General features: G+C 64.3%; 48 protein-coding genes and 3 tRNA genes (1 of these 51 cut by a window edge). 20 read left to right on the top strand and 31 right to left on the bottom strand.

Going from position 1 to position 57,671, the window contains the following annotated elements; all coding sequences use genetic code 11:
* The 5 genes from QCE49_RS06550 to mltG form a co-directional block, all read right to left on the bottom strand.
* Window positions 1–221, bottom strand: partial view of an ankyrin repeat domain-containing protein gene (locus QCE49_RS06550; RefSeq protein ID WP_033535925.1) — the 5' end (the start) only. It extends 526 nt beyond the left edge of the window; 221 of the gene's 747 nt are visible here — the first part of the coding sequence; the start codon lies at window positions 219–221; the stop codon falls past the left edge of the window.
* Between the two features lie 54 nt (window positions 222–275).
* Window positions 276–1,061: a TatD family hydrolase gene (locus QCE49_RS06545; protein ID WP_008349683.1), complete on the bottom strand. Its 786-nt coding sequence runs from the start codon at window positions 1,059–1,061 to the stop codon at window positions 276–278.
* Window positions 1,062–1,122: 61 nt separating this feature from the next.
* Window positions 1,123–2,160, bottom strand: a complete 1,038-nt coding sequence (locus tag QCE49_RS06540) for a DNA polymerase III subunit delta' (protein ID WP_008349685.1) — start codon at window positions 2,158–2,160, stop codon at window positions 1,123–1,125.
* Between the two features lie 18 nt (window positions 2,161–2,178).
* On the bottom strand, window positions 2,179–2,799 hold the full coding sequence (tmk, locus tag QCE49_RS06535) for a dTMP kinase (protein WP_250439725.1): 621 nt from the start codon (window positions 2,797–2,799) through the stop codon (window positions 2,179–2,181).
* Complete coding sequence (gene mltG / locus QCE49_RS06530) at window positions 2,800–3,810, bottom strand: endolytic transglycosylase MltG (protein WP_008349688.1); 1,011 nt, start codon at window positions 3,808–3,810, stop codon at window positions 2,800–2,802.
* A gap of 104 nt (window positions 3,811–3,914) precedes the next feature.
* On the opposite strand from mltG, the gene QCE49_RS06525 reads away from it, so the two are divergent.
* Together QCE49_RS06525 and QCE49_RS06520 are read left to right on the top strand one after the other, a co-directional pair.
* Window positions 3,915–4,901: a folate-binding protein YgfZ gene (locus QCE49_RS06525; protein ID WP_008349691.1), complete on the top strand. Its 987-nt coding sequence runs from the start codon at window positions 3,915–3,917 to the stop codon at window positions 4,899–4,901.
* A gap of 12 nt (window positions 4,902–4,913) precedes the next feature.
* Window positions 4,914–5,732 (top strand): NRDE family protein, encoded by an 819-nt coding sequence (locus tag QCE49_RS06520; protein ID WP_244808081.1) that lies wholly within the window; start codon window positions 4,914–4,916, stop codon window positions 5,730–5,732.
* A 279-nt stretch (window positions 5,733–6,011) separates the two neighbouring features.
* Here the strand turns inward: QCE49_RS06520 and QCE49_RS06510 are convergent, their stop codons facing one another.
* From QCE49_RS06510 to QCE49_RS06470, 9 genes are all read right to left on the bottom strand, one after another.
* Complete coding sequence (locus QCE49_RS06510) at window positions 6,012–6,971, bottom strand: alpha/beta hydrolase (RefSeq protein ID WP_250459239.1); 960 nt, start codon at window positions 6,969–6,971, stop codon at window positions 6,012–6,014.
* A 49-nt stretch (window positions 6,972–7,020) separates the two neighbouring features.
* On the bottom strand, window positions 7,021–7,881 hold the full coding sequence (locus tag QCE49_RS06505; RefSeq protein ID WP_034473386.1) for an SDR family oxidoreductase: 861 nt from the start codon (window positions 7,879–7,881) through the stop codon (window positions 7,021–7,023).
* Window positions 7,881–8,885 (bottom strand): NADP-dependent oxidoreductase, encoded by a 1,005-nt coding sequence (locus QCE49_RS06500; protein WP_250459241.1) that lies wholly within the window; start codon window positions 8,883–8,885, stop codon window positions 7,881–7,883. Before QCE49_RS06500 ends, QCE49_RS06505 begins: the two co-directional genes overlap by 1 nt.
* Window positions 8,886–8,912: 27 nt before the next feature.
* Window positions 8,913–9,395: a PaaI family thioesterase gene (locus tag QCE49_RS06495; protein ID WP_008349701.1), complete on the bottom strand. Its 483-nt coding sequence runs from the start codon at window positions 9,393–9,395 to the stop codon at window positions 8,913–8,915.
* A 5-nt stretch (window positions 9,396–9,400) separates the two neighbouring features.
* Window positions 9,401–9,703: a Dabb family protein gene (locus QCE49_RS06490; RefSeq protein WP_061161325.1), complete on the bottom strand. Its 303-nt coding sequence runs from the start codon at window positions 9,701–9,703 to the stop codon at window positions 9,401–9,403.
* A gap of 60 nt (window positions 9,704–9,763) precedes the next feature.
* On the bottom strand, window positions 9,764–10,942 hold the full coding sequence (locus QCE49_RS06485) for an acetyl-CoA C-acyltransferase (protein WP_034473389.1): 1,179 nt from the start codon (window positions 10,940–10,942) through the stop codon (window positions 9,764–9,766).
* On the bottom strand, window positions 10,939–11,589 hold the full coding sequence (pncA, locus tag QCE49_RS06480) for a bifunctional nicotinamidase/pyrazinamidase (RefSeq protein WP_008349704.1): 651 nt from the start codon (window positions 11,587–11,589) through the stop codon (window positions 10,939–10,941). Before pncA ends, QCE49_RS06485 begins: the two co-directional genes overlap by 4 nt.
* Complete coding sequence (locus QCE49_RS06475) at window positions 11,582–13,666, bottom strand: 3-hydroxyacyl-CoA dehydrogenase NAD-binding domain-containing protein (protein ID WP_250459242.1); 2,085 nt, start codon at window positions 13,664–13,666, stop codon at window positions 11,582–11,584. Before QCE49_RS06475 ends, pncA begins: the two co-directional genes overlap by 8 nt.
* A 171-nt stretch (window positions 13,667–13,837) precedes the next feature.
* Window positions 13,838–15,496, bottom strand: a complete 1,659-nt coding sequence (locus QCE49_RS06470; protein WP_250439714.1) for a 3-(methylthio)propionyl-CoA ligase — start codon at window positions 15,494–15,496, stop codon at window positions 13,838–13,840.
* A 24-nt stretch (window positions 15,497–15,520) separates the two neighbouring features.
* Here QCE49_RS06470 and QCE49_RS06465 point away from each other — a divergent pair, with 24 nt between their 5' ends.
* The 5 genes from QCE49_RS06465 to QCE49_RS06445 all read left to right on the top strand — a co-directional run bounded on the left by QCE49_RS06465 (window position 15,521) and on the right by QCE49_RS06445 (window position 19,476).
* Complete coding sequence (locus QCE49_RS06465; RefSeq protein ID WP_372492619.1) at window positions 15,521–17,194, top strand: YdiU family protein; 1,674 nt, start codon at window positions 15,521–15,523, stop codon at window positions 17,192–17,194.
* A gap of 49 nt (window positions 17,195–17,243) precedes the next feature.
* The gene (gene msrB / locus QCE49_RS06460; RefSeq protein ID WP_008349708.1) at window positions 17,244–17,660 is read left to right on the top strand and encodes a peptide-methionine (R)-S-oxide reductase MsrB; all 417 of its coding nucleotides are present in this window, start codon (window positions 17,244–17,246) and stop codon (window positions 17,658–17,660) included.
* 104 nt (window positions 17,661–17,764) lie between these two features.
* The gene (locus QCE49_RS06455; RefSeq protein ID WP_008349709.1) at window positions 17,765–18,301 is read left to right on the top strand and encodes a septation protein A; all 537 of its coding nucleotides are present in this window, start codon (window positions 17,765–17,767) and stop codon (window positions 18,299–18,301) included.
* The gene (locus QCE49_RS06450; protein ID WP_008349710.1) at window positions 18,298–18,612 is read left to right on the top strand and encodes a BolA family transcriptional regulator; all 315 of its coding nucleotides are present in this window, start codon (window positions 18,298–18,300) and stop codon (window positions 18,610–18,612) included. The genes QCE49_RS06455 and QCE49_RS06450 overlap by 4 nt, the downstream gene beginning before the upstream one ends.
* Before the next feature lie 81 nt (window positions 18,613–18,693).
* On the top strand, window positions 18,694–19,476 hold the full coding sequence (locus QCE49_RS06445; protein ID WP_250459244.1) for a peptidylprolyl isomerase: 783 nt from the start codon (window positions 18,694–18,696) through the stop codon (window positions 19,474–19,476).
* Between the two features lie 64 nt (window positions 19,477–19,540).
* Here the strand turns inward: QCE49_RS06445 and QCE49_RS06440 are convergent, their stop codons facing one another.
* On the bottom strand, window positions 19,541–21,997 hold the full coding sequence (locus QCE49_RS06440; RefSeq protein ID WP_250459247.1) for a family 20 glycosylhydrolase: 2,457 nt from the start codon (window positions 21,995–21,997) through the stop codon (window positions 19,541–19,543).
* Window positions 21,998–22,221: 224 nt separating this feature from the next.
* The gene (purL, locus tag QCE49_RS06435; RefSeq protein WP_008349718.1) at window positions 22,222–26,259 is read right to left on the bottom strand and encodes a phosphoribosylformylglycinamidine synthase; all 4,038 of its coding nucleotides are present in this window, start codon (window positions 26,257–26,259) and stop codon (window positions 22,222–22,224) included.
* 456 nt (window positions 26,260–26,715) lie between these two features.
* On the opposite strand from purL, the gene QCE49_RS06430 reads away from it, so the two are divergent.
* From QCE49_RS06430 to pgi, 3 genes are all read left to right on the top strand, one after another.
* Window positions 26,716–28,008 carry an FAD-dependent oxidoreductase gene (locus QCE49_RS06430; protein WP_008349720.1) on the top strand — a complete coding sequence of 431 codons (1,293 nt, stop codon included), beginning with the start codon at window positions 26,716–26,718 and terminating at the stop codon, window positions 28,006–28,008.
* A gap of 67 nt (window positions 28,009–28,075) precedes the next feature.
* Window positions 28,076–29,638 carry an NAD(P)H-hydrate dehydratase gene (locus QCE49_RS06425; RefSeq protein WP_250459249.1) on the top strand — a complete coding sequence of 521 codons (1,563 nt, stop codon included), beginning with the start codon at window positions 28,076–28,078 and terminating at the stop codon, window positions 29,636–29,638.
* A gap of 203 nt (window positions 29,639–29,841) precedes the next feature.
* Window positions 29,842–31,476: a glucose-6-phosphate isomerase gene (gene pgi / locus QCE49_RS06420; RefSeq protein ID WP_250459251.1), complete on the top strand. Its 1,635-nt coding sequence runs from the start codon at window positions 29,842–29,844 to the stop codon at window positions 31,474–31,476.
* Between the two features lie 50 nt (window positions 31,477–31,526).
* Here the strand turns inward: pgi and QCE49_RS06415 are convergent, their stop codons facing one another.
* Complete coding sequence (locus QCE49_RS06415; RefSeq protein ID WP_033535923.1) at window positions 31,527–32,228, bottom strand: ABC transporter ATP-binding protein; 702 nt, start codon at window positions 32,226–32,228, stop codon at window positions 31,527–31,529.
* Between QCE49_RS06415 and QCE49_RS06410 the strand changes: the two genes are divergently transcribed.
* Window positions 32,227–32,898: an arylesterase gene (locus tag QCE49_RS06410; protein WP_284507484.1), complete on the top strand. Its 672-nt coding sequence runs from the start codon at window positions 32,227–32,229 to the stop codon at window positions 32,896–32,898. The genes QCE49_RS06415 and QCE49_RS06410 overlap by 2 nt on opposite strands.
* A gap of 125 nt (window positions 32,899–33,023) precedes the next feature.
* Window positions 33,024–33,365, top strand: coding sequence for a hypothetical protein (locus QCE49_RS06405; protein WP_008349728.1), 342 nt, complete (start codon window positions 33,024–33,026; stop codon window positions 33,363–33,365).
* 90 nt (window positions 33,366–33,455) lie between these two features.
* On the opposite strand, the gene QCE49_RS06400 is transcribed toward QCE49_RS06405, so the two are convergent.
* From QCE49_RS06400 to tig, 8 genes are all read right to left on the bottom strand, one after another.
* Window positions 33,456–35,378: a SurA N-terminal domain-containing protein gene (locus tag QCE49_RS06400; protein WP_309805808.1), complete on the bottom strand. Its 1,923-nt coding sequence runs from the start codon at window positions 35,376–35,378 to the stop codon at window positions 33,456–33,458.
* Between the two features lie 254 nt (window positions 35,379–35,632).
* Window positions 35,633–35,709 (bottom strand) — tRNA-Asp (locus QCE49_RS06395).
* Between the two features lie 25 nt (window positions 35,710–35,734).
* Window positions 35,735–35,810 (bottom strand) — tRNA-Val (locus tag QCE49_RS06390).
* A 76-nt stretch (window positions 35,811–35,886) separates the two neighbouring features.
* On the bottom strand, window positions 35,887–36,219 hold the full coding sequence (locus QCE49_RS06385) for an HU family DNA-binding protein (protein WP_279613068.1): 333 nt from the start codon (window positions 36,217–36,219) through the stop codon (window positions 35,887–35,889).
* Between the two features lie 211 nt (window positions 36,220–36,430).
* On the bottom strand, window positions 36,431–38,854 hold the full coding sequence (lon, locus tag QCE49_RS06380; protein WP_008349749.1) for an endopeptidase La: 2,424 nt from the start codon (window positions 38,852–38,854) through the stop codon (window positions 36,431–36,433).
* Between the two features lie 186 nt (window positions 38,855–39,040).
* Window positions 39,041–40,312 carry an ATP-dependent Clp protease ATP-binding subunit ClpX gene (gene clpX, locus QCE49_RS06375; RefSeq protein ID WP_008349753.1) on the bottom strand — a complete coding sequence of 424 codons (1,272 nt, stop codon included), beginning with the start codon at window positions 40,310–40,312 and terminating at the stop codon, window positions 39,041–39,043.
* A 173-nt stretch (window positions 40,313–40,485) separates the two neighbouring features.
* Window positions 40,486–41,139, bottom strand: a complete 654-nt coding sequence (gene clpP / locus QCE49_RS06370) for an ATP-dependent Clp endopeptidase proteolytic subunit ClpP (RefSeq protein WP_008349755.1) — start codon at window positions 41,137–41,139, stop codon at window positions 40,486–40,488.
* A 138-nt stretch (window positions 41,140–41,277) separates the two neighbouring features.
* Window positions 41,278–42,624, bottom strand: a complete 1,347-nt coding sequence (gene tig, locus QCE49_RS06365; protein ID WP_008349757.1) for a trigger factor — start codon at window positions 42,622–42,624, stop codon at window positions 41,278–41,280.
* A gap of 528 nt (window positions 42,625–43,152) precedes the next feature.
* Here tig and QCE49_RS06360 point away from each other — a divergent pair.
* The gene (locus tag QCE49_RS06360) at window positions 43,153–44,301 is read left to right on the top strand and encodes a glycerate kinase (RefSeq protein WP_250434670.1); all 1,149 of its coding nucleotides are present in this window, start codon (window positions 43,153–43,155) and stop codon (window positions 44,299–44,301) included.
* A 24-nt stretch (window positions 44,302–44,325) separates the two neighbouring features.
* Here QCE49_RS06360 and QCE49_RS06355 read toward each other — a convergent pair whose 3' ends face one another.
* Both QCE49_RS06355 and QCE49_RS06350 read right to left on the bottom strand, forming a co-directional pair.
* Window positions 44,326–45,756, bottom strand: coding sequence for a PepSY domain-containing protein (locus QCE49_RS06355; protein ID WP_250459253.1), 1,431 nt, complete (start codon window positions 45,754–45,756; stop codon window positions 44,326–44,328).
* Window positions 45,757–45,897: 141 nt separating this feature from the next.
* A complete protein-coding gene (locus QCE49_RS06350) occupies window positions 45,898–46,266 on the bottom strand; it encodes a DUF2946 domain-containing protein (protein ID WP_250439701.1) in 369 nt (122 codons plus the stop codon).
* A 272-nt stretch (window positions 46,267–46,538) separates the two neighbouring features.
* Here QCE49_RS06350 and QCE49_RS06345 point away from each other — a divergent pair.
* Window positions 46,539–46,625, top strand: a tRNA-Leu gene (locus QCE49_RS06345).
* Between the two features lie 168 nt (window positions 46,626–46,793).
* On the top strand, window positions 46,794–47,636 hold the full coding sequence (locus QCE49_RS06340) for a squalene/phytoene synthase family protein (RefSeq protein WP_175982919.1): 843 nt from the start codon (window positions 46,794–46,796) through the stop codon (window positions 47,634–47,636).
* Here QCE49_RS06340 and QCE49_RS06335 read toward each other — a convergent pair.
* Together QCE49_RS06335 and QCE49_RS06330 are read right to left on the bottom strand one after the other, a co-directional pair.
* Entirely contained in the window at window positions 47,633–48,484 is an 852-nt protein-coding gene (locus tag QCE49_RS06335; protein ID WP_244808069.1) for a DUF1501 domain-containing protein, read from the bottom strand. The two genes, QCE49_RS06340 and QCE49_RS06335, sit on opposite strands and share 4 nt — an antisense overlap.
* Window positions 48,485–48,500: 16 nt before the next feature.
* On the bottom strand, window positions 48,501–48,866 hold the full coding sequence (locus QCE49_RS06330) for a hypothetical protein (RefSeq protein WP_250459255.1): 366 nt from the start codon (window positions 48,864–48,866) through the stop codon (window positions 48,501–48,503).
* Between the two features lie 244 nt (window positions 48,867–49,110).
* Here QCE49_RS06330 and ompR point away from each other — a divergent pair, with 244 nt between their 5' ends.
* From ompR to QCE49_RS06310, 4 genes are all read left to right on the top strand, one after another.
* Window positions 49,111–49,836 carry a two-component system response regulator OmpR gene (gene ompR, locus QCE49_RS06325; RefSeq protein ID WP_008349770.1) on the top strand — a complete coding sequence of 242 codons (726 nt, stop codon included), beginning with the start codon at window positions 49,111–49,113 and terminating at the stop codon, window positions 49,834–49,836.
* 61 nt (window positions 49,837–49,897) lie between these two features.
* Window positions 49,898–51,262 (top strand): ATP-binding protein, encoded by a 1,365-nt coding sequence (locus tag QCE49_RS06320; RefSeq protein ID WP_008349773.1) that lies wholly within the window; start codon window positions 49,898–49,900, stop codon window positions 51,260–51,262.
* Window positions 51,263–51,434: 172 nt separating this feature from the next.
* The gene (locus QCE49_RS06315) at window positions 51,435–51,983 is read left to right on the top strand and encodes a peroxiredoxin (protein ID WP_008349775.1); all 549 of its coding nucleotides are present in this window, start codon (window positions 51,435–51,437) and stop codon (window positions 51,981–51,983) included.
* Window positions 51,984–52,072: 89 nt separating this feature from the next.
* Window positions 52,073–52,597, top strand: a complete 525-nt coding sequence (locus QCE49_RS06310; protein ID WP_250459266.1) for a carboxymuconolactone decarboxylase family protein — start codon at window positions 52,073–52,075, stop codon at window positions 52,595–52,597.
* Window positions 52,598–52,613: 16 nt separating this feature from the next.
* Here QCE49_RS06310 and ispF read toward each other — a convergent pair whose 3' ends face one another.
* On the bottom strand, window positions 52,614–53,105 hold the full coding sequence (gene ispF / locus QCE49_RS06305; protein WP_008349780.1) for a 2-C-methyl-D-erythritol 2,4-cyclodiphosphate synthase: 492 nt from the start codon (window positions 53,103–53,105) through the stop codon (window positions 52,614–52,616).
* Between the two features lie 26 nt (window positions 53,106–53,131).
* A complete protein-coding gene (ispD, locus tag QCE49_RS06300; RefSeq protein WP_008349782.1) occupies window positions 53,132–53,854 on the bottom strand; it encodes a 2-C-methyl-D-erythritol 4-phosphate cytidylyltransferase in 723 nt (240 codons plus the stop codon).
* 139 nt (window positions 53,855–53,993) lie between these two features.
* Between ispD and mfd the strand changes: the two genes are divergently transcribed.
* On the top strand, window positions 53,994–57,470 hold the full coding sequence (gene mfd / locus QCE49_RS06295) for a transcription-repair coupling factor (RefSeq protein ID WP_008349786.1): 3,477 nt from the start codon (window positions 53,994–53,996) through the stop codon (window positions 57,468–57,470).
* Window positions 57,471–57,671 lie beyond the last annotated feature (201 nt).

Genomic DNA, 57,671 nt, shown 5'->3' with positions numbered 1-57,671 from the left:
TCGACGGTGTTCGGGTCCGCGCCCTGCGCGAGCTGCTTCTTGACCGCCGATACGTCGTCGAACTTGACCGCCTTGATGAGCGAGTCCACGGACGCGGCCCAGACCGGCTGAGCGATCGCGCAGGCCGCCAGCAGCGCGCCGGCGACGAGTCCGCGCACGGCCGTGCCCTTGCGCGCACCGCGCGTCGTGTTCAGAGTGGAAACCATCGGGGAAGTGTTCATAAGTGACCTTCGAATTGCCTTGGAACAGTTTTTTTGCGCGCGGGCCGGCCGCCCTCAGACTGGCCGCGCGATCTTGAAGAGCCGGAAGAAGTTGTCGGTGGTCGCCTGCGCGACGGCCTCTTCCGGCTGCTCGCGCAACTGCGCGATGAAACGTCCGACATAACTCACGTACGCAGGTTCATTCGGCTTGCCGCGATACGGCACCGGCGCGAGGTACGGCGAATCGGTTTCGATGAGCAGGCGCTCGATCGGCACGCGCCGCGCGACGTCCTGCACATCGGTTGCCTTCTTGAACGTGACGATGCCCGACAGCGAGATATGGAAATTCTGCGCGAGCGCCCGTTCGGCGATCTCCCACGGTTCGGTGAAGCAATGCATGACGCCGCCCGGCACGTCCGCGCGCTCTTCCTGCATGATGCGCAAGGTGTCGTCCGACGACGACCGCGTGTGGATGATGAGCGGCTTGCCCGTCGCGTGCGCGGCGCGGATATGCGTGCGAAAGCGTTCGCGCTGCCATTCCATGTCGGCGATGCTGCGCCCTTCCAGCCGATAGTAGTCGAGCCCGGTTTCGCCGATCGCGCAAACTTTCGGATGCTTCGCCAGCTCGACGAGTTCCGCGACGCTCGGTTCGCGCATATCCTCGTGGTCGGGATGCACTCCGACCGACGCATAGACGTTTTCGTGCTGCTCGGCGATCGCGAGCACCGAAGGCAGCGTCTCGAGATCCACCGACACGCACAGCGCATGTGTCACGGAATGCGCGCGCATCTTGTCGAGGACGTCGGGCAATCGGTCCGCGAGCCCTTCGAAGTTGATATGACAGTGTGAATCGACAAACATCGGGTGCTCCTTGATGCATTCCTTGCGGCGCGGCTCGACGGTCTCTGGCCGCTCTGGCCGCTCAGGCCGTATAGATCCCGCGATAGCCCATGAACAGTTCCTCGAACACGAGGCGCGCGTTCAGCGGATGATTTTCTACCGCGCGCTGCCGCGTGACGGTCTTCATGTAGCGCGCGAGCGCGGCCGGATCGGCGCTTTGCGCGCAACGTGCGAGCGCCTTCGCCGCGGCGGGGAAATAGCGCGGACGGCTAGCCGTGCGTTGCGCGAGCAGATCGTAAAGCCAGCGCTGCAACCAGCCGAGCACGAGCGGCACCGGCAGCTTCTGCAGGTTTTCGCCGCACGCGAAGGCATCGCAATTCGGTCCGGCGGCAAGTTGCGCGAGCGTGAAGTCGCGCAAGGCGCGGTTCTCGTCGTTCGCCAGCGCGAGCGCAGCGAGCGGCGCGCCGCCCGCCTGCGCGAGGAGCGCCGCCGGATCGTCGACGCCTTGCGACGCGAGCCACGCACTCGCTTCGTTCGCCGGCGGCACACTCATCGGCCACTGACGGCAGCGGCTGATGATCGTCGGCAACAGCCGGTCGACGCGCGCCGACACCAGCAGGAACACGACGCCCGACGGCGGTTCTTCGAGCGTCTTCAAGAGCGCGTTCGCCGCTGCGACGTTGAGCGCCTCGGCCGGATACAGCACGACGACGCGCAAGCCGCCCCGATGCGAGCCCACGCCACAGAAATCCAGCAGCCCGCGCACCTGCTCGATCTTGATTTCCTTGCTCGGCGTGCGGGTCTTCTTGCCTTCTTCGCCATCGGCTTTGTCGGCGGGAGCGTCGGCTGCGTCGCCGGTTGCGGCAAGGCCCGCGAGCGCTTCGGGCAGCACCGCGCGGTAATCGGGATGATTGCCTTGCGAGAACCAGTGACACGCCGGACAAGTCCCGCACGGCTCGCCATTCGCGGCGGGCGTCTCACACAGCAAACCCTGCGCGAGATGCTGGGCGAACTGCAGCTTGCCGATGCCCGCTTCTCCGTGCAGCAGGAGCGCGTGCGGCCAGTGCGCGCGCAATTGCTGCAGACGCTGCCAGTCGTCGGTTTGCCAGGGATAGATCATCGATAGATTCTTTTGAATTCAAACGCTTGCGATAACTTCTTCGAGCTTTCTGCGAATCTCGTCGATGGAGCGCGTCGAATCGACGATGAAAAAGCGCTGCGGCGATTCATCCGCGCGGCGCAGATACTCGCTGCGCGTGCGCTCGAAAAACGCCTCCGATTCGCTTTCGAACTTGTCGGGCGCGCGCGCGGCCGAGCGGCGCTCGCTCGCGGTGTCGGTCGGCACGTCGAAAAGCACGGTCAGATCGGGCTGGAAACCGCCCTGCACCCAGCGTTCGAGCGCTTCGAGCTTGTCGCGCGGCAGACCGCGGCCGCCGCCCTGATACGCGAACGTGGCGTCGGTGAAACGGTCCGACAGCACCCAGTCGCCGCGCGACAGCGCCGGTTCGATCACCTGCGCCAGATGCTCGCGGCGCGCGGCGAACATGAGCAGCGCTTCGGTTTCGAGGTCCATCGGCTGATTCAGCAGGATGCCGCGCAGGGTTTCACCGAGCGGCGTGCCGCCCGGCTCGCGCGTCATGACGACACGATGCCCGCCCGGTTCCACTTTGGCTTCGAGCCGTTCGCGGAACCAGTCCAGATGCGTGGTCTTGCCCGCGCCGTCGATGCCTTCGAACGTGATGAACTTGCCGCGCGCCATTCATTGACCCCGGATGTATTTGTCGACGGCCTTGTTGTGGTCGCCGAGATTGTCGGAAAAGATGCTGCTGCCGTCGCCGCGCGACACGAAATACAGCGCGTTGCTCGAGGCGGGATTGAGCGTGGCGTTCAGTGCGGCCACGCCGGGCAGCGCGATCGGCGTCGGCGGCAGGCCCATGCGCGTGTAGGTATTGTACGGAGTGTCCGTCTGCAGGTCCTTTTTCTTCAGCTTGCCGCCGTAGGCCGGGCCTAAGCCGTAGATCACGCTCGGGTCCGTCTGTAGCGGCATGCCGATGCGCAGCCGGTTCGCGAACACCGCCGCGACGAGCGGCCGGTCCGCAGCGCGCCCCGTCTCCTTCTCGACGATGGACGCCATCACGAGCGCTTCATAAGGCGTCTTGTAAGGCAGATTCGGTGCGCGCGTGTTCCACGCTTCCGTGAGGCGCGCCTGCATCAGCCGATACGCGCGTTTGTAGACGGCGAGATCGCTCGTGCCTTTGTCGAACAGATAGGTGTCGGGGAAGAACAGGCCCTCGGCGGACGCCTTGTCGACTTCGGCCGCGCCAATCGCGCGCAGCAGGTCGGTGTCGGTCATGCCGACGGTGTCGTGCTTGAGCGCGGGATTGCTGTCGAGCTCGCCGCGCATTTTCTGCAGCGTCCAGCCTTCGATGACGGTCGCGACATATTCGTTGACGTCGCCGCGCGCGATCTTCTCCAGCACCTCATAAGGCGTGATGCCGGTCTTGAACGCGTAATTGCCCGATTTCAGTTGCGCGGACAGGCCGAGCACGCGCGTCATCAGCACGAAAAGCTCGGGTTCGACGGGCACACCCCCGCGGTTCAACTGGGCGCTCACGCTGCGCAGGCTGCTGTGGGGCTTGATGGTGACGTCGAGTTCGGGCGTCGGCAATTCCATGGGCCGGTTGGCCCACCAGTACACGCCGCCCGCGACGGCTGCCGCGAGCACGGCGGCGAGCACCGCTGCCACGACGCATTTCTTCAGAAAGGACATGCGAAACACGCTTGAGATAAGACCAATATAATAACTTGCCGCCTGCGCCAGAGCCGCATTCCCGGGCCCGCGCCCAAACGATAGGATTGACAGCCCGCCGACTCATGAATTCCCAGACCATCGCTCTCGCCGCTTCAGACTTCGATTCCGTCAAGACCGCCGGCGCATACATGCCGCTCACCCAGTTCGGCGTGATCGACGTCAAGGGCGAGGACGCCGCCTCGTTCCTGCACAGTCAGCTTACGAACGACGTCCAGCATCTCGACGCGTCGACCGCGCGTCTCGCGGGCTACTGCTCGGCCAAGGGCCGGCTCCTCGGCTCGTTCCTGATGTGGCGCACCGCCGACGCCGTGCGTCTCCTGATCGCACACGACGTGCAGGCGGCCGTGCAGAAACGCCTGTCGATGTTCGTGCTGCGCGCGAAGGCGAAACTCACCGACGCGACGCCCGAAGTGGCCGCCGTCGGCTTCGCGGGCGACGTGCGCGCGGCGCTCTCCGGCATTTTCGATGCGCTGCCCGACGGCGTGCATGTCAAGGTCGAAGGCCCGCACGGTTCGCTGATCCGCGTGCCGGACGCGGCGCATCGGCCGCGCTTCCTGTGGGTCGGCCCGAAAGCCGATGTCGAGGCGCAACTCGCGAAACTCGATGAAAAACTCAAGCGCGTGCCCGAGCAGATGTGGGACTGGCTCGACATCCACGCGGGCGAGCCGCGCATCACGCACGCGACGGTCGAGCAGTTCGTCCCGCAAATGGTCAACTTCGACGTGCTCGGCGCGGTGAACTTCAAGAAGGGCTGCTATCCCGGGCAGGAGATCGTCGCGCGCAGCCAGTATCGCGGCACGATCAAGCGGCGCACGGCGCTCGCGCACGTCGAGAGCGCGACGCCCGGCGCGGAGCTCTTTCATTCGGACGATCCCGGCCAGCCGTGCGGACTCGTCGTCAACGTCGCGCCCGCGGAGCATGGCGGCGTCGATTGTCTCGTCGAGATCAAGCTCGCGGCGCTTGACAATGGCTCGGTGCATGTCGGTTCCGCCGATGGTCCCGCGCTCACTTTCGTGCCGCTGCCCTACGCGTTTCCGGCCGACGCCTGAGGTCGAGCGCGCATGTGTCTGATCGTCTTCGACTGGCAACCCGCGGCGTCGCAGGAAAACGGCCGCGCATTGCTGACGCTTTCCGCCAATCGCGATGAATTCTTTCGCCGCGACGCCGAACCGATGCACTGGTGGCAAGACGCGCCAGACGTGCTCGCCGGCCGCGATCTGACGGGCGGCGGGACGTGGCTCGGCGTATCGCGCGACGGGCGCTTCGCGGCGCTGACCAACTATCGCGCGCCGGGCGACATGCAGCCGAATGCGCCGACGCGCGGCACGCTCGTGAGCGCTTTTCTCGCGGGCGAGCGCATGGCGCCGCTCGACTATCTGCAGGGCGTGGCGCGCGAAGGGCATCGGTATAACGGGTTCAATCTGCTTTGCGGCGACTTCTTGCGGCGCGAACTCGGCTGGTACGGCAATCGTGCCGACGCGCCGCCCGCTTTGCTCGATGCAGGCGTGCACGGTTTGTCGAACAGCCTGTTGAATACGCCGTGGCCGAAGCTCGTCGCGCAGCGGGAGGCGCTGTGCGATCTGATTCACGCCGATGAACGCCCGTCGCTCGATGTGCTCATCGAGACGTTGCGCGACCCGCGCATCGCGAACGACGAACATCTGCCATCGACGGGGATTTCGATCGAGCGGGAGCGCGTGCTGTCGGCGGCGTTCATCGAAACGGCCGATTACGGCACGCGCAGCACGACGGCCTTGCGCGTGAATCCGGCGGCGCTCGGGTTAGCGCTGGAAATCAAGGAACGCAGCGACGATGACGGCTCGCATCGCGTCGTGAGGCCGGGGGCGTTTGAGCGGGCTTTTTCGTTTGAGATCGGTTGATCAGCGTTTCCTTCGCGTGAGATACAGAGGATCGCAGCGATCAGCACGACGGCAATGGCATCGACCGCAACGAGCGCGGGAAGAGGATCGGTCCACTTGTCCATGTTCGTCGTGCGCGCGTAGTACGGCGGACCGTCGCCGTATGCTTCATTGAGGTTGTACACATTCAATGTGGCGACGAGAAGCAAGATGAACAGCGCGCCGAGATAGATGAAGGAGCGAGGCGTTTTCCTGGTCATGGGCCGATAATTCGGATTCTAATCATGGGTGAGCCAGCTTCTACAGCGTCCCGAACGCCTCCCGCAACGCCCTCACCGCATCCGCATGCGCCGCCGCTACTTCCGGTACGAAACCGCCCATCTTGAAGAATTCGTGAATCATGCCTTCGTAGCGCTTGAGCGTGACCGGCACACGCGCGTCTTCGAGTTTCGCCGCGAACGCAGTGTCTTCGTCGTGTAGCGGGTCGTAGTCCGCCGCCGCGATCCACGCCGGCGCGACGCCCGCGAAATCCGGCGTACCGCGCGCCGCATCGAGCGGCGCGAAACGCCAGTCGTCGCGATCGCGATCATCACGCAGATACTGCGCGAAAAACCACTGAATCGTTCCGCCTGAGAGCAGATACCCGTCCGCGAGGCGCGCATGGGAATCGCTCTTCTGCCACGCGCTCGTGCCCGGATAGATCAGCAATTGCAGTTTCAGGTCGATGCCCGCATCGCGCGCGAGCACCGCGCACACGATCGCGAGCGTGCCGCCCGCGCTGTCGCCGCCAACCGCGAGCCGCGCCGGATCGATGCCGAGCGTCGGAGCCTCCCGCGCCAGCCATTGCAGCGCATCGAAGGCATCGGTCACGGCGACGGGAAACTTGTGCTCCGGCGCAAGCCGGTAATCGACCGATACGACCGCGCATTGCGCATCGTGCGCGAGCTTGCGGCACAGCGCGTCGTGCGTCGCCACGCTGCCGACGGTGAAGCCGCCGCCGTGAAAATAAAGAAGCCCCGGAGAAGGCTGCGCCCAGCTCGGCTCGATCGGATGATAGACGCGCACGCCGATCGTTGCGCCATCGCGCACGGGAATCCGCAGATCCTCGATGGCGTGCACCGGCAATGGCGCGATATCGAGAATCTGGGCGCTCATCGCGTAGGCTGCGCGCGCCTCTTTCGGCGTGAGCGTGTGATACGGCGGTCGATTCGCGCGCGCGACCATCTCCAGAATTTGCGCGATCTTTGGATTGAGCGGCATCGGCGGAAAGAGCGTCAAAGGGACACGATCATGCCACGAACCGTGCACATCAACGCGGACGTTTCAGGGACATCGGATCGGTCGGGTTGCGCAGTTGCGCGATATCGTCGAGCCGCAGTTGCACCGACGGCATGATGGCCGGATGCGTGATGACATAGAAGCGCCCTTCGCGCACCGCATCGAACGTCAAATCGGCGATGTCGCGCGCCGACAGCTTCCCGCCCTCTACCGCCCGCGTGAGTTGCCGCGCCGCGAGCTTTTGCGAGGCGGTGTACGGCGCGTCGTTGGCGAGCGCGTCGGGGCGCGAGCGCTCGGCATCCGCGATGCCAGTCGGCACGAACGCCGGACACAGCAGCGACACGCCGATCATCGACGCGCCCGCCAGCCGCAAATCGTGATGCAGCGTCTCGGTCAGCGCGACGACCGCGTGCTTCGATGCGTTGTAGACGCCCATCGCGGGCGCGGCGAGCAGGCCCGCCACCGACGCCGTATTGACGATATGCGCCGGCTCGTTCTGTTCGAGCATGATCGGCACGAACGCGCGCAGGCCGTTCGCGACGCCCATCACGTTCACGCCGAAGACCCATTGCCAGTCGTTCGCGCTGTTCTCCCACACGAAGCCGCCCGCGCCGACGCCCGCGTTGTTGAAGAGCATGTGCACGCCGCCGTAAGTGTCGAGCGATGCCTGCGCGAGCGCGTGCACCTGAGCGGCGTCGGATACGTCCGTCGTGATGCCGATCGCGTCGCCGCCCGCCGCGCGTAGCGCATCGACGGTCGCGGCGAGCCCGGCGGTGTCGAGATCGGCGAGCACGAGCTTCATGCCGAGCGCCGCGCCCTTCTTCGCGAACTCGCGCCCGAATCCGCTGCCCGCGCCCGTGATGACGGCGACCTTGCCTTCGAAGCGATCCATCACACCAGTTTCACCAGTTGCTTGCCGAAGTTCTTGCCGCGCAGGAGGCCGAGAAATGCCTCAGGCGCATTCTCGAGCCCTTCGGCGATGCTCTCGCGAAAATGCAGCTTCTTCGTCGCGACACGCTCGCCGAGTTCGTTCAGCGCCTGCGGCCAGACATCGAGATGTTCGGAGACGATGAAGCCCTGCAGCTTCAACCGCTGCGTGAGGATCAGCCGCGGCGCGTCCAATTGCGTCGGCTTGCCGTCGTAACCGGAGATCATCCCGCATACGGCGATGCGCCCGAACGCGTTCATGCGCGCGAGCACGGCATTGAGCACGTCGCCGCCGACGTTCTCGAAGTAGCCGTCGATGCCATCGGGCGTCGCGGCTTTCAGATCTTCGTGCAGCTTGCCGGCCTTGTAATCGACGCACGCATCGAAGCCGAGCGTCTCGACGACATAGCGGCACTTGTCCGCGCCGCCCGCGATGCCGACCACGCGGCAGCCCGCCGCCTTCGCCAGTTGCCCGACGACGCTGCCCACCGCGCCGCTCGCCGCCGACACGACGACCGTCTCGCCCGCCTTCGGCTCGATGATGCGGTTCAGTCCGTACCACGCCGTGACGCCCGGCATGCCGACCGCGCCGAGATACGCGGAAAGCGGCACGCGCGAGGCATCGACCTTGTTCAGGCCGGTGCCGTCGGATGTGCCGTATTCCTGCCAGCCGAACATGCCGACGACGCTATCGCCCGCCTTGAACGCCGGATTGCGCGATTCGCTCACGACGCCCACGGTGCCGCCGATCATCACTTCCTCGAGCGGTTGCGGCGCGGCGTACGACTTCGCGTCGTCCATGCGGCCGCGCATGTACGGATCGAGCGACAGATAGTGATTGCGCACGCGCACTTCGCCGTCCTTCAGCGGCGCAAGCGGCGTCTCGACGAGCCTGAAATTCGACACCGACGCCTCGCCTTGCGGACGCGACACGAGCAGAATTTGTCGGTTGATCTGTGCGTCTGCCATGCTGAACCTCCTTCGCTCGAATGGTGTTCAGGCGTCGCTCGGACCGGGCGTCGCCTTCGGATCGGACCGCATCTTCTGCCGGACGATGTCGCGCCCGACCGCGAGCCGCTTCATGTACTTGAACGTGCCGAGCGCCTTCGCGACGAAGTGGCCTTCGCTGTCGCGAATCTCGCCTTCGCAATAAGCCATCGTCGTCGAGCGATGCAACACGCGGCCGTAACCGCGCAATTCGCCGCGCCCCGGCTGCATGAAATTGACCTTCATCTCGACGGTGACGACGCCGATGCCATCGCCCGCGACGCTGCGTGCGGCGAGCGCCAGCGATGCGTCGAGCATCGTCATCGTGACGCCGCCGTGCGCGATGCCCCAGGTGTTCAGGTGTTCGTCGCGAAGCGGCAGCCGCACTTCGCTTTCGCCGTCCTGCGCCTTGACGAGCTCGACGCCGAGCGTATCGATGAACGGGCTCTCGAGCGCGACGCCGTTGCTTGCAGGTTGATCGGAAGAGGACATCGCGCTCACACTTCGTAGTCGACGCATTGACGCGCTTCGCGGATCGCCGCGACGAAGTCCTTCAGCGCCTGATGTTTCGGATGCACCTGATACGCTTCGAGCGCCGCCTTGTCGTCGAAGTCGGACACGAGCACCACGTCATAGGTGCAATCGAAACCCGGCTGCGCGGTGCCGACTTCGAAATGCCCTTGCCCTTTCACGATGCTGCGGCAGGTTTCGAGCTTCGCCTTCAGCTTCTGCGCGTTTTCGGCGCGGCTCGCGCCCTCGGCGTTTTCCTTCAGCTTCCACATGACGATGTGACGTAGCACGGCGACTCCTGTTATCGAACGAATCTCGAAGCGTAGCAAAAATCGCCGGGCCGCAAATGCTCACACGATTTCGAAAAGGCCCGCCGCGCCCTGTCCGCCGCCGATGCACATCGTGACCACGACGAACTTCGCGCCACGCCGCTTGCCTTCGATGAGCGCGTGACCCGTCAGGCGCGCGCCCGACACGCCGTACGGATGCCCGACCGCGATTGCGCCGCCGTTCACGTTCAGGCGCTCGTCGGGAATGCCGAGCCGGTCGCGGCAATAGAGCACTTGCACGGCGAACGCTTCGTTCAGCTCCCACAAGCCGATATCGTCGACGGACAGGCCCGCGCGCTTCAAAAGCTTCGGCACGGCGAACACCGGACCGATGCCCATTTCGTCCGGCTCGCAGCCCGCGACCGCGAAGCCGCGAAAAATGCCGAGCGGCGCGAGACCTTCCTTCTCGGCGAGCGTCGCGCTCATCACGACGCACGCCGACGCGCCATCCGAGAACTGGCTCGCATTGCCCGCCGTGATGACGCCGCCAGGCAGCGCGGTGCGAATCTTCGACACGCCTTCGAGCGTCGTATCGGCGCGGATGCCTTCGTCGGCGGCGAGCGTCACTTCTTGCGTGAACATGCGCCCCGTCGCTTGATCGGCGATGCCGGCAAGCACGGTGATCGGCACGATTTCATCGTCGAACTTGCCCGCCGCCCGCGCCGCCGCCGCGCGCTGCTGCGAGCGCACGCCGTATTCGTCCTGCCGCTCTTTCGCTATCTCGTAGCGCTTCGCGACGTTCTCGGCGGTCTGCAACATCGACCAGTAGATTTCGGGCTTGTGTTGCCTGAGCCAGCCTTCGGTCAGCATGTGACGGTTCAGCTCGTTCTGCACGCACGAGATCGATTCGACGCCGCCCGCGACGAACACATCGCCCTCGCCCGTCATCACGCGCTGCGCGGCAAGCGCGATCGTCTGCAAGCCCGACGAGCAGAAGCGGTTCACCGTCATGCCGGGGACGGAAACCGGCAAGCCCGCGCGCAACGCGATCTGCCGCGCGATGTTCGCGCCCGTCGCGCCTTCCGGATTCGCGCAGCCCATGATGACGTCCTCGACGCGCGCCGGATCGATGCCCGCGCGTTCGACGACCGCCTTCGTCACATGGCCGCCGAGCGTCGCGCCGTGCGTCATGTTGAGCGCGCCGCGCCACGATTTGGCGAGCGCGGTGCGCGCCGTCGATACGATGACTGCATCGGTCATGTCGTTGCCCCCGCTTTGAGAATTTCGTCCGAGCTCACGCGTTGCACGCCCGCATCGCGCATGTCGTTCCATGCTCGGTCGAGCGAGCCGTTCAGATCGATCGCGCGGCACGCGTCCTCGATCACGATGACGTCGAAGCCCGCCGCACGCGCATCGAGCGCGGACCACGCGACGCAATAGTCCGTCGCCAGTCCGGCGAGCCACACGCGTCTTGCGCCGACGTTGCGCAGATAGCCTTCGAGACCGGTCGGTGTCGAACGGTCGGCTTCGAGAAACGCCGAATAGCTGTCGACGTGTTCGTGATGCCCCTTGCGAATCACGAGCCGCGCGTGCGGCACATGCAGATCGCGATGCAGCGCCGCGCCTCGCGTGTCCTGCACGCAATGCACCGGCCACAGCACCTGTTCGCCGTAAGGCAAGGTCATCGTCTCGAATGGCGCGCGGCCCTCGTGATTCGCCGCGAACGACACATGCGAGCGCGGATGCCAGTCCTGCGTCAGCACGACATGCGAGAACGCGCGCGCAAGCCGATTGATGACCGGCACGACTTCATCGCCGTGTGCGACGGCAAGCGCGCCGCCCGGCATGAAGTCGTACTGCACGTCCACGGCGAGGAACACGTCTTCGACAGGTTTGATATCAGCCATTGAAGCGTCCATTCGATTGCGCGAGTTCGGTGACGCGCGCGGCGGGTTGCCACGCGTAGCCGTTGGCCTGCTTCGCGTATTTGCGCATCGCGCGTTCCACGTTGTAGAGGCCGATGGTGTCCGCATACAGCATCGGGCCGCCGCGCCAGAGCGGAAAGCCGTAGCCCGTCAGATAAACCATGTCGATGTCCGACGCCTTGCCCGCGATGCCTTCCTCGAGAATCTTCGCGCCTTCGTTCACGAGCGAAAGCACGAGACGCTCGACGATCTCTTCATCGCGGATCTTGCGCCGCTCGACGCCGCGTTCCTTCGAATACGCGACGATCATGTCATCGACCACGTTCGACGGCAGCGCGTCGCGCTTGCCCGGCTGATAGTCGTACCAGCCCGCGCCGGTCTTCTGGCCGAAGCGGCCCATCTCGCACAGACGATCCGCGACGCGCGAATAATGCAGCTCCGGCTGCTCCCGATAACGCCGCTTTCTGATCGCCCAGCCGATGTCGTTGCCCGCGAGATCGCTCATGCGAAACGGCCCCATCGCGAAGCCGAAGTTTTCGATCGCGCGATCGATCTGCTCCGGCAGCGCGCCTTCCTCCAGCATGAAGAGCGCTTGGCGGATGTACTGCTCGATCATCCGGTTGCCGATGAAGCCGTCGCATACGCCCGACACCACCGCCGTCTTCCTGATTTTCTTCGCGAGCTGCATGACCGTTGCGAGCACGTCCTTTTCGGTCTTCGCGCCGCGCACGACTTCGAGCAGCTTCATCACGTTCGCGGGGCTGAAGAAGTGCATGCCGATCACGTCGCCGGGACGCTTCGTGAACGAGGCGATCGTGTCGAGATTCAACGTCGATGTATTCGATGCGAGGATCGCGCCGGACTTTGCGATTTCGTCGAGCTGACGGAAGACCTGTTCCTTCACGCTCAAGTCTTCGAACACGGCTTCGACGATCAGATCGGCCTGGGCCAGATCGCCAAACGCAAGCGTCGGCGCGATGAGCGCCATGCGCTCTTCGACCTTTTCCTGCGTGAGCTTGCCCTTCTCGACCTGCGCCTCGTAGTTGCGCCGGATCGTCGCGATGCCGCGATCGAGCGCGTCCTGCTTCGTTTCGAGCAGCACGACGGGCAGGCCGGCGTTGAGAAAGTTCATCGCGATGCCGCCGCCCATCGTGCCCGCGCCGATCACGCCGATGCGCTCGATCTTCCTCACGGGCGTGTTCGACGGGACATCGGCGATCTTGGCAGCCGCGCGTTCGCCGAAGAACGCATGCCGCAACGCGCGGCTTTCGGGCGTCTGCACGAGCGCGAGAAAGCATTCGCGCTCGAAGGCGAGACCGCGCTCGAAACCTTCCTTCACGCCTTTTTCGATTGCATCGATGCACTTGTGCGGCGCCGGGAAATGCTTCGCGACTCCCGCGACACTGTTGCGCGCGAACTGGATGAAACCCTCGGCGTTCGGATGCTCGATCTGGCGATCGCGGACTTTCGGATGCGGACCGCCGCGATCGGCGGCCCGCCGTGCGAACGACAACGCGCTTTCCAGCAGATCGCCGTCGGCGAGTTCATCGAAAAGCGCGGTTTGCGCGAGCTTTTCTGAGGGCACCGGCGCGCCCGACACGATCATGTTCAGCGCCGTTTCCAGCCCGACCACGCGCGGCAGACGCTGCGTGCCGCCCGCGCCCGGCAAAAGCCCGAGCTTCACTTCCGGCAGCGCGATCTGAGCACCGGGCACGGCGACGCGGTAATGCGCGCCGAGCGCGAGTTCCAGACCGCCGCCCATCGCGACGGCGTGAATCGCCGCGACGACGGGCTTCGCGCTCGCTTCGAGCGTCGCGATGACGGTCATGAGCGTCGGTTCCTGCGTGGCTTTCGGCGTGTTGAATTCGGTGATGTCCGCGCCGCCCGAGAACGCCTTGCTCGCGCCGATGATGACGATGGCGCGCACGTCGGCATCGTCGTTCGCGCGCTCGACACCTTCGACGATGCCGAGCCGCGTCGAATGCCCGAGACCGTTGACCGGCGGATTGTCGAGCGAAACGACGGCGACGCCGTCGCGGATCGTGTAGTCCACTGCCATGAACGTGTCTCCTGTCGACCGGATATGAAATCGATTGTGGGCGATCGGGGCAGAATACACAAAAAAGCACGATCGTTCAAACGACGCGTTTCGCGCCAATCGATCGCCAGAAATGCACGAAGCCCCGGCGCGCGCACCGCGAGCCGGGGCTTTCGATGACGCAAGAAAAAGCTAGACCGGATTCTCCGCGGCGTTGGGCAACACGTAATCGCGAAACTGCTCGCGCAGGCGCACTTTCTGCAGCTTGCCCGTCGCGGTGTGCGGCAGTTCCTCGGCGAACACGACATCGTCCGGAATCCACCACTTCGCGACCTTGCCCTCGAAATGCGCGAGCAGTTCCTCGCGCGTGACGGTCGCGCCCGGCTTCAGCACCGCGACGATCAGCGGCCGCTCGGTCCACTTCGGATGCGAGCACGCGATGCACGCCGCTTCCGCCACCTGCGGATGCGACACCGCGATGTTCTCCAGATCGATGGAACTGATCCATTCGCCGCCGGACTTGATCACGTCCTTGCTGCGATCGGTGATCTGCATGAACCCGTCTTCATCGATGGTCGCGACATCGCCGGTCGGGAACCAGCCGTCGACGAGCGGAGAATCGTCCCGGCGAAAATACCGGTCGATGACCCACGGCCCGCGCACATGGAGATCGCCGAACGATTTGCCGTCCCACGGCAGTTCGGTGCCGTCGTCGCCGACGACTTTCATGTCCACGCCAAAGAGCGCGTGGCCCTGCTTTTCCAGCGAGCGGCGCTGCTCGTCGAGCGGACGCTGCTTCTGCCTGAAACTGAGGCGCGACAAGGTGCCGAGCGGCGACATCTCCGTCATGCCCCACGCGTGGATCACTTGCACGCCGTACTCTTCCTCGAAGATGCGCAGCATCGCGGGCGGACACGCCGAGCCGCCGATCACGGTGCGCTTCAACGTCGAGAAACGCACGTTCTGCTGCTTCATGTACGTGAGCAGGCTCATCCACACCGTCGGCACGCCGGCGGAATACGTGACGCCTTCGGCTTCCATCAATTCGTAGAGCGACTTGCCGTCCAGATCCTTGCCGGGAAAGACGAGCTTCGCGCCGACGAGCGGCCCCGCGTGCGGAATGCCCCACGCGTTGACGTGGAACATCGGCACGACGGGAAGGATCGCATCGCTCGACGATGCGCCCATCGCGTCCGGCAACGCCGCGCCGTACGCGTGCAGCACCGTCGAGCGATGCGAATACAGCGCGCCTTTCGGATTGCCCGTCGTGCCCGACGTGTAGCAGAGAAACGATGCCTGACGCTCATCGAGCATCGGCCATGCGTAGTCGCCGTCGTGCTCGCCGATGAGGCTTTCGTAGCTCATCACCGGCACGCTCATGTTCGACAGATGTTCGGCGATGCACGCGGCATCGCCGAGCGCGATCCAGCCCTTCACGTTCGGGCACTGCGGCGCGATCAGTTCGACGAGCGGACCGAAAGTCATGTCGAAGCAGACATACGAATCGTCCGCATGATCGATGATGAACGCGATCTGATCGGGAAAGAGACGCGGGTTGATCGTGTGGCACACGGCGCCCATGCCGCTGATGCCGTAATAGCATTCGAGATGTCTGTAGCCGTTCCACGCGAGCGTGCCGATGCGCTCGCCCTGCTCGACGCCGAGCGCGGTCAGCGCCTGCGCCAGTTGTTTCGCGCGCTTCTCGCAATCGCGGTAGGTGTAGCGGTGGATATCGCCTTCGATGCGCCGCGACACGATCTCGTTGTCGCCGAAGTGGCGTGAGGCATGAGACAGCAGGGACGACGCGAGCAGCGGTATGTCCATCATCTGCCCGTAGAGCGGCGACGTCATAGGCGAAGTCCTCGAATCTGGCGAATGCTGATCGGATGGCCGGGCCGCGCTCTGCAGGCCCGCGGGCGCGGAATTACAATATCGTTTAACTCAGAGGCGCTCAACATGTCGTTTTCCCCAAGCAATGCCGTGCGCGCGGCGCGCGACGAGACGCCCGCCGACGCGCGTTCCGTGAACGAAATCGCCAGCGCGATCCGGGTCGGCGAGCCGGGCTCCTTCGCCGCGCTCGGCACCGCTTTTCTCACCCGTCTTCCTGCCGCGCCCGTTCCCGATCCGTATCTCGTCGGGATGTCGCGCGAGATGGCCGAAACGCTCGGATTCGATCCGCAAGTCGCCACCGGCCCTGAGAAAGACGCGTTCGCCGCCTTCTTCGCCGGCAATCCGACGCGCGACTGGCCCGCCGATGCCCTGCCCTATGCCGCCGTCTATTCGGGGCATCAGTTCGGCGTGTGGGCGGGACAACTGGGCGATGGCCGCGCGCTCACGCTAGGCGAAGCGGAGCACGACGGCGCGCGTCTCGAAGTGCAACTGAAGGGCGCGGGCCGCACGCCCTATTCGCGCATGGGCGATGGCCGCGCGGTGCTGCGGTCGTCGATCCGCGAGTTTCTGTGCTCGGAAGCGATGCATCATCTCGGCATCCCGACGACGCGCGCGCTCACCGTCATCGGCTCGGACTTGCCGGTGCGGCGCGAGATCGTCGAAACGGCGGCGATCGTCACGCGCGTGTCGCCGAGCTTCGTGCGCTTCGGCCACTTCGAGCATTTCTATTCGAACGATCGCATCGACGAGCTGAAGACGCTCGCCGATCACGTCATCGACCGGTTCTATCCGCATTGCAGGGATGCCGACGATCCGTATCTCGCGCTGCTCGACGAAGCCGTGCGCTCCACCGCCGATCTGATGGCGGAGTGGCAAGGCGTCGGCTTCTGCCACGGCGTGATGAATACCGACAACATGTCGATCCTCGGCCTCACGATCGATTACGGTCCGTTCGGCTTCATGGATGCCTTCAACGCGCATCACGTCTGCAATCATTCGGATACGCAAGGACGCTATTCGTATGGGCGCCAGCCGCAGGTCGCGTACTGGAATCTCTTCTGTCTCGCGCAGGCGCTCGTGCCGCTCTTCGGCGCGAATCTGCCCGAGGAGGGCCGCGCCGAGCGCGTGGTCGAAGAGGCGCAAAAGGTGATGGAGCGCTACAAGGATCGCTTCGGGCCCGCGCTCGTCGCGAAGATGCGCGCGAAGCTCGGCCTCGATATCGAGCGCGAAGGCGACGACAAGCTCGCCAACGGTCTCTTCGAAATCATGCATGCGAATCGCGCGGACTTCACGCTGACGTTCCGGAACCTGTCGAAGCTCTCGAAATCCGACGCGAGCCGCGACGCGCCCGTGCGCGATCTGTTCCTCGATCGCGCCGCATTCGATGCGTGGGCCGCGCAGTATCGCGAGCGCCTCGCCCACGAGCCGCGCGACGACGCCGAGCGCGCCGCGGCGATGAATCGCGTGAATCCGAAGTACGTGCTGCGCAATCATCTGGCGGAAAACGCCATTCGGCGCGCGGCGGAAAAGGATTTTTCGGAAGTGGCGCGTCTTCTGGACGTGCTGCGCCATCCATACGACGAACAGCCCGAATACGAAGCCTACGCGGGCCTGCCGCCCGATTGGGCGAGCGATCTCGAAGTCAGTTGTTCTTCGTAGGATCGCCCTCATATACCAGGCCTTCCGGGCCAGATCAAAGGAACGACAGATGAGCCACGACGCCACCCCGACGAGCTATCCGCTGCAAAAGGACGACGCCGAGTATCGCCGCGAACTCGACGACATGCAGTACCAGGTCACGCGCCACGCCGCGACCGAGCGCCCCTTCACGGGCAAATACTGGGATCACAAGGAGCGCGGCGTCTATGACTGCGTGTGCTGCGGCACGCCGCTGTTCGAATCGGACACGAAGTTCGACGCCGGCTGCGGGTGGCCGAGCTACTTCAAGCCGATCAACGGCGAAGTGATCCAGGAGAAGACCGACCGCTCACACGGCATGCTTCGCATCGAAGTCGTGTGCAAGAACTGCGGCGCGCATCTCGGCCACGTCTTCGAGGACGGCCCCGCGCCGACCGGCCTGCGGTATTGCATCAACTCGGCTGCGCTACAATTCGAACCCAAGTAAGCGCGAGCCCGTCCATTTCGTCGTACCGGCGCCCGCCGCTTCTCGCGGGCGCTTTTTTCTCGCGCGCCTCGCATCCATCCGATGCCCATCACGTCCGCACGCCAATGAAATTTCTGTTCGATCTGTTTCCGATCATTCTCTTTTTCGTCGCATTCAAGGTCTGGGGCATCTATACCGCGACGGCGGTCGCGATCGCGGCGACGCTCGTGCAGATCGCCTGGGTCGCGTTTCGGCATCGCAAGGTCGATCCGATGCTGTGGGTCAGTCTCGGCGTGGTCGTCGTGTTCGGCGGCGCGACGCTCGTGCTGCACAACGATACCTTCATCAAATGGAAGCCGACGGCGCTCTACTGGCTCTTCGCGTTCGCGCTGATCGTCGCGCAGATCGGCTTCAGAAAGAATCTCATCGAAGCGATGATGGGCAAGCAGATCGTGCTGCCGCATCGCGTATGGGGCCAGTTGAATGTCGCGTGGGCGGTGTTTTTCGCGCTGCTCGGCATCGTCAATCTTTTCGTCGCGTATAACTTCACGACGGATCAGTGGGTGAACTTCAAGCTCTTCGGCGCGACGGGCTGTCTCGTCCTGTTCATCGTCGCGCAAAGCTTCTGGCTTGCGAAATACATGAAGGAGGACGGGCAATGAGCGCATCGTTCGATTTCACGAGCGCATCGGCGGCGGACAAGATCGCGCATCTCGAAGCGCGTTTGAATGCCACGCTGCAGCCTCAGTCGGTGCATATCGACGACGACAGCGCCGCGCACGCGGGCCATGCGGGCGCGGCCGCCGGCAGCCATTACACGGTGACGATCGTCGCGGAATGCTTCGCGGGCAAGGCACGCGTGGCGCGACATCGACTGGTGTATGATGCGCTGGCCGAGGAGATGCGGCGCGGCGTGCACGCGCTCGCGATCCGGGCCTACACGCCGCAAGAGTTCGCAGAACAATTCGAATAAACCCGCGCGCGGTTCGACCCTAAGCCTTGCCTCTTAAATCTCGCCTTTGAAGGCGTCTGTTTGTTCAGTTAGGAACCTCCGATGACTTTGAAAAAAACCCGCGTCTGGGTGTTGCTGGCTGCATTCGCGGCTGCTCCTGCGTTTGCGCAAAACATCGCCGTCGTCAACGGCACGCCGATTCCCACGTCGCGCGCCAATGCGCTCGTGAAGCAACTCGTGGCGCAAGGTCAGCAGGATTCGCCGCAGCTTCAGCAGGCGGTGCGCGAGGAACTCATCAACCGCGAAATCCTGATGCAGGAAGCCGCGCGCGAAGGCATCGCGACGCGTCCCGACGTGAAGGCGCAGGTCGCCGTCGCACAGCAGACCGTGGTGTTGCGCGCGCTGATCGAAGATTTCGTGAAGAAGAACACGCCGAACGACGCCGAGATCAAGGCGCGCTATGACGAGCTCGTCAAGCAGAACGGCGGCGGCAAGGAACTGCATCTGCATCACATTCTCGTCGAGGACGAAGCGCAGGCGAAGGATCTGATCGCGAAGATCAAGGCCGGTGCGAGCTTCGAAGATCTCGCGAAGCAATATTCGAAGGACCCGGGATCGGGCAAGAACGGCGGCGATCTGGACTGGTCCTCGCCTTCGGCTTACGTGCCTGAATTCGGCGCGGCCGCGGAGAAGCTGAAGAAGGGCGAAATGACGTCCGAGCCGGTGAAGACGCAGTTCGGCTGGCACATCATCCGTCTGGACGATGCGCGTGATGTCGCCCCGCCGCCGTTCGATCAGGTGAAGGCGCAGATCGCGCAGCAAATGCAGCAGGAAAAGCTGCAAGCGTTCGAGGAAGGCTTGCGGAACAAGGCGGTGGTGAAGTAAGCGCGCTTGCTTGTTCGTTGGTAACAAAGCCGCCCTTCGGGCGGCTTTGCCGTTTCATGCGCCGTCAACCGCCCAGCTTCGTCCTGACCACCGCGCCCGAGCGCGTCAGCTTCGCCATTTCGCGGTTCTGCACCACGCTCATGAAGCCCGCCCAGTCCGCTGCGAGCGCGGCCTTGTCGACCTTGTCGGTGTCGCCGAGCTTGTAGCGCTCGCCCTGCACGTAAGGACGTTCCCACGCGGCCCGATGCCACGCGCGTTCCGCAAGCGCAAGCAAGCGCGGATACGCCATGTACTCGAACTGCTGATCCGTACGCATCACTTCCGCCCAGGCTTGTCCCTGAATGCCTTCGATACGCGGCGCCGGTCCAGCGCTCGTCACTTCGAACGGTTTGCCGTCGCGATCGGGCATGATCTCCGCGTTCTGCGGCAGATTGTCAGGCGCGAGCGAGAACGTCTTGAAGCTGTCCGTCGCGTGCGAGCCCCAGTAATACCCGCGCTCGCGCTGATCGAAGGCATAGGGGAAGTCGAAGTACAGATAATCCGGCAGCGCGAGCACCGTCTTGTAGCCCTGACTGCCGAGCGTCTGCACGGTGTCGGACGCGCCCCAGAAGATCGTGTCCCACATCGTCACCATCACGTTCGACGTCGCGAAATCCTGCGGACCGTTCGCGTGCTTGATGCCGTCCTGCCACGCGGCCATCGTGCCGATGCCGTTCGCGCGCACGATCTGGCTGACCTGGCGCGCGAAGATCGACGGCAGTTCGTCGACGGATGCAACCTTGCCCGACGCGATCATCGCCGCGCACTGCGGCGAGCGTCCCCACGGCTTGTCCTGCAACGCGAGGTTCACGCGGCCCTTGCCGGGATCGGTGCCGTCGAGCGGCTGGAAACCGCCGCCGAGAAGGATGTTCTTCGCCTCGTCGCCGCCGAAGTGCCACACGGAAAGCGGTGCGCCCGCTTCGCGATGCATCGACGCGACTTCGCCGATCACCTTCGATGCGAAACGCTGCGCACCGTCCGAGCACGGATTCAGGAAGCTGCGGCGGTCGTAGAACTGGACGGTCGTCGTGTTCGATGTATCGGCCGGATCGAGCAGACGGTACGCGTTCGCGGCCGCCTTGTTGCCGAGCGCCGCAAGACGCTGGTAACGCGCTTCCATCGACACGACCGCGGCGCGCGCGTGGCCCGGCATGTCGATTTCCGGAATGATCTCGACGAAGCGATCCGCCGCATAACGAAGCAGCGCGACATATTCGGCGCGGCTCAGATAGCCGCCGCCCGAGCGATTGTCGGGACCGGAGCCGAGCTGCGGCAACAGGCACTGCGTTTCCGTGAGATCGTGGCAACGCTTCGCGCCGATTTCGGTCAGCTCCGGCAGACCGGGGATTTCGATGCGCCAGCCTTCATCGTCGGTGAGATGCAGGTGTAGCCGGTTGAGCTTGTATGCGCTCATCTGGTCGATCAGACGGCGCAACGTGGCGGGCTGACGGAAGTTGCGCGCGACGTCGACGTGCATGCCGCGATGCGTGTATCGCGGCGCGTCTTCGATGGTTATCGCCGGCACGCTGCCGCCGCCCGCGGGCGTAAGCGAGAGCAAGGTCTGCACGCCGTAGAACAGCCCGCCCGCATCGAAGGCGTCGATCTTCACGCCGTCTTGCGCGATCGTCAGCCGATAACCGCCCGCGCGCGCGATATCGGCCGGCAATGCGCCTCCGGCGATCTGCCCGCTCACGCGCACGGCCGCGCCGGTCAGACCGAGCGTCGCCGCGCGCGACGTGAGCGCCGCCACTTGCGACGATGTCAAACCGGACGCCGACAAATCGATTCCGCCGACCTGCGCCGCGCCCTCACCCGCCGTCGAACGCAGCACCGCCGGCACCGCGCGCGCGGCGGTCTGCTGCGCCGATGGCAACGCGGCTTCGGCGCGTGCGCGTTGCACTTGCGCGGGCGTTGCGGCGAATGCCGCTGCGTCGTCCGCGATCGGCGGAATGCGATCGACGTAGCGGGTTTCATCGTCGGTATCGTTGTGCTTGAGGATGGCAGGCGCCGCATTGCCGTCCGCCACGACATACGCGCGCGGCAACAGATCGCTGTAGCGCTGATACCAGTACTCCCCGACGAACGGCACTTCGATGCGCTCGCCCGCGCCGAGCGTGAAAGCGCCCGCGCGCGGCGTCAGCGCGTAGAGATCGCCGGTGACGTGCTTCCACGCGAACGCCGGATGTTCCACCATCAAAATGCGCCGGATGCTGTGCACGTACAGCGTCCAGCCGCCTGCCGGGAGACTGCGGCTGCCGGTGTTTTCGAGAATCAGCTCGCCGCGCGCGCAACTGGCCCAGTCGGCGCCGAGATCGGCGCAGTTCGTGCCGGACTTCGCGGCATCGTTGCCGTCGATGTCCACGCGCACCATCAGGTTCTCGCCGAGCGCCGCCGCGCGCGCCGTCGGCGAGAGATTGGCCGAACCCGAATCCGAGCTGTCGCCGCACGCCGCGACGAGACACGACGACGCGATGATCGTCATCGCCAATAAATTCCGTATACCTAAATATTTTGATGGCAACTGCCTCATTTCTCCTCCGTGGTCAAACGCGCCTCGCGACGCGCCGAAGCACTATACCCGCAACTTACGCGTTGATTATTTTGGGATATTTGCCGGAAGGCAGTGTTATGGAACGGGCTCAAAAATAAAAACACCCCGAAGCGTCAGCTTCGGGGTGTTCGGTCCAGCCATGCGACGATGCGCGATTAGCCGAGGAAGCGTCGCGCGTTCTGGAACACGCGCAGCCACGGGCTGCCGTCGGTGGTCCAGTCGTCGGGCGTCCAGCTCATCTGCACGTTGCGATGCACGCGTTCCATGTGCGGCATCAGCACGGTGAAGCGGCCATCGGGCGTCGTCACGGACGTAATGCCCTGCGGCGATCCGTTCGGATTGAACGGATACTGCTCCGTCGCATTGCCGCGATGATCGACGTATCGCATCGCGACGAGCGCCTGCGCCGGATCGCCTTGCTGCGAAAAGTCAGCGAAACCTTCGCCGTGCGCGACCGCCACCGGAATGCGCGAGCCTTCCATGCCCGCGAAGAAGATCGACGGCGAATTCTGCACTTCGACGAGCGAGAAACGCGCCTCGAACTGCTCCGACTTGTTGCGCGTGAACTTCGGCCAGCTTTCCGCGCCCGGGATGATCGACGCGAGGCTCGACATCATCTGGCAGCCGTTGCAGATGCCGAGCGCGAAGGTATCCGGACGCGCGAAGAACGCCGCGAACATGTCGGCGAGCTTCGCGTTGAAGCGGATCGTCTTCGCCCAGCCCTCGCCCGCGCCGAGCACGTCGCCGTACGAGAAGCCGCCGCACGCGACCGCGCCCGCGAAATCGGCGAGCGTGGCGCGCCCTTCGAGCAGGTCGCTCATGTGGACGTCGTGTGCATCGAAGCCGGCGCGATCGAACGCGTATGCCGTTTCCAGATGCGAGTTCACGCCCTGTTCACGCAGGATCGCGACACGCGGACGCTTGCCCGTCGCGATGAACGGCGCAGCGACGTCTTCCGCCGGATCGAAGGTGAGCACCGGCGCGATGCCAGGATCGGCGGCGTCGAGCAGCGCGTCGTATTCGGCGTCGGCGCAGGCCGGGTTGTCGCGCAGACGCGCGATGCGCCAGCTCACTTCGCTCCACGCGCGATGCAACTCGACGCGCGGCGCATCGAAAATCTTCTTCGCGTCGCGATAGATTTCGACCGCGCCGCTCCGGTTCGGCTTGCCGATCACATGCGAGCACGCCGACAAACCGTGTTCGCGCAGCGCGCCGAGCACCGCGTCGCGATCCGATGCGCGCACCTGCACGACCGCGCCGAGCTCTTCCGAGAACAGCGCGCGGATCGTGCGGTCGTCGCGGCGGCCGCTCGTCTGCTTGGCCCAGTCTTTCGCGTCGCCGTAATCGGATTCGTGATCGGCGTCGAGCGTCAGCATGTCGATGTTCAGCGACACGCCCACATGCCCCGCGAACGCCATTTCGCAGACCGTCGCCCACAGGCCGCCGTCCGAGCGGTCGTGATAGGCAAGCAGCTTGCCATCGGCATTCAAAGCCTGGATCGCCGCGAAGAAGCGCTTGAGGTCTTCGGGATCGTCGACATCGGGCACTGCGTCGCCGACCTGCTGCGTGACCTGCGCGAGAATGCTGCCGCCCATGCGGTTGCGGCCACGCCCGAGATCGATCGAGATCAGCACCGTGTCGGTATCGTCGACGAGTTGCGGCGTGAGATGCCGGCGCACGTCCTCGACCGGCGCGAACGCCGAGATGATGAGCGACACCGGCGACACCACTTCGCGCGCGCCGCCGCGTGCGTCCTGCCACTTGGTGCGCATGGACAGCGAATCCTTGCCGACGGGAATGCTGATGCCGAGCGCCGGGCACAGTTCCATGCCGATCGCCTTAACGGTGTCGTAGAGCGCGGCGTCTTCGCCGGCGCTGCCGCACGCGGCCATCCAGTTCGCGGAGAGCTTCAGCTTGTTGAGCGATTCGATCGGCGCGGACGCGATGTTCGTCACCGCCTCGCCCACTGCCATGCGGCCGGACGCGGGCGCGTCGATGACGGCGAGCGGCGTGCGCTCGGCCATCGTCATCGCTTCGCCGCGAAAGCCCGCGTAATCCATCGTCGTGATCGCGCAATCGGCGACGGGCACCTGCCACGGACCGACGAACTGGTCGCGCGCGGTCGTGCCGCCGACCGAACGGTCGCCGATCGTGATGAGGAACGACTTGCTCGCGACCGTCGGATGCTTGAGCACGTCGACAGCGACTTCGGACAGCGACAGACCCGTCACGTCGACGGGCGTGAATTGCGCATTCTCACGCTTCACATCGCGATGCATCTTGGGCGGCTTGCCGAGCAGCACGTCCATCGGCATGTCGACGGGTTCCTGGCCTTCGTTGGCGTCGTCGATCAGCTTCAGCTGACGTTCGTCCGTCGCCACGCCGACGACCGCCACCGGGCAGCGTTCGCGCTCGCAAATCGCCTGGAACGCGGGCAGATCGGCGGGCGAAATCGCCAGCACGTAACGCTCTTGCGCCTCGTTCGACCAGATTTCGCGCGGCGACAGACCGCTTTCCTCGAGCTGAACCTTGCGCAACTCGAAGCGCGCGCCCTTGCCCGCGCCATCGACGAGCTCCGGGAACGCGTTCGAGATGCCGCCCGCGCCGACGTCGTGGATCGACAGGATCGGATTGCCCTCGCCCAACTGCCAGCACGTATTGATGACTTCCTGCGCGCGCCGCTGGATTTCCGGATTGCCGCGCTGGACCGAGTCGAAATCGAGTTCGGCGGTGTTCGCGCCCGTCGCCATCGACGATGCCGCGCCACCGCCCATGCCGATACGCATGCCCGGCCCGCCGATCTGGATCAAGAGCGTGCCGGCCGGCAGGTCGAGCTTGTGCGTGTGCTGATCCGAAATATTGCCGATGCCGCCCGCGATCATGATCGGCTTGTGATAGCCGCGCACGCGGCCCGCGACGTTCTGCTCGTAGGTGCGGAAATAGCCGCCGAGGTTCGGGCGGCCGAATTCGTTGTTGAACGCGGCAGCGCCGATCGGGCCGTCGATCATGATCTGCAGCGGCGACGCGATGCGGTCCGGGCGGCCATACGGCGCGTGCTCGTCGGACGGATTGCGTTGCGTGAGCGGCACGGCGGCGTCGCGGTCGTTTTCCCACTTTTCGCGCGCGTCGGGCAGATCGAGGTTCGACACGGTGAAGCCCGCGAGACCGGCCTTCGGACGCGCGCCGCGGCCCGTCGCGCCTTCATCGCGGATTTCGCCGCCCGAGCCCGTCGCCGCGCCCGCGAACGGGGAAATCGCGGTCGGGTGATTGTGCGTTTCGACCTTCATCAGCGTGTGGGTCAATTCCACGTTGCGCCGGTACTGCTCGTCGGCGCCGCGCGGGAACCAGCGTTCCGCGACGCCGCCCTCCATGATCGCCGAATTGTCCGAATACGCGACGATCGTGCCCGCGTGATTCAGCTTTTCCGTGTTGCGGATCATCTGGAACAGCGACATGTCCTGCTTTTCGCCGTCGATGGTCCATTCGCCATTGAAGATCTTGTGGCGGCAATGCTCGCTGTTGGCCTGCGCGAACATCATCAGTTCGACGTCGGTCGGATTGCGCTTCAGGCTCTCGAACGCGTTCACGAGATAGTCGATCTCGTCTTCCGCGAGCGCGAGGCCGAGCTCGGCGTTCGCGGCCTCGAGCGCACGGCGGCCCGTGCCGATGATGTCGACGGTCTGCAAAGGCTTCGCGGGCAGCTCGTCGAAGAGATGCAGCGCCTGGTCGCGCGATGCCGCGACGCTTTCCGTCATGCGGTCGTGCAGCGCATCCGCGACGGCCGCGCGCGCTTCGTCCGACAGCGCCTTCTTGCCGCCGAGGAAGCCGCTTTTCATGACGACCGAGAATTCGACGCCGCGCTCGATGCGACGCACTTTCTCGAGGCCGCAGTGATGCGCGATGTCGGTCGCCTTGCTCGCCCACGGCGAGACCGTGCCGAAGCGCGGCACGACCATGAACGTCTCGACATGACCGCGCTCTTTCGAGTCCGCGAACGGCGCGCCGTAGTGCATCAGCGCGGCGATGCGGCTGTTGTCATCGTCGGTGAGCGGCTCGGACGCGTTGACGAAATGCAGGAACTGGCCGCGCACGCCGACGATGTTCGCGTCGATGCGGGCGAGCGTTTCGAGAAGGCGGGTCTGACGGAAATCGGAGAGGGCCGAAGCGCCGGGGAAACACGAGAAGTGGGCCATTGTGACGGTGCGTCGATGACGTCTGTGTGCCGCTCGCGCGACGCTCGATCGCTTTTTGCAAACCGGATATTCGCAAATTCGGACTCGAGCACGCTAAACGGCGTGAGGCGAAAGGAAGACCGCGATTATAACCCGGAAGCGTCTCGAAATCGGCCGGGGCGGTCCGTCCGCGTGGCGCGCCACGGTGCAGCGGCGACGCGAAACGGATCGTCGCGCATCCCGAAATTGTCCGCGCCGGGCCGGCCATCGGGGATCGAGCGTGCCGCGGGCCACATGAGCGCCCGGCTCGCCGTCCCCCGCAAACGATTTTGGCGCTATCATGGCGCGCTTTCTTCGGGTACGGCGCGTGCCGAATCACGCCGCCAGCCTGTCGTTTCACCGTCAACGCAGCAGCCGGGCGTCCGTGCCCGAGCGTCACGCCGCACTGCAATCTCGCGCCTTCGGGCACAAAAAGTCATGGATGTCATCGTCATCGGCGGAGGAATCGCCGGCATCGCCACCGCCTGTCAATTACATGCGGCCGGTCATCGCGTGTGCGTGGTCGAGCGCCACGCGACCGTCGCGCAAGGCGCCACCTACGGCCAGGGCGGCGCGCTGCTGCCCTCGCCGCTCGATGTCTGGTTCGGGCCGACGTTCATGGCGTCGAGCCGCTCGAAGCAAAGCGGCATGGTGGTCAAGACCGGCTTCGACTCGGCCGCGCGCGATTTTCTGAAGCAGCTCGCGACGCTGCGCGATCCCGAGGCGTTCGCGGCGCAGTACGCGCATCTGCAGCCGCTCGTCGATGTGTCGCGGCGCGTGCTCGCGGACATCGAAAGCCGGCTGGAACTCGATTTCGAGCAGCGCCGCGGCGTGCTGCACGTCTTCAGGCAGCCGCGCGAGCTCGAAGACGCGCAGCCGGCCATCGATCTGCTCAGAAGTTGCGGCGTTGCGCATCAACTGCTGACGCCCGAGGAATGCGTCGCCATCGAGCCTTCCGTGCCGGATTTCCCGGAATTCGCGGGCGGCGTGCTGCTGCCCGACGAGCGCACCGCGAACTGCCCGCTCTTCACCAAGCAACTGAAGCAGGTGCTCGAAGACGGCGGCGTGCAGTTCCGCATGCATCGCGCGGTGGCGTCGCTGCGTCTGGACGATGGCCGCGCGGCCGTCCAGCTCGCCGGTCCCCACGAAGGCAAAAAGCGCAGCGCCGATGTCGAGCTCATCACGGCGGACGCCATCGTCGTCGCGGCGGGCACGGGCACGCCGGGGCTCATCGGCGGCTCCAAGTCGGCGTCGTCGCTCTTTCCGCTGCGCGTGCATACGCTCACCGCGCCCGTCGCGTACGAGGAGCGCGCGCCGCATCTGACGGTCGTCGATTCGATCAAGCGCATCACGATGACGCGCATCAACCAGCGGCTGCGCGTGGGCGGCGCGGGCGTGTTCCAGAGCGCGTCCAAGGCCGACAAGCCGCTCGACGCCTCGCTCTCGCGCCGCGCGCTCGATCTGCTCGGCCAAGGCACGCACGACTGGATTCCGGGCGCGGCGCGCGTCTCCGCTGCGCGCGCGTGGGAAGGGCTGCGCCTCGTCACCGCCGACGGCCTGCCGCTCGTCGGCGCGACGCGCCATCCGCGGCTTTTCGTGAACGCCGCGCACGGCCCGGCGGGCTGGGGCCTCGCGTGCGGGTCTGCTAAAGTGATCGCGGATCTCGTTTCCGGCGTTACGCCCGATGTTCCCGCCGATACCCTTGCCGCGCTGAGCCCCGAACGCTTCTAGCAGCGCGCTGCGACGGGCACGAATGCTGCGGACGCCGGGTTTCCAAAGCGCTTTCCCGCCCGCCGCCATGACCGCTGCCCGCTCGCCCTATTTCACTCCCAAAGACGATCCGCTCACGCTTCTGACGCTCGCCGAGCTGCGCACGCTCGAAGCGCGCGCAGCCGCCGCGCTGCCGCCGCATACGCTGATGGCGCGCGCGGGCGCGGCCGCCGCGCAATGCGTCATCGATGCGCTGGAGCACGATCCGGATTCGCGTGCGTTGCCGGTGTGGCTCGCGGCCGGCCCCGGCAACAACGGAGGCGACGCGCTGGTGATGGCCGAGCGCCTGCATCGCGCGGGCATTCCGGTGCGCGTGTGCATGCCGGTCGAAGTGAAGCCCGACGACGCGCGCTGGGCGCTCGACGCGGCGCGCGCGGCCGGCGTCTCGATCGACGACAAGCCGCCCGCCTCGTTCGACGGCGTCGGCTGGCTCGTCGACGGCATGTTCGGCATCGGTCTCACGCGGCCGCTCGAAGGCGTGTTCGCGGAAATCGCCGCGCGCATGACGCGCCGCGCGCGCGCGTCGGGGCGCGTGCTCGCGCTCGACGTCCCGAGCGGCCTGAACAGCGACACCGGCGCGCCCGTGAACGGCGGCGAAGCCGTGCGCGCAACGGACACGATCACCTTCATCGGCGCGAAGCCGGGGCATTTCACGTCGCTGGGCCGCGATCTGACGGGACGCCTTTTCGTTTCGACGCTGGAAGTCGATGCGAGCGCGGCGCCGTCGATCGTGCTCAACGCGCCCGCGCTATTCGGCGCATGCATGCCGCCACGCGACAACGCGACCCACAAAGGCACGTTCGGCTCGCTCGCGGTGGTCGGCGGCGATACCGGCATGTGCGGCGCGCCGGTTCTCGCCGCGCGCATGGCGCTCAACGGCGGCGCGGGCAAGGTGCACGTCGCGTTTCTTGGCGAAGGCTTTCCGCCTTACGATCCGCCGCATCCCGAGCTGATGCTGCATCACGTCGATGACCTCGCGCTCGACAGGATGGACGCGCTCGCCATCGGCTGCGGCATGGGCCCGAGCGAGCGCGCCAAAACGGTACTGACCGACGCGCTGAAGCTCGATGTCCCGAAATTGCTCGATGCCGACGCGCTCAATCTCGTCGCGAAAGACGACGCGCTCGCCTCCGCCGTCGCGGCGCGCGGCGCGCAGGGCGATCCGTGCATCCTCACGCCGCATCCGCTGGAAGCCGCGCGTCTGTTGCAAACCGACGCGAAAACGGTTCAGGCCGATCGCATCGCGGCCGCGCGCCAGCTCGCCGCGCGCTATGCGGCCATTGCGGTGCTCAAGGGCTCCGGCACCGTGATCGCCTCGCCCGATGGCCGCGTCGCCGTCAATCCGACCGGCAACGCGGGACTCGCCACGGGCGGCACCGGCGACGTGCTCGGCGGATTGATCGGAGCATTGCTCGCGCAGAAGCTCCCTGCATACGAAGCGGCGCTCGCGGGCGTCTGGCTGCACGGCCTCGCCGCGCAGACGCTCAGCGACGGCGGCATCGGCCCGGCCGGATTGACTGCCGGAGAACTCGCGCCCGTCGTGCGAAGTCTCATCAACCGCCGCTTTTACGCGGAGCACGCGCGCAACTGACGGTTTTCGCGCGTCCCATTGCAAGGCCGCCGTGACGCTTTGCAAGCATCCGTTCATGCATCGTCGCTATACTCTTTTTTGATTCGGGCAACCGCGGCCGCTCACATCTGCTTCAGTCGCGTTCACCAGACACGACGCACAGGCAGGCGAGCCGCAATCGCACGAACGTATTCCTCTGTCACCTTCAGACTAACGGACCGCTCATGACCCAAAACTCGATGCTCAACTCGCTTCCTGCCTGGTCGGCGCTCCAGACGCATTACGATGCCATCTCCGGCGAGCGCCTGCGCGACTGGTTCGCGCCGCAGAACGACACCACGCCGACGCGCGCCGAGCGCCTCACTTTCGCGGGCGGCGGCCTCGCCATCGACTTTTCGAAGAACCGCGTGAAGGACGAAACGCTCAAGCTGCTCGTCGAAGTCGCGCGGCAGGCGAAAGTCACCGAACGCCGCGACGCGATGTTCCGTGGCGATATCGTCAACATCACCGAACATCGCGCCGTGCTGCATACCGCGCTGCGCGCGCAGTCGCCGGATGCGCCCTTCCACGAACAGGTGCAGAAGGAAAAGGCCAAGATGGCCGCCTTCGCCGACAAGGTTCGCGACGGCTCGTGGACGGGCTATACGGGCAAGCGCATTCGCCATGTTGTGAATATCGGCATCGGCGGATCGGATCTCGGGCCGAAGATGGTCGTGCACGCGCTGCATCATCTGGCGTTGAAGGATCTGGACACGCATTTCGTATCGAATGTCGACGGCGCGGATCTCTGGAACGTCCTTCAGCAAGTCGACGCCGAAGAAACGCTCGCGATCGTCGTCTCAAAGACCTTCACGACGCTCGAAACGATGACGAACGCGCATTCGATGCGCGACTGGTTCCTGAAGTCCGGCTGCCCCGAAGATCAGCTCGCGAAGCATTTCGTCGGCGTGTCGGCGAATCCGGCTGAAGTGGTCAAGTTCGGCATCGCGAAGGAAAACGTCTTCGAGATGTGGGACTGGGTCGGCGGACGCTACTCGCTGTGGTCGGCGGTGGGGCTGTCGATCATGCTGTCGGTGGGTCCGCAGAATTTCGACGCGCTGCTGCAAGGCGCGGCCGCGATGGACGAGCACTTCCGCACCGCGCCGCTCGACAAGAACCTGCCGGTGCTGATGGGCATGATCGGCATCTGGTATCGCAATTTCTTCGGTTCGCAGAGCGATCTCGTCGCGCCGTATTCGCAGGCGCTGCACTATCTGCCTTCGTATCTCCAGCAGCTCGAAATGGAGAGCAACGGCAAGTCGGCGCGTCTCGACGGCAAGATGGTCGATTACCCGACCGCCGCCGTGATCTGGGGCGAGCCTGGCACGAACGGCCAGCACGCGTTCTTCCAGATGCTGCATCAAGGACCGACGATCATTCCGATCGACTTCATCGCCGTGCTGACGCCGGAGCATCCGCTCGTCGATCATCACGCGAAGCTGCTCGCCAACTGCTTCGCGCAGAGCGAGGCGCTCATGCTCGGCCGCACGCTCGAAGAAGCGAAGAAGGTCGCGGGTCCGGGCAAGGAGGAACTGGCGACGCATCTGAGCTTCCCCGGCAACCGTCCGACGACGACCATCATGCTCGACGCGCTCACGCCCCAGTCGCTCGGCGCGCTCATCGCGCTCTACGAGCACAAGGTGCTGGTGCAGGGCACGGTGTGGGACATCAACTCGTTCGATCAGTGGGGCGTGGAGCTCGGCAAGATTCTCGGCAAGGTCGTCGAGGCCGATATCACCGCCGCGAGCGCCGATCCGGCCAAGCACGATTCGTCGACATCCGCGTTGATCGCGCGTGCGCGCGAGGCTTTGAAGCGCTGAAGCGCGCGTTGAAGAAGGTGGCCCGCGGCGCTTCGGCGTCGCGGGTTTTTTTATACGCCGATGCCGTTGACGAGCCGCCCCGCTTCGATCGTCACCGTCGCGTCGCAGCGCTCGGCGAGTTCGGCGTCGTGCGTGACGAGCACGAGCGTCGCGCCGTTGCGGCGGTTCATCTCGAACATCAGGTCGATGATCGCGTAGCCCGTGGCGGCATCGAGGCTGCCCGTGGGTTCGTCGGCGAAGAGCACGGCCGGATGCGTGACGAAGGCACGCGCGAGCGCGACGCGCTGCTGTTCGCCGCCGGAAAGCAGCTTCGGATAGTGGCCCGTGCGCTGCGCGAGACCGACCTGATCGAGAAGCGAGCGGGCGCGCGCCGCGATCTCGCCGTGCGGCATCTCGGCGCGCAGTTCGAGCGGCAGCATCACGTTTTCGAGCGCGGTCAGATGCGGCATCAACTGGAACGACTGAAACACGAAGCCGACCGCGCCGCTTCTGAGCGCGGCCCGTTCGTCTTCGTTCAGGTTCGACAGCTCCTTGCCGAGCAGACGAACCGAGCCCTCGCTCGCGCTGTCCAATCCGGCGAGCAGGCCGAGCAATGTCGACTTGCCCGAGCCCGATGCACCGACGATCGCGACGCTGCTGCCCTTCGCGATCGACAGATCGATCTGATCGAGAATCGTAAGCTCGCCCGTTGCGTCCTTCACTCGCTTGCTTAACCCCCGAACTTCGATGACCGGCTCGATATTGTTTTGCATGGAAACTCTGAAAATTAACTTGCGCGGCCTCGTGCCGGCGATCCTGTTGATGGCGGCATGTTCGGCCACAGCGCATGCCGCCGATGCGCAAGCCGCAGCGCAACCGAAGCCCGCGATCGTCGTGCTGGGCGACAGCCTGTCGGCCGAATACGGCCTGCCGCGCGACACCGGCTGGGTCAACCTCTTGCGCGACAAGCTTGCGAAGGAGCGTTTCGATTATAGCGTCGCCAATTCGAGCATCAGCGGGGACACCACGAGCGGCGGGCGCGCACGATTGACCGCGGTGCTTTCTCGCCTGAAGCCCGCGGTCGTGATCGTCGAACTCGGCGCGAACGATGCGCTGCGCGGCGTGCCGCTCGCGACGACGGAGACGAATCTGCGCAGCATCGTCGATGCCTCGCAGGCGGCGCATGCGAAGGTTTTACTCATCGGCATGTACGTCCCGCCCAATTACGGCCCGGACTATACGCAAAAGTTCCACGCCGTCTATGAGCGCATCGCGAAGGAGAAGAACGTGCCGCTCGTGCCGTTCCTGCTTGCCGGCATCGCTGACAAGCCCGCCATGTTCCAGGCGGACCAGATTCATCCGACGGTGCAGGCCCAGCCTTTGCTGTTGGAAAACGTCTGGCCAACCTTGAAACCCTTGCTGGGCGCCAGTGCGTCGCATTAGGACGACGCTGGCCGCGACAGCTCTTGCAGAACCAACGCGGAACACGGCCACGATTCAGATATCTGAGACTTTCGCGTAACTCTTATAACCCGCTCGTCTCGTGAGCGACTCTACAAGGAGGTCACGTGAAACTTATCCCTCTCCTCGGCCTGGCCGTCGCGCTCTCGGCTTGTGCAGCACAGCCGCCCGCCAACGTGCAACAAGTCGGCATGAGCAAGCAGGCGCCCAATGTCGTCGCGCAGTGCATCGCGCAAAAGTGGGCCGAAAAGTCACAGCAGCAGGTCGTGTCGCAGAACACGCTCGCCAACAATCAGGGCGTCGACGTCTATGTGCCCGGCCAGCAGCCGCCGAATGGCGCCGCCGCGGTGGTGCAGCCAGCGCGCTCGGGCTCCGGTACGTGGGTCGGTTTCCGCGCCTCGGGCGCTGCCGGCAGTCAGGCAACCGGCGATATTCAGGCTTGCCTGTAAGCATCCTGCTGCCGTCTCGTAGCGGCGTAGCAAAGCAAAAAAGCCCCGCTTTCTTTCGGAAGCGGGGCTTTTCGATGATGTCAGCGCCGATCAGTTCGACGATGGTGCCGGCGCCTGGCTCAGCTTGACCTTCGAGCGAGCCTTCAGCGAGTTGAGGTACGCCTCCATGTCGGCCTGCGCGTAGACCTGCGCGACTTGCTGCTGTGCGCCGGCGAGACGATCGGCGGCGACCGGCGCGGCCTTCTCGATGCCGTTCACACGATAAATCGCGTAGCCTTCCGCACCGAGATCGACGCCGACATACGACGGCAGCTTCGATCCATCCGCCTTGAAGATCGCGCTCAACGCGACGGGCGGCAAGCCTTGCGCGTCATTGCGCGAGACGGTGATAGGCGACGTGAAGCCGTCGGTCGACTTCGACTTCTGCAGATCCGCGAGCTTCGCCTCGCCTTCCTTCTTCGCCATCGCCGCAGCCATTTCCGCGACGACCTTCTTGCGCACGTCGTCCTTCACGACGTCGAACGCGGGAACGGTCGAGGCCTTGTAGTCGGTGACGCGCGCGGCGATCAGCGTGTTGTTGCCGACGTCGATTGCCTGCGTGTTGTTGCGGTCCTTCACGGCATCCGGCGCGAACACGGCCGCGAGGAACTTCGGATTGTTGAGCGGATTGTCTTGCGGCAATTGCGGATTCGGCTTCGGACCGACCGTTGCGCTCTGCACAGTCAGCTTGTACTTGTCCGCGGCCGGCTGCAGCGACTTGGCCTTCTCGTAGACGAGATCGGTGAAGCCTTGCGCGTCGTCGGCGAAACCCTTCGTGCCCTGTTGAGCCGCGTAATCCTTCGCGATCGAGTCCTTCACTTCGTCGAACGGCTTCGTGACGGAAGGCTTCACGTCGGTCGACTGAATGATGTGATAGCCAAAATCCGACTCGACGATATTGCTGACTTCGCCCTTCTTCAGGCCGAATGCGGCGTCGTCGAAAGCCTTGCCGCCCGCGATCTGACCGCGCGCGAAGTAGCCGAGATCGCCGCCCTTGCCTGCAGAGCCGGGATCGTCGGAGTTCTTCTGCGCGATTTGCGCGAACTGATCCGGATGCGCCTTGACTTGCGCGAGCAGGTCTTCGGCCTTCTGCTTGGCCTTCGCCTTGTCGGCCGCGCTCGCGTCCTTCGGTGCGTTCACGAGAATGTGGCTCGCGCGCACTTGCGCTTCGGTGCGATAGCGCTGGATGTTGTCGTCGTAGTACTTCTTGAGATCGGCGTCGCTCGGCTTCGATGCGGCCGCGATCGTCGATGGCGACAGCAGCAGATACTGGATCGTGGCGGTTTCGGGCGTCGCGAAATCGTTGCGATGCGCTTCGTAGTAGGCGGTGAGTTGCGCGTCGGTCGGCTGGACCTTCGCGGTGTAGTCGGCCGCGCGCAGCGACAGACCCTGCACCGAGCGCTTCTGTTCCGCGAGTTCGGTCAGGCTTTGCGCGAGCGACTTCGACGTGAACGCCGTGCCTTGAATGCTGCCCGGAATCTGTCCGGTCGCGATCGTGTAGCGCATGCGCTCGTCGTACTGCGCGGGCGTCATGCCCTGCATCGCGAGCAGTTGCTTGTAGCGATCGAGGTCGATGCTGCCGTCGGGCTTCTTAAGCGACGAGATCACCGGATCGTTGAGCAGCGCCCGGCGCACGGCGTCGTCGGAGGCGGTCAGATGCAGACGCTGCGTTTCGTCGGCCATCGCGCGTTGCTGCACGAGACTATCGACCATCGCGGCGCGCGCTTCGGGCGTGTCGAACATCTTGGCGTCGAATTGGGAACCGAGCATCGAGCGGGCGCGGTCCACCTGCTGGCGGAAAGCGCTGTCGAATTCGGCGCGCGTGATCTTGTGGCCATTCACGCTGGCGACGTAGGAACTTTCGTCGAAATAGTTGCTGAAGCCCTGAATCCCGACCATGCCCAGACCGGGCACGATGATCAGGATCAGCAGAGCCATCATCAGGCGCTGGTGATTACGGAAGAAGTCGAGCATGCGTAGCGCTGCGTGGTTATAACAAAACGCTCGATATTACAACAGTGGACGAGGAAAAGGCGAAAGGCGGGCGGGATTTGCACCGCCCGATGTGAAATTCTCGCGTCCCCTTTTCGTAACGGGCGATGTTTCAGTTGAAAGTTTGCGTCCAGCAAGCATTCAATGATGCGAAGCAATGATTAGCATTCTTAACGAGCACGCGCCAAAAGAAAAATCCCGCAAGCCGCGAAGCTTACGGGATTTCTTGTCGAATCTGGCGGAGCGGACGGGACTCGAACCCGCGACCCCCGGCGTGACAGGCCGGTATTCTAACCGACTGAACTACCGCTCCGGGTAGCGCGCAATGAACTGTGACCTGGTGGGTGCTGAGAGGCTCGAACTCCCGACCTACGCCTTGTAAGGGCGCCGCTCTACCAACTGAGCTAAGCACCCGGTCCGCAATTCACTCGGTTTGCGCTGCTGCTGGATTCAGACTTCGTTTTACGAAGGTCCGTATCCAGCGAGTCCGCTAGTTTAGCGCATCCTTCAGCGCTTTGCCAGGGCGAAATTTCGGCACTTTCGCGGCCTTGATCTTGATCTCATCGCCCGTGCGCGGATTGCGCCCCGTGCGCGCGGTGCGCTTGCCGACGGCAAACGTGCCGAAGCCGACGAGCGTCACGGTGCCGCCCTTCTTCAGCGTCGCGCTTACGCCGCCGATGACCGCATCGAGCGCGCGGCCGGCGGCGGCCTTGGAGATATCGGCTTGCTGCGCGATATGGTCGATCAATTCCGTCTTGTTCATTGTGATCCCCGAATCAGTATTGGCACGTTTTAATCGATGTGGTCCGGCATCGAAGCGGATGGCATCTCGATAAGATTGGATGCGGCGCTCATTTAACTTAGCCGAAAGACACGTGTCAACCGGGGTTGAGCCTTATTCGGCGCGGCCTTCGGGCGTTTTAGAAGTTCTCTTCGAAAAGCCGCGCGCAAAAAGAAAACCCGCGGGTGGGTTGCCCGCGGGTTTTTAGCCTCGTTCACGCAACACGGCGTTAAAACCGTGCCGCGACAAGCGTTCAGTGCTTTACGACTTCGCCCGTTGCTGGCGTGTCCTTCTGCTGTTCGGCTGCGACGGGCGTTGCCTTCGCTTCGTCTTCGGGCAACGACTCCGGCGCACGTTCGAGCGCCAGTTCCAGCACCCGATCGATCCAGCGAACCGGCACGATCTCGATGGCGTTCTTCACGTTGTCGGGGATGTCGGCCAGATCCTTCGTGTTTTCTTCAGGAATCAGCACGAGCTTGATGCCGCCGCGATGCGCTGCCAGCAGCTTCTCCTTCAATCCGCCGATCGGCAGCACTTCGCCGCGCAGCGTGATTTCGCCCGTCATCGCGACATCCGCGCGAACCGGAATGCCGGTCAGCACCGACACCAGCGCCGTGGTCATCGCGATACCGGCGGACGGACCGTCCTTCGGCGTCGCGCCTTCCGGCACGTGGATGTGGATGTCCTTCTTCTCGAACGACTCATCCGTGATGCCAAGCCGGCGCGAACGTGAACGCACGACCGAGCGCGCCGCTTCGACGGATTCCTTCATCACGTCGCCGAGCGAACCCGTGCGGATCACGCCGCCCTTGCCGGGCATCACCGCTGCTTCGATCGTCAGCAGATCGCCGCCCACTTCCGTCCACGCAAGACCCGTCACCTGACCGATCTGGTTTTCCTTCGCGGCCAGACCGAAGTCGTACTTGCGCACGCCGAGGAAGGTGTCGAGGTTGGAGCCGTCGACCTTCACGGCGCCTTCCGCCTTCTTGAGCAGCAGCATCTTCACGACCTTGCGGCAGATCTTCGACACTTCACGCTCGAGCGAACGCACGCCCGCTTCACGCGTGTAGTAGCGAATGATGTCGCGGATCGCTTGTTCCGTGACGTCGATCTCGCCGTCCTTCAGGCCGTTGTTGCGCTTCTGCTTCGGCAACAGGTAACGCGTCGCGATGCTGACCTTCTCGTCTTCCGTGTAACCCGACAGGCGGATGACTTCCATCCGGTCGAGCAGCGGCGGCGGAATGTTCAGCGAGTTCGACGTCGCCACGAACATCACGTCGGACAGGTCGAAGTCCACTTCGATGTAGTGGTCCGCGAACGTATGGTTCTGTTCCGGATCGAGCACTTCGAGCAGCGCGGATGCCGGATCGCCGCGGAAATCCATGCCCATCTTGTCGACTTCGTCGAGCAGGAAAAGCGGATTGCGCACGCCGACCTTCGTGAGGCTCTGCAAAATCTTGCCGGGCATCGAACCGATATACGTGCGACGGTGGCCGCGAATTTCGGATTCGTCATGCACGCCGCCGAGCGCCATACGCACGAACTTGCGGTTCGTCGCGCGAGCGATGGACTGCCCGAGCGAGGTCTTGCCGACGCCCGGAGGCCCGACCAGGCACAGAATCGGTGCCTTCACCTTCTCGACGCGTTGTTGCACCGCGAGGTACTCGAGAATGCGTTCCTTGACCTTTTCGAGACCGAAATGGTCTTCGTCGAGCACGCGCTCGGCATTCGAAAGGTCGTTGTTGACCTTGCTCTTCTTGCGCCATGGCAAGCCGATCAGCGTGTCGATGTAGTTGCGCACGACAGTCGCTTCCGCGGACATCGGCGACATCAGCTTGAGCTTTTTCAGCTCGGCGTCGGCCTTCTTCTTGGCTTCCTTCGGCATGCGCGCGGCGGCGATGCGCTTCTCGAGCTCTTCGAGATCCGCGCCCTCTTCACCTTCGCCCAGTTCCTTCTGGATCGCCTTGACCTGCTCGTTCAGGTAGTACTCGCGCTGGCTCTTTTCCATCTGACGCTTCACGCGGCCACGGATGCGCTTCTCGACCTGAAGAATGTCGATTTCGGCTTCGAGCTGGGCGAGCAGATGCTCCAGACGCTCGATCACAGGGAACATCTCGAGGATGTGCTGCTTTTGATCCAGCTTGAGCGGCAGATGCGCGGCGATAGTGTCGGCAAGACGACCCGCCTCGTCGATGCCCGACAGCGACGTCAGGATCTCCGGCGGAATCTTCTTGTTGAGCTTCACGTACTGATCGAACTGCGACACGATCGCGCGGCGCAGCGCTTCGGTTTCGGCGCTATCGGCGTGATCCGGCTCGAGCGGCATCACATCGCAGGAAAATTGCGTTTCCTGCTCTTCGATCGACAGCGTTTTCGCGCGCTGCAGGCCTTCGACGAGCACTTTCACCGTGCCGTCGGGCAGTTTCAGCATTTGCAGGATGTTGGCGACACACCCTACTTCGTACATGTCCTTTTCGGTCGGCTCGTCCTTCGCCGCCGTTTTCTGGGCGACGAGCATGATGTGCTTGCCGCCTTCCATCGCGGCTTCGAGTGCCTTGATCGACTTGGGCCGCCCGACGAAGAGCGGAATCACCATATGCGGGAAAACGACTACGTCGCGCAGCGGGAGCAGCGGCAGCGTAATGCGTTCCTGCGGGAGGAGTTGGGTTCCTGACATTTCATTTCCCCATTAGTGGAATCAGTTCAGTCGTAAATAAGGCCGGTCAGAGCTATTGCAAGCCTTTATCGGAAGGGAAAAGTCGTTAGTCAAAGATCGCGTCAGTAACGTCCACAAGATAAACCGACAAAAATAAAAGGCCGTTCACGTCGCCATGAACGGCCTTTCGCCGACACACAGCCTGCTTCAGTTCGATCCTGCTACTTTCGGTGCGTCTTCGTAGATGAGCAGCGGCTTGCCGTCTCCGTCGATCGTGTTGTCGTCGACGATCACCTTCGAAACGCCCTTCATGGTCGGCAGTTCGTACATTACGTCGAGCAACGCCTGTTCCAGAATCGAACGCAGCCCGCGCGCGCCGGTCTTGCGGCGAATGGCCTTCTGCGCGATGGCCTGAAGCGCCGCCGGACGGATTTCCAGTTCGACGCGCTCCATTGCGAAGAGCTTGTGATACTGCTTCACGAGCGCGTTCTTCGGCTCGATCAGGATCTTCACCAGCGCGGCTTCATCGAGCTTGCCGAGCGTCGCCACGACGGGCAGACGGCCGATCAGCTCCGGAATCAGGCCGAACTTGATCAGGTCTTCCGGCTCGACTTCGCGCAGCACTTCGCCCGCGTCGCGATCCTGCTTGCTCTTCACGCTCGCGCCGAAACCGATGCCGGTCTTCTCGGTGCGATCCGTGATGACCTTTTCCAGTCCGTCGAACGCGCCGCCGCAGACGAACAGGATGTTGGTCGTATCGACCTGGATGAAATCCTGATTCGGATGCTTGCGTCCGCCTTGCGGCGGCACCGACGCCATCGTGCCTTCGATCAGCTTCAGCAACGCCTGCTGCACGCCCTCGCCCGACACGTCGCGCGTAATGGACGGGTTGTCCGACTTGCGGCTGATCTTGTCGATCTCGTCGATGTACACGATTCCGCGCTGCGCCTTGTCGACTTCGTAATTGCAATTCTGCAGCAGCTTCTGAATGATGTTCTCGACGTCCTCGCCGACATAGCCGGCTTCGGTCAGCGTCGTTGCATCGGCGATCACGAACGGCACATTCAGCATGCGCGCCAATGTCTGCGCGAGCAGCGTCTTGCCCGAGCCGGTCGGCCCGATCAAGAGAATGTTGCTCTTCGACAGCTCGATGTCGTCCTTCTTGTCGAGATGCTTGAGCCGCTTGTAATGGTTGTACACGGCCACCGCGAGAATTTTCTTCGCGCGTTCCTGGCCGATCACGTACTGATTGAGGATATCGCTGATTTCCTGCGGGCTCGGCAGGTCGGACTTGGTCAGCCCGGCCTCCTCCGCCGCACCGGCTGCCTCGTCGCGAATGATCTCGTTGCACAGGTCGATGCATTCATCGCAGATGAACACCGACGGCCCAGCGATGAGCTTCTTCACCTCATGCTGGCTCTTGCCGCAGAACGAGCAATACAGCAGCTTTTCGCTACTGGAACCTTTTTTGTCCGCCATAAATGTGTAAGCCTCCGGACACTCTTGTTACATGATACGCGCTTCGATTCCGCGACGCAGATTCGCACCCGCGAGGACCGCCGGAGCGCGTTTTGGCGTGGCGCCCAATGCGCGACTTCGCACGCTTCGCCGGCTTCGTCTCCGAGCGCCGGCGCGGCGCCGCTCCGGACGCCTCAGGGACGCTTGTGAAGCACCTGGTCGACGAGGCCGTAAGCCTGCGCATCGTCGCCCGACATGAAGTTGTCGCGATCCGTGTCGCGCGCGATGCGCTCGACCGGCTGACCCGTGTGATGCGACAGCAACTGATTCAAACGTTCCTTCAGATACAGGATTTCCCGTGCCTGGATCTCGATGTCCGACGCCTGGCCGCGTGCGCCGCCGAGCGGCTGGTGGATCATCACGCGCGCGTTCGGCAGCGCGACGCGCTTGCCCTTCGCGCCGGCCGCCAGCAGGAATGCGCCCATGCTTGCGGCGAGGCCCATGCACAGCGTCGAAACGTCCGGCTTCACGAACTGCATGGTGTCGTAAATCGCCATGCCGGCCGAGACCGAGCCGCCAGGACTGTTGATGTACAGGCTGATGTCCTTGTCCGGGTTCTCGCTTTCGAGGAACAACAACTGTGCGACGACGAGATTCGCCGACTGGTCGTTCACTTCACCGACGAGAAACACCACGCGCTCCTTGAGGAGACGCGAGTAAATGTCATAGGCACGCTCGCCGCGGCCGCTCGTTTCCACGACCATCGGAACGAGGCCGAGCGCCTGGGCTTCGAAATCCCGCGGTGCGTGGGACGCCAACGTGTCGAGCAATTCAGCGCGAAAGGTCATGCAATTTCCTTGTTCGGAATAAGGGTACTGAACGACAAAGGAACATCCACTAGAACGGCATGCAAACGCCCAACTTTAATGCAAAAAAGGCGTGCGAGCCGTCAGTCCGACGACTCCGCACGCCCCTTGCCTAACGCGTCAGGCTTGCGCCGTTGCGCTGGCCAGTTCCTCGAAGCTGACTTCCTTGTCGGTCACCTTGGCCTTGCCCAGGACGAAATCGACGACGTTGCTTTCGACGACGTACGCTTCCATCTCGGCGAGGCGCTGCTGGTTCGAATAATACCAGCGGACGACTTCCTTCGGGTCTTCGTAGCTCTTGGCGAATTCGTCCACTTCAGCGCGGATCTGCTCGGGCTTCGCCTGCAGTTCGTTGGCCTTCACGAGTTCGGCCAGCACGAGGCCCAGCTTCACGCGACGCTCGGCCTGCTCGGCGAACATTTCGGCCGGGATCGGCGCGTCGGCTGCATTCGGCACGCCGCGTTGTTGCAGGTCCTGGCGAGCCATTTCGACGAGGCGCTGCTGATCCTGTTCGATCAGCGCCTTCGGCACGTCGAGTTCGGAGATCTTCAGGAGCGCGTCCATGACCTGATTCTTCACGATCTGCTGCGTGCGGCGCTTCGCTTCACGCTCCAGATTGTCCTTGATCTCGGCGCGCATCTTCGTGAGGTCGCCGTCTTCGATGCCGAGCGACTTCGCGAAATCGGCGTTGATTTCCGGCAGATGCGGCCATTCGATCTTCTTCACGGTGATCGTGAATTGCGCCGTCTTGCCCGCCACGTCCTTGCCGTGGTAGTCATCCGGGAACTTGAGGTCGAACGTGCGCTCTTCGCCGACCTTCAGGCCCGTCGCGGCTTGCTCGAACTCGGGCAGCATGCGGCCTTCGCCCAGCACGAATGCGAAGTCCTGTGCGCTACCGCCTTCGAACGCGACATCGTCGATCTTGCCGACGAAATCCAGCGTTACGCGGTCGCCTTCCTTGGCTGCCGTGTCCGCGCCGCCGTCGCCGTGCTCGCCGGCTTCGCCGCGGGCGTGGAAATGCACGCGCTGCTTGCGCAGGATGTCCAGCGTGCGATCGACTTCGGCTTCGGAGATGGTCGTGACCGTGCGTTCGATTTCAGCGGTCGCCACGTCGCCGAGGCGCACTTCGGGATAGACCTCGAAGGTCGCGTCGAAGGCGTAGGCGTCCGTTGCGGCTTCCGACTTCGGCGCGAAGCTCGGCTGGCCCGCGACACGCAGGTTCTCGGCGCGCGTGACATCGAAGAATTCCTTGCCGACCTTGTCGCTCAGCACTTCGGCTTCGACCTGGCCGCCATACTGTTGCGTCACCATCTTGAGCGGCACCTTGCCCGGGCGGAAACCCGGCATGCGCACATTCTTGGCCAACTGGCGGATGCGCGAATCCACTTCCTTCTGCACCGTGTCCTTCGGCAGGGAAATCGTCACGCGGCGTTCGAGCTTGCCGAGGTTCTCAACTACGTTAGCCATGGCTGAAATCGTCCTAGAGTAAATCGTAAATTCGGTGTTCGGTTCTTCCGCGGTTCTAAAGGCGCGGGTCCGGATGCGGCCTCTGCCTGAGCCGGCCGAAATCGACGCCTGGCGCCGGAAGACGCCCAGAATAAGCGTCTCGCGGGAGTGCCGGAACGTCGCCCGACACGGTGTCAGTCAACAGAGCCAAGCATTTTAGCAAACTATTCCGCGCGGTCCGTCCGACGATCCTGCAAACACTGCGTTTCGGTCCGATTTGACTCGAAAAGTGCCAGTTTTCGACGCTCATTTCGGCGTAAATCCGCGTTTTGCTGACCGGCTCTCCCGCGCAGAATTCCCGCTATCGGCACGCCGCTATTTTGCGTCGCGCGCCGCGCTGATAAGCTTGCCGGCGCATGATTCGAGCGGCGAAGCGCTCCGGCGCGCAATCCATTGCCGCAAGGCATGAAGCGCATGCGACATTCGCATAGATGGAGCCTCGCCGCGGCTTTTCAATCCTTGCTTCCACATCAGAACATTCGAGACACCATGCCTAACGCCACGTCCGCTGCTCCCGTAGTTGTCATCGCTCCCGATTCGTTCAAGGGCTCGCTCTCCGCGGAAGGCGTCGCGAACGCCGTCGCGGAAGGCATCAGGCGCGCGCGGCCGGACGCCGATATCCGTATCCGTCCGATGGCCGACGGCGGCGAAGGCACGCTCGACGCGATGCTCTCGGCAGGCGGCGAGCGGCGCATGCTCAACGTGCGGGGCGCGGCCGCCGCACGCCGCGACGCCGCCACGGGCCTGCTCGACGACGGCAGCGCAATTATCGAGACGGCGGAAGTCGTGGGCATCACGGATGCGGACGGCATGGCCGTGCCCGTCACCGAGCGCAGCACGCTCGGCATGGGCGAGGCGATCCGCGCGCTGCTGGATTCCGGCGCGCGCAGATTCTATGTGGCGCTCGGCGGCAGCAGCACCAACGACGGCGGCGCGGGCCTGCTCGTCGGCCTCGGGCTGAAACTCTTCGACGCAGACGGCAAGGAGCTCCATCCGGTGCCATCGGCGCTCGGGGGAGTCGCGCGCATCGACGCTTCCGGGCTCGATCCGCGCGTGAAGGACGCGGAGTTCGTCGGCATGTCCGATGTCGACAATCCGCTCACCGGCGATCACGGCGCGACGGCGGTCTTCGGGCCGCAGAAAGGCGTGACGCCGGAGCAAGTGCCCACCATCGACGCCGCCCTCGCCCATTTCGCCGATCTGCTCGAACCCGCGATGGGCGTCGCGAAACGCAGCGAACCCGGCGCGGGCGCGGCGGGCGGGCTCGGGTTCGCGCTGCACATGCTCGGCGCGCGTTTCGAGACCGGCGCGGAGGTGGTGGCGCGCGAAATCGGGCTCGACGCCGCGCTCGAAGGCGCGAACTGGCTCATCACGGGCGAAGGCCGTTCAGACGTGCAGACGCTGCATGGCAAGGCGCCGTTCATCGCCTGCAAGCATGCGCGCGATCACGGCGTGCCGGCGTCGTTGCTGTCGGGCGCCGTCGATTCGGCCGCGCTGCCGCGGCTCTCCGAATTTTTCAGCGGCTGCTTCTCGCCGGCGCCCGGCCCGATCACGCTCGAAACGGCGATCCGCGATGCGGCGCGGCTGCTCGCCAACGAAGCCGAGCAGCTCACGCGCCTCAGATTCGGTTCCAAATAAGTCCGAACGAGGCGCGCGGGTTCGTCAGGCAGCCGCGCGCTTGGCCCCGAACGCAAGCCGGTCGAAGCACCAGACGGCGAGCATGGTCGCGCCCATCAAAGGGAAAATCACGCCGAGCAACGTCAGGCTGCCGCGCCAGGCGCGCATCGGCGGGCGCTTCGTGGGCCGCGCCGGCGCGCCGAGTTCGCGCGCGGGCCGGCGTTTCATCCACATGATGAAGCCCGTCACGGACAACGCCGCGAGCCCGAGCGATATCGCCGAGCAGACGATCTGGTTCAGAAGCCCGAAGTAGCGCCCCATATGCAGCGACGTGCCGTACGAGATCACTTTCGCCACGCCGCCGTAGCTTGCGTAATCGATGTCGGACAGCACGCGGCCGCTGTATTGATCGATGTGCAGCGTGCGTTCGGCGCGCGGATCGGCGGGGAAATACGAGACCGTGTAGACGCCCGTCGGCTTGGACGGAAGCGCGATGCCGTAGTCATCCGCGACACCGTTTTTCGCGGCGAGCGCGACCACGTCGTCGATCGACATGCGCGCAGCCGAAGCCGACGCATTCGCGCCTTCCGGCACCGTTGTCGCGCCGACGGCCCACGGCGTCTGATGCAGCGGCAGATCGTCCATCTTCATCTGCATGCCGTGCATCGCGTGTTCGTTGTTCGAGGTCGCTGGGGCCGTCGAATGCACATGCGCCTCGCCCCACGCGCCCTTCGGATATCCGAGCGATGCGGTCGTCGCAAGCGCCTTGAATTGCTTGCCCCACGATCCCGACCACGGCAATCCCGAGAGAACGAAAAAGAGCGCGCCGACCGCGAGCCACACGCCGCCGACCGCATGCAGATCGCGCCACCACGCGCGCCCTTTGAGCGATAGCCGGGGCAGCCACACCCCGCCCTGTCTCGCGTTCGACCGGCTGGGCCACCACAGCGCGATACCCGTGCCGATCATCAGGAGCGTCCAGCATCCGGCGAGTTCCATCAGCAGCTCGCCGGTCTTGCCGAGCATCAGGCCGCGATGCAGGTTGCGCACCTGTTTCATCAATCGATGTTCGACGGAAAGCGTGCCGAGCACGGTGCCGTCGTACGGGTTCACGTAGACGCTTTCGCTTTCGCCCGATGGCAGGCGAAAGACGAATTCGGCGCTGCGCGTGCGATCGGTTTCGATTTGCGCGAGCGTCGGTACGGCGCCGCGCGGTTCGCTCGCGGCAGCCTTGGCGAGCAGGATATCGCGGGACAGTTGCGGGGCGTGCGTGTCCGCGACGATCATCCGGTCGCGATACAGCAGCGGCTCGATCTGCGGCTGAAAACAGTAGATCGTGCCGGTGATCGCGAGCACGATGAGAAGCGGCATCACGAAGAGTGCCGCATAGAAATGCCAGCGCCACAGCGTGCGGCGATGCGCGATGACTTCCGCGCTCGGCGTCGCTGGCGCCGCGTTCAGGTCGGGTGCAAGCATGGCGAATCTCGTTGAGTATTTTTGCGATGAGCGCGCATCTGAAGTACCGTCAGTGCCGTGACGATATTCCCGACGAGCGGTCGTACGTTCATCGCGCTCATGTGCGCGACGAACATCGATGCGGTCAGACGAAGGAAGGCTTCAGGAGAGGACGGGCGGCGCGCGCGGGCTCGCGGCGTTGAAGGATTTCGAGGTGACGTCTTCGACGTTCGCGAAGGCAGGCACGCGCGTGACGCGTTCGATCAGCGCGACGTCATGCACGACGCCCGTGACGATCGGCAGATTCTGCGCGAGCAGTCCGCAGTAGGAGCAGGCGTCGACATGACTCGCGGCGTCGTGATGGCCGGCGTGCGAGTCCGTTGCAGGCGCATCGACCGTGCAAAGCACCGCTTGCGGATTGGCGGCCTGGCGCGCGGCGAGCGTCTGACTGATGACCGGCGCGACGATGGCAAGCCACATGGCGGCGATGCCGAGCCATGCGACGAAGCGATTGCGCGCGTTGCGGTTCATGAGCGGGAATGTCGATGCCGAAGCGGAAGTGTGACGAGATTGTAGGCAGCCGATCTGCGAGCCGCAATCTTCGGGCGCGTATGGCCGGAATCGACGGCCATGCCGACGATTCTCGCGCCTCGCTTAAGCTCAGGACCGTCGACGCATTTTCGCAGACATCGCCAGATGAATGCGTTAGAATGTCGGGCTTGGCACAGTGGACCGGTGCCGGACACGGCGGCATCGCCGGGCGCGGGTCATCATCCGCAAGAGCCCAGAGCGCCTGCCGTGCTGCGAGGATGGCGAAATTGGTAGACGCACCAGGTTTAGGTCCTGACGCCCGCAAGGGTGTGCGGGTTCGAGTCCCGCTCCTCGCACCACACGAAAACCCCTTTCATCGGCAAAGGGGTTTTTTGTTTTTGCGGCCGGCTGATGCTGCCGCCGCTGCGCAGCGAAGCCGCGCCTCGCCGGATAAAATGAACGCCGCGCGGCCAACCGCACGACCAGAACCGACCCCGCCTCCCCTCGAACTCCCACAAGCTCCGTTCGTGAATTTCGACGATTACTGCCAGCAAAAAGCCGCGCCTGAAGGTTCGGGCACGTACTACGCGCTGCGCCGCGCGCCGGCTGCGAGCCAGCCGCTTCTGACCGCGCTATATGCGCTTTATCGCGAGCTCGAAGAGACCGTGAAGGAGACGAGCGATCCGACCATCGGCCGCACCAAGCACGCATGGTGGCAAAGCGAACTCGGGCGGCTCGATGGCGGCGAGCCCACGCATCCGGTCACGAAAGCGTTGCAGGCGCACGCGGGCGATGCCGCGCATCCGGTTCTCGACGATGCCGGACGCGCATCGCTTGCCGCGATCGTCGACGGCTTCGGCATGGATCTCGATCAGGCGCGCTACCTCGACTGGCCCGGCTTGCGGCGTTACCTCGATCAGACGGGCGGCGCATTCGCGACGGCCGTTGCACGCGCGAGCGCGCGCAATCCGCAGCAGGCCGCGTCGTGGGCCGCGCCGCTCGGATCCGCGTTGCTGCTGGCCGAGCGCGTTCAGGACATCGGCGGCGATGCGCGCAATGGCCGCATCTATATTCCCATCGACGAGTTGCAGCGATTCAACGTGACGGCCGCGGACATCATCAATCGCAAGTACGGCGATACGTTCACGGACCTCATGCGCTTTCAGACCAGCCGCGCCCGCCAGGCGCTAGACGACGCGCTGGCCGCGATTCCCGCTTCGGAGCGCGCGACGCAACGCGTGCTGCGCGCGCAGGCAGCGCTGTCCTTCGCGCTTTTCGACGAGATCGAACGGGAGAACTTTCGGGTGCTGCATCAACGCATCGCACTCACGCCGATCCGCAAGCTGTGGATCACATGGAAGACGCGTTAGACGCGAAGGATCGGCAATGGCGCGAAGCGCGCGCCGAGAATCGATGACGAATCGATCTGCCCGCATGCGTCGAGCACCGTGGCATAGAGCGTTCTGAAGTCGACGCCGACGGACAAGCCGCCGTCCGCATCGAGTCGATCGAGTCGCGGTGGCATGCCGAAGAGTCCGCCGCGCACGCCTCCGCCCATCATGAAATGCGCCGCGGCCGCGCCGTGGTCGGTGCCGCCCGCGGCGTTCTCGCGCGCGGCGCGTCCGAACTCCGAGCGCGTCATCACGAGCGTGCGGCTCCATGCGCCGGACGCGATCAGCGACGCCCGCAGCGACGCGAGCCGCTCTGCCAGCGTGGCCAGCAGCGCCGCATGCCGGTGCGACTGACGCTCGTGCGTGTCGAAGCCGTGCAAGGTGATGTGCGTCACCTTCAGGTTCACGCGATCGAGCCAGCCGCCGGCGCGATATTCATCGGCATGCGATGCCGTGTCCCAGATCTGTCGCGAGCGGAAATGCGAGCGATTGGGAGCGTCATAGCCGACGCCCTGCACGATCGCCATTTCGTTGGCGCGCCACGCGCTCATCAACGGCAACAGCGACGGATGCAAGGCGGTGCGTTCATCGAGCATCAATGCGCGGTCTTTCGATATCGCGAGTTTCGGCCGCAACACGCGATAGCGCGCATCGGCGATCGGGATGACTGTGTTGAGCGCATCGTTGCCGCCGTCGAGGTCGACGATCACGAGGGAGCGAATCGAAGCAGAGGAAGTGTCGGAATGTGCGATGGCGCACGCATCGCCGATGCTGCCGAGACCTCCCGCGAACGCACCGGCAATCGAGAGAAATTCACGTCGGTCCATCGCGGGCACGCGCCGCTTACCGCTTGTAGAGATCGCGCACCGCTTCTTCGATATGCTGCCGCAAGAGACGGCGCTCGTCGGCGGTCATCACGGTGTGGCGCGGCGGGCGCGCGGGCGGCGGCTGATCTACTTGCTGAATGGGTTGCATGGCCGCGGTCTTCGGATCGTGGCTCGACGACCCCGAACCTTTGCCCACGCGCTGCTGCGCGCGAATCATCCTGCCATCGAAACGATTCGGGGAACTCGCGATGCCGCGATCGAAGCCTGCCGGTTGTGCATAGGCGTGAGGCGTGCTCAGTACTGCGTAGAGCGCACTGGCAAGAAGTGTCTTTCTGAGAATGCGCTCGTTGCGCACGGGTCCGCGCTGCCGCGCTCCCTTCATGTTGTTCCCTTCGTTGCTCGACAACCGGACAGCCTCAGTCTTTTCGCGCACGTCTCGAAGCGGCTTGGTCGTGCCGCGCGACGCACTGGTCTAATGGAGTATCTACCGAATGGCGGGCTTAGGTAAAGCAGTGTACGCAGCAAACCCCTAGGCCGTGCCACAGGCCCCGTAAATTTTGTAACGAACTGTTACACTCGCTTTTGTTACAAACTCGGCGTTTGAACAAACGCGCTAAGATGCCGCCATGGAAACCAAGAACCCTTCAAAAATTCTCGTCGTCGACGACGATCCGCGCCTGCGCGATCTGTTGCGCCGATACCTCGGTGAACAGGGCTTCAACGTGTACGTTGCGGAAAACGCCCCGTCGATGAACAAGTTGTGGGTGCGCGAGCGTTTCGATCTGCTCGTCCTCGATCTGATGCTTCCCGGCGAAGACGGTCTTTCCATCTGCCGGCGTCTGCGCGGCAGCAACGATCGCACGCCGATCATCATGCTCACCGCGAAGGGTGAAGATGTCGATCGCATCGTCGGCCTCGAAATGGGCGCGGACGACTATCTGCCGAAGCCTTTCAATCCGCGCGAACTCGTCGCGCGCATTCATGCGGTGCTGCGGCGTCAGACGCCGTCCGAATTGCCGGGCGCGCCGTCAGAAACCACCGAAGTGTTCGAGTTCGGCGAATTTGCACTGAATCTCGCGACGCGCACGCTCACGAAGAACGGCCAGGAAATCCCGCTGACCACCGGCGAATTTTCGGTACTCAAAGTGTTCGCGCGCCATCCGCGCCAGCCGCTTTCGCGCGAAAAGCTGATGGAGCTCGCACGCGGCCGTGAGTACGAAGTGTTCGACCGCAGCCTCGACGTGCAGATATCGCGTCTGCGCAAGCTGATCGAGCCCGATCCCAGCAGTCCGCGTTTCATCCAGACCGTGTGGGGCCTCGGCTACGTGTTCATTCCCGACGGCGCAGCCTGATCGATCCTAAGCGAGTTTCGTCACGCTCTCTCCCCTTCACCGAGCCGAACCCGACAGACTCATGCGAATCGACAGGCGGCTACTGGCGCTCGCGTTCGGCGGCCTGTTCTGGCGAACCTTCGCGCTGATCGCGCTGCTCATCGCAGTCAGTCTCACGGCGTGGTTCCAGAGCTTTCGCGTCATCGAGCGCGAGCCGCGTGCGCAGCGCGTGGCGCTTCAGCTCGTCGCCGTGGTCAAGCTCACGCGCACCGCCCTGCTCTATTCCGACCCCGATCTGCGCCGCGCGCTGCTTCAGGATCTGGAGAGCAACGAAGGCGTGCGCGTGTATCCGCGCGAGACCACCGACAAATACAAGCTCCAGCCCGATGAATCGCTCAACCGGCTGATCGAACGCGACGTGCGCGGGCGGCTCGGCAACGAGACGATCATCGCGCAGTCGGTGAACGACATTCCGGGCGTATGGATCAGCTTCAAGATCGACGACGACGATTATTGGGTCGCCCTCGATCGCGATCAGCTCGACACCGTGACCGGCCTGCAATGGGCCGGTTGGGGCGTGTTCGCGCTCGCGCTGTCGCTGTTCGGCGCGGCGTTCATCACAAGTCTCGTGAATCGGCCATTCGCGCGTCTCGCGCTCGCCGCGCGCAAGGTCGGTTCGGGGCAATCGCCCGAACCCTTGCCCGAACGCGGCATGGGCGTTGCTGCCGAAACCAATCGAAGCTTCAACCAGATGGTGCAGGATCTCGAGCAGCTCGAGGCCGACCGTGCGCTGATGCTCGCGGGCATCTCGCACGATCTGCGCACGCCGCTTGCGCGCCTGCGGCTGGAGACGGAGATGAGCCCGTCGGACGAAGCGACCAAGCTCGCGATGATCGACGACATCGAGCAGATGGACATGATCATCGGGCGCTTTCTCGACTATGCGCGGCCGATGCAGCGCATGCCCGAGGCCGTCGACCTGTCGATGATCGCGAGCGAACTCGCCGCCCGCTTCCAGGCCGACGACGGCGTCGTCATGCGGACGGATCTCGCGCAGGGCGCGGTCATCGAAGGCGATCCGACGGATGCGCGGCGCGTGGTCGGCAACCTGCTGGAAAACGCGCGCAAGTACGGCCGCAGCGAACACGACGACATCGCTCGCATTACGCTGCAGACGCGCGTCGCGCACGGCAGGGTCGAGCTCTCCGTGATGGACGAGGGCCGCGGCATCCCCGACGATCAGGTCGCGCTCATCACGCGTCCGTTCTATCGCGTCGATACGGCGCGCACGCAGGCGAACGGCACCGGTCTCGGCATGGCGATCGTGCAGCGCCTCGTCACGCGACAGCGCGGCACGCTGCGTCTGCGCAACCGCACGCCTTTGCCCGGCTTCGAAGTCACCATCGACTTCCCGCCGATGAAAGGCGGCGTGCGCTTCGAAGGCTAGAGCGCGCCCGTTTCGGAAGCCGGAAACGGCCGAAGCACTCTTTTAATTCTGGTTAAGATGAAGCGGTTCAACGCTCGGCGCGGCCTGGCATGAACGTGTCACGCGAGCGTTACGGCGATACGGTAGTTTGGCTGGAGTTTGTCCTTTCAACGATTTCACAGGAGTTTTCCGCATGAAGACCGTTGGCGATAAAGTCGAAGCATTCACTGTCACCGCTGCGAAGCCGGGTTTCAACCATCACGAAGAGAACGGCCAGTCGGCGTTCGAGGAAATCACCGAGCAGTCTTTCCCCGGCAAGTGGAAGATCATCTATTTCTATCCGAAAGATTTCACGTTTGTCTGCCCGACGGAGATCGTCGAATTCGCGAAGCTGGCGGCCGATTTCGAGGACCGCGACGCGGTTCTGCTCGGCGGCAGCGTAGACAACGAGTTCGTCAAGCTGGCATGGCGCCGCGAGCACAAAGACCTGAACAAGCTGAACCATTACTCGTTCGGCGACGTGAAAGGCGAACTGATCGATCAACTCGGCGTGCGCGACAAGGAAGCCGGCGTGGCGTTGCGCGCGACCTTCATCGTCGATCCGGACAACGTCATTCAGCACGTCTCGGTCAATAACCTGAACGTCGGCCGCAGCCCGGAAGAAATCTTGCGCATTCTCGACGGCTTGCAAACGGACGAACTCTGCCCGTGCAACCGTGCCGTCGGCGGCGCGACGCTGTAAGCGTTTCCGGATGCCGCAAAGCCCGCCATCGAGCCGAGTGTATTCGGCCGATCGGCGGGCTTTTTAATGCCATCGAACAGGAGAAAACAATGGAATTTCTGTCTGCGATCAAGGAACTGGTGCCCGACTACGCGAAGGACATTCGCCTTAACGTCGACGGCACGATCGCGCGTTCATCGCTCGAAGGCAGCGATGCGGCTGGCGTCGCGCTCGCCGCCGCGTTTGCCGCGAAAGCGACGAAGCTCGTCGCCATCATTCGCAACTCGGGCGCGCTGTCGCCCGAAGAGACGAACGCCGTGCTCACCGCGGCCGCGCTGATGGGCATGAACAACGTCTGGTATCCGTACCTGGAAATGGCCGACAACGCCGATCTCAAGACGCAGCCCGCGAACTTGCGCATGAACGCGTATGCGTCGCACGGCGGCGTCGACAAGCGGCGCTTCGAGATGTACGCGCTCGCGGCGTCGATCGTCGGCAAGTGCCATTTCTGCGTGAAATCGCACTACGAGAATCTCGTGGCCGAAGGCATGTCGACGATGCAACTGCGCGACGTCGGCCGCATCGCCGCGGTGATCAACGCCGTCGCGCTGACGATCGAAGCCGAAGGGAAATAGCGCTTCCCGCCGCGCTTTAGCCGTCGATTGACGTCCGGCGCAAAAGCACCGCGGCCTGCGCTTCGATGCCTTCCTTGCGCCCGAGATAGCCGAGCTTCTCGTTCGTCTTGGCCTTGACGTTCACGCGATCCATTGAAAGATCGAGATCGGCGGCGATGTTTTCGCGCATGGCATCGATATGGGAGCTGAGTTTCGGCGCCTGCGCGATGATCGTGCTGTCGACGTTCGCGATCGCGAAACCCGCCTCCGACACGCGCCGGAACGCCTCGCGCAGCAGCACGCGGCTGTCCGCGCCGGCGAATTCGGTCGCCGTGTCCGGGAAATGCCTGCCGATGTCGCCGAGCGACGCCGCGCCGAACAGCGCATCGGTGATCGCGTGCAGCAGCACGTCGGCGTCCGAGTGGCCGAGCAGACCGCGCTCGTAGGGAATCGTCACGCCGCCGATGATGAGCGGGCGGCCTTCGACGAGCTGGTGGACGTCGTACCCTTGTCCGATTCTGAAATCCATCGATCCAAACCTTTGTTGAGTGTGAGTCAGGCGCCGGCCGAAAGCATCGCGCCCGCGAGCGCGAAATCCTCCGGATACGTCACCTTGAAGTTGCGCAGACTGCCCTGAACCAGTTTCGGCGAATGACCGAGCCATTCGATCGCGCTCGCTTCGTCCGTCAGGTCGTGGCCGTCGTGACGCGCACGCTCGATCGCTTCGCGCAGCATGCCGAGCCGGAACATTTGCGGCGTCTGCGCCTGCCAGAGCCCGTCGCGCGATTCGGTGCGCGCGACGCGCACGTCGTCCGTGGGGACATCGGGCATGTTCGGTGCGACGCGTTTCAGCGTGTCCGCGACCGGCAGCGCGAGAATGCCGCCGACCGCATCGTCGCGCAGTTCCGCGACAAGCTTGCGAATCAGCTCCGGCGTGATGCCGGGGCGCGCGGCGTCGTGCACGAGGACCCAGTCGTCTTCGCGCGCGCCGAATTTCGCGAGCGCGACGAGCCCGTTGTACACCGACGCTTGCCGCGAGGCGCCGCCGCAGCGCTCGACCGCGAAGCGCAATCCGGCGAAGCGGCGCGCGTCGAAGTGGTTGTCGTCCGGTGCGAGCACGACGAGCGTCTGCGAGAATTCGGAGCACGCGTCGAACGCCGCGAGCGTGTACGCGAGCATTGGGCGGCCCGCGATCGTCTGGTATTGCTTCGGCATCGGCGCGCCGGAGCGGCTGCCGGTGCCGGCGCAGGGAATCAGTGAGAACAGGCGCGAAGTCACGGGCGAATAGTCGAGCAGATGAGGTGAACAAGTCAAAGTTGAAGCCCGGATTTTATAATAGGTCTTTCGCGACCACGTCCCGCGCACGCCGGTTCGACTCTCCGAACCCGCGTTTGCCGGACGGCTCCATGCACACCTTATGCCTTCCAAAGCCGTCAACGCGCAGTCCAGTTCTCCCATCGCGCTCGTGAAACCGGGTCAGCGCTTCGTTTTCGATGGCGCTTCCGGCTCGTCCGATGCGCTCGCCATCGCGCGTTACTACGCCGCGTATCGCGAGAGCGTGCCGCTCCTGACGGTCGTCACCGCGAGCGCAGTCGATGCGCAGCGTCTCGCCGCCGAAATCCCCTACTTCGCGCCCGATGCGCGCGTGCGCCTTCTGCCCGACTGGGAGACGCTGCCGTACGACACGTTTTCGCCGCACCAGGATCTCGTCTCGGAACGTCTCGCGACGCTGCACGATCTCGGCGAAGGCCGCTGCGACATCCTCATCGTCCCGGCGACGACCGCGCTCTATCGCATGCCGCCCGCGTCGTTTCTCGCGGCTTACACGTTCTCGTTCACGCAGGGCGAGCGGCTCGACGAAGCGAAGCTCAAGGCGCAATTGACGCTCGCGGGTTACGAGCACGTGAGCCAGGTCGTGCGGCCGGGCGAGTATTGCGTGCGCGGCTCGCTCATCGATCTCTATCCGATGGGCTCGGCGCTGCCGTATCGCATCGATCTGTTCGACGACCAGGTGGACTCCATCCGCGCGTTCGATCCGGACACGCAGCGCAGCCTTTATCCGGTGCGCGACGTGCGCCTGCTGCCGGGCCGCGAGTTCCCGTTCGACGAAGCCGCGCGCACCGCCTTTCGCAGCCGCTGGCGAGAGGTCTTCGAGGGCGATCCGAGCCGCTCGCAGATTTACAAGGACATGGGCAATGGCGTGCCCTCGGCGGGCATCGAATACTATCTGCCGCTCTTCTTCGATGAAACCGCGACGCTCTTTCATTACTTGCCGCAAGGCTCGCAGCTCGCGTTTGTCGGCGATATGGACGCCGCGATCAAACGCTTCACGCACGACACGAAGCAGCGCTACGACTTCCTTTCGCACGATCGCGAGCGGCCCTTGCTCGAACCGCGCCGGCTCTTTCTGACAGACGACGATTTCTTCACGTTCGCGAAGCCCTTCGCGCAGTTGAAGTTTCCCGCGACGCCCGAAGGCGGCTGGGCCGTGCCGCTGCCGGGCCTCGCGATCGACCGTCACGCCGACGAGCCTTTGCTCGCGCTGCGTCACTATCTGGAGCAGACGGACAATCGCGTGATGCTCGTCGCGGAATCGGCGGGACGTCGCGAGACGATCCAGCAATTGCTCGCCGACAACGGCCTGCGCGGCGAATTGCGCGACACGTTCCACGAATGGCTGACCGCCGACGGCAAGTTCACGCTCGGCATCGCGCCGCTCGCCAACGGTTTCGCGCTGCCGTTGGAGAAGCTGTCGATCGTCACCGAGACGGAGCTTTACGGACCGCTCGCGCGCCGCGCCGGACGGCGTCGTCAGGAGCAGGCGAGCAACGTCGATTCGATGGTGCGCGATCTCGCCGAGCTGAAGGTCGGCGATCCCGTCGTGCATGCGCAGCATGGCATCGGCCGATACATGGGCCTCGTGTCGATGGACCTCGGCGAAGGTGAAACCGAATTCCTGCATCTCGAGTATCAGAACGAGGCGAAGCTGTATGTGCCGGTCGCGCAATTGCATGTGATCTCGCGCTACAGCGGCGCGGACCCGGAAAGCGCGCCGCTGCATACGCTCGGCTCCGGCCAGTGGGAAAAAGCCAAACGCAAGGCCGCGCAGCAGATTCGCGATACGGCCGCCGAGCTGCTCAACCTCTACGCGCGCCGCGCGGCGCGCGAAGGTTATGCGTTCAAGCTCGAGCCGCGCGACTACACCAAGTTCGCGGAGAGCTTCGGCTTCGAGGAAACGCCCGACCAGGCGGCGGCGATCGCAGCCGTCATCGGCGACATGACGAGCGGCAAACCGATGGACCGTCTCGTGTGCGGCGACGTCGGCTTCGGCAAAACGGAAGTCGCGCTGCGCGCCGCGTTCATCGCGGTGATGGCGGGCAAGCAGGTCGCGATTCTTTCGCCGACGACGCTGCTTGCGGAACAGCACACGCAGACCTTCACCGACCGTTTCGCCGACTGGCCGGTGCGCATCGCGGAACTGTCGCGCTTCAAGACCGGCAAGGAAGTTTCGACGGCCGTGCAGCAGATCAACGAAGGCTCGGTCGATATCGTCATTGGCACACACAAGCTCTTGTCGAGCGATGTGAAGTTCAAGCGGCTCGGGCTCGTGATCATCGACGAGGAGCATCGCTTCGGCGTGCGGCAGAAGGAGGCGCTCAAGGCATTGCGCGCCGAGGTCGACGTGCTCACGCTCACCGCGACGCCGATTCCGCGCACGCTCGGCATGGCGCTCGAAGGCCTGCGTGATTTCTCGGTGATCGCGACCGCGCCGCAGAAGCGGCTCGCGATCAAGACCTTCGTGCGGCGCGAGGAAGACGGCGTGATCCGCGAGGCGATGCTGCGCGAACTGAAGCGCGGCGGCCAGGTTTACTTCCTGCACAACGAAGTCGAGACGATCGAGAATCGGCGCGCGATGCTCGAAGCGCTGGTGCCCGAGGCGCGCATCGCGGTTGCGCACGGACAGATGCACGAGCGCGAGCTCGAACGCGTGATGCGCGATTTCGTCGGCCAGCGCGCGAACGTGCTGTTGTGCACGACGATCATCGAGACCGGCATCGACGTGCCGAGCGCGAACACGATCCTCATGCATCGTGCGGACAAGTTCGGTCTTGCGCAGTTGCATCAGTTGCGCGGACGTGTCGGGCGTTCGCATCACCAGGCGTATGCGTATTTGCTGGTGCACGATCCGCAATCGCTGACGAAGCAGGCGCAGCGGCGGCTCGAAGCCATTCAGCAGATGGAGGAACTCGGCTCGGGTTTTTATCTCGCGATGCACGACCTGGAGATTCGCGGTACGGGCGAGGTGCTCGGCGACAAGCAATCGGGCGAGATTCACGAGATCGGCTTCCAGCTTTACACCGACATGCTGAACGACGCCGTGCGCGCGCTGCGCGAAGGCCGCGAGCCGGATCTGAACGCCCCGCTTGCGGCAACGACCGAGATCAATCTGCACGCGCCCGCGATTCTGCCCGCCGATTACTGCGCCGATGTGCAGGAGCGTTTGTCGTTGTACAAGCGGCTCGCGAACTGCGAATCGAGCGATGCGATCGATGGCATTCTCGAAGAGCTCGTCGATCGATTTGGGAAGCTGCCGCCGCAGGCGCATGCGCTCGTGGAGACGCATCGGCTGCGTCTTGCTGCGAAACCGCTCGGCATCTCGAAGATCGACGCGGGCGAGCAGTCGATCTCGCTGCAGTTCGTTCCGAACCCGCCCGTCGATGGCATGAAGATCATCGAGATGGTGCAGAAGCATAAGCACATCAAGCTCGCGGGTCAGGACAAGTTGCGCATCGAGTCGCGGAGTCCCGATCTCTCGGTGCGGATCTCTACTGTCAAGGAGACGTTGCGGGCGTTGGGGGGGCCGGTTCGGAAACCGGCCGCTGTTGTTCGGTGATTTTTTTGTTTTCGCCGGATCCCGATTTGCTTTCGGTCTGTCAGCGTTGCCTCCTGTGCGGGGTGGGGCTCACTTTGCTTACTGTAGTCGCCGGATCCCGGTTTCGTGTCGGTCTATTAGCGTTGCCCCTGTGCGGGGCGGCACTCACTTTCTTTGCTGCTGCAAAGAAAGTAAGCAAAGAAAGCAGCTTTTCAGGCCCGC

This window comes from Caballeronia sp. LZ008, assembly GCF_031451435.1.
GTDB classification, from domain to species: Bacteria; Pseudomonadota; Gammaproteobacteria; order Burkholderiales; family Burkholderiaceae; genus Caballeronia; species Caballeronia zhejiangensis.
This window is presented reverse-complemented; position numbering and strand designations above follow the sequence as displayed.

Excerpts from the sequence above, each read along its gene's own strand:
- QCE49_RS06410 (WP_284507484.1), top strand. The coding sequence starts at position 32,227 with ATGGAAACTCTGAAAATTAACTTGCGCGGCCTCGTGCCGGCGATCCTG.
- QCE49_RS06355 (WP_250459253.1), bottom strand. The coding sequence starts at position 45,756 with ATGCTTGCACCCGACCTGAACGCGGCGCCAGCGACGCCGAGCGCGGAA.
- QCE49_RS06465 (WP_372492619.1), top strand. The coding sequence starts at position 15,521 with ATGCTGATCGGATGGCCGGGCCGCGCTCTGCAGGCCCGCGGGCGCGGA.
- pgi (WP_250459251.1), top strand. The coding sequence starts at position 29,842 with ATGACCCAAAACTCGATGCTCAACTCGCTTCCTGCCTGGTCGGCGCTC.
- QCE49_RS06415 (WP_033535923.1), bottom strand. The coding sequence starts at position 32,228 with ATGCAAAACAATATCGAGCCGGTCATCGAAGTTCGGGGGTTAAGCAAG.
- QCE49_RS06310 (WP_250459266.1), top strand. The coding sequence starts at position 52,073 with ATGGAATTTCTGTCTGCGATCAAGGAACTGGTGCCCGACTACGCGAAG.
- QCE49_RS06320 (WP_008349773.1), top strand. The coding sequence starts at position 49,898 with ATGCGAATCGACAGGCGGCTACTGGCGCTCGCGTTCGGCGGCCTGTTC.
- mltG (WP_008349688.1), bottom strand. The coding sequence starts at position 3,810 with ATGTCCTTTCTGAAGAAATGCGTCGTGGCAGCGGTGCTCGCCGCCGTG.
- pncA (WP_008349704.1), bottom strand. The coding sequence starts at position 11,589 with ATGGCTGATATCAAACCTGTCGAAGACGTGTTCCTCGCCGTGGACGTG.
- QCE49_RS06315 (WP_008349775.1), top strand. The coding sequence starts at position 51,435 with ATGAAGACCGTTGGCGATAAAGTCGAAGCATTCACTGTCACCGCTGCG.
- QCE49_RS06430 (WP_008349720.1), top strand. The coding sequence starts at position 26,716 with ATGGATGTCATCGTCATCGGCGGAGGAATCGCCGGCATCGCCACCGCC.
- QCE49_RS06440 (WP_250459247.1), bottom strand. The coding sequence starts at position 21,997 with ATGACGATCATCGCGTCGTCGTGTCTCGTCGCGGCGTGCGGCGACAGC.
- QCE49_RS06360 (WP_250434670.1), top strand. The coding sequence starts at position 43,153 with ATGCCTAACGCCACGTCCGCTGCTCCCGTAGTTGTCATCGCTCCCGAT.
- QCE49_RS06450 (WP_008349710.1), top strand. The coding sequence starts at position 18,298 with ATGAGCGCATCGTTCGATTTCACGAGCGCATCGGCGGCGGACAAGATC.
- QCE49_RS06400 (WP_309805808.1), bottom strand. The coding sequence starts at position 35,378 with ATGCTCGACTTCTTCCGTAATCACCAGCGCCTGATGATGGCTCTGCTG.
- QCE49_RS06495 (WP_008349701.1), bottom strand. The coding sequence starts at position 9,395 with ATGTCCTCTTCCGATCAACCTGCAAGCAACGGCGTCGCGCTCGAGAGC.
- lon (WP_008349749.1), bottom strand. The coding sequence starts at position 38,854 with ATGTCAGGAACCCAACTCCTCCCGCAGGAACGCATTACGCTGCCGCTG.
- ompR (WP_008349770.1), top strand. The coding sequence starts at position 49,111 with ATGGAAACCAAGAACCCTTCAAAAATTCTCGTCGTCGACGACGATCCG.
- mfd (WP_008349786.1), top strand. The coding sequence starts at position 53,994 with ATGCCTTCCAAAGCCGTCAACGCGCAGTCCAGTTCTCCCATCGCGCTC.
- QCE49_RS06475 (WP_250459242.1), bottom strand. The coding sequence starts at position 13,666 with ATGGCAGTGGACTACACGATCCGCGACGGCGTCGCCGTCGTTTCGCTC.
- ispF (WP_008349780.1), bottom strand. The coding sequence starts at position 53,105 with ATGGATTTCAGAATCGGACAAGGGTACGACGTCCACCAGCTCGTCGAA.
- QCE49_RS06455 (WP_008349709.1), top strand. The coding sequence starts at position 17,765 with ATGAAATTTCTGTTCGATCTGTTTCCGATCATTCTCTTTTTCGTCGCA.
- clpP (WP_008349755.1), bottom strand. The coding sequence starts at position 41,139 with ATGACCTTTCGCGCTGAATTGCTCGACACGTTGGCGTCCCACGCACCG.
- tig (WP_008349757.1), bottom strand. The coding sequence starts at position 42,624 with ATGGCTAACGTAGTTGAGAACCTCGGCAAGCTCGAACGCCGCGTGACG.
- QCE49_RS06500 (WP_250459241.1), bottom strand. The coding sequence starts at position 8,885 with ATGGCAGACGCACAGATCAACCGACAAATTCTGCTCGTGTCGCGTCCG.
- purL (WP_008349718.1), bottom strand. The coding sequence starts at position 26,259 with ATGGCCCACTTCTCGTGTTTCCCCGGCGCTTCGGCCCTCTCCGATTTC.
- QCE49_RS06545 (WP_008349683.1), bottom strand. The coding sequence starts at position 1,061 with ATGTTTGTCGATTCACACTGTCATATCAACTTCGAAGGGCTCGCGGAC.
- msrB (WP_008349708.1), top strand. The coding sequence starts at position 17,244 with ATGAGCCACGACGCCACCCCGACGAGCTATCCGCTGCAAAAGGACGAC.
- QCE49_RS06350 (WP_250439701.1), bottom strand. The coding sequence starts at position 46,266 with ATGAACCGCAACGCGCGCAATCGCTTCGTCGCATGGCTCGGCATCGCC.
- QCE49_RS06425 (WP_250459249.1), top strand. The coding sequence starts at position 28,076 with ATGACCGCTGCCCGCTCGCCCTATTTCACTCCCAAAGACGATCCGCTC.
- QCE49_RS06485 (WP_034473389.1), bottom strand. The coding sequence starts at position 10,942 with ATGACCGATGCAGTCATCGTATCGACGGCGCGCACCGCGCTCGCCAAA.
- QCE49_RS06510 (WP_250459239.1), bottom strand. The coding sequence starts at position 6,971 with ATGCCGCTCAATCCAAAGATCGCGCAAATTCTGGAGATGGTCGCGCGC.
- QCE49_RS06505 (WP_034473386.1), bottom strand. The coding sequence starts at position 7,881 with ATGGATCGCTTCGAAGGCAAGGTCGCCGTCATCACGGGCGCGGGCAGC.
- QCE49_RS06330 (WP_250459255.1), bottom strand. The coding sequence starts at position 48,866 with ATGAAGGGAGCGCGGCAGCGCGGACCCGTGCGCAACGAGCGCATTCTC.
- QCE49_RS06540 (WP_008349685.1), bottom strand. The coding sequence starts at position 2,160 with ATGATCTATCCCTGGCAAACCGACGACTGGCAGCGTCTGCAGCAATTG.
- tmk (WP_250439725.1), bottom strand. The coding sequence starts at position 2,799 with ATGGCGCGCGGCAAGTTCATCACGTTCGAAGGCATCGACGGCGCGGGC.
- QCE49_RS06520 (WP_244808081.1), top strand. The coding sequence starts at position 4,914 with ATGTGTCTGATCGTCTTCGACTGGCAACCCGCGGCGTCGCAGGAAAAC.
- QCE49_RS06525 (WP_008349691.1), top strand. The coding sequence starts at position 3,915 with ATGAATTCCCAGACCATCGCTCTCGCCGCTTCAGACTTCGATTCCGTC.
- QCE49_RS06335 (WP_244808069.1), bottom strand. The coding sequence starts at position 48,484 with ATGGACCGACGTGAATTTCTCTCGATTGCCGGTGCGTTCGCGGGAGGT.
- QCE49_RS06445 (WP_250459244.1), top strand. The coding sequence starts at position 18,694 with ATGACTTTGAAAAAAACCCGCGTCTGGGTGTTGCTGGCTGCATTCGCG.
- QCE49_RS06470 (WP_250439714.1), bottom strand. The coding sequence starts at position 15,496 with ATGACGTCGCCGCTCTACGGGCAGATGATGGACATACCGCTGCTCGCG.
- clpX (WP_008349753.1), bottom strand. The coding sequence starts at position 40,312 with ATGGCGGACAAAAAAGGTTCCAGTAGCGAAAAGCTGCTGTATTGCTCG.